At 40.0% G+C, this 57,671-nt stretch carries 56 protein-coding genes (1 of these 56 running past the window's edge); 29 read left to right on the top strand and 27 right to left on the bottom strand.

Features of this window, described 5'->3' with window-relative positions:
• Positions 1 to 1,034, bottom strand: partial view of a tetratricopeptide repeat protein gene (locus tag ACQQ5U_RS18800; RefSeq protein WP_437399926.1) — the 5' portion only. The gene continues 814 nt to the left of window position 1, outside the view; the window shows 1,034 of its 1,848 coding nt (coding positions 1-1,034); it begins with the start codon at positions 1,032 to 1,034; its stop codon lies beyond the left edge, outside the window.
• A 91-nt stretch (positions 1,035 to 1,125) separates the two neighbouring features.
• Entirely contained in the window at positions 1,126 to 1,785 is a 660-nt protein-coding gene (gene pgmB, locus ACQQ5U_RS18795) for a beta-phosphoglucomutase (RefSeq protein ID WP_437399924.1), read from the bottom strand.
• A gap of 207 nt (positions 1,786 to 1,992) precedes the next feature.
• Between pgmB and guaA the strand changes: the two genes are divergently transcribed.
• The 4 genes from guaA to ACQQ5U_RS18775 are packed head-to-tail and all read left to right on the top strand — an operon-like array spanning position 1,993 to position 6,611.
• On the top strand, positions 1,993 to 3,525 hold the full coding sequence (gene guaA / locus ACQQ5U_RS18790) for a glutamine-hydrolyzing GMP synthase (RefSeq protein ID WP_437399923.1): 1,533 nt from the start codon (positions 1,993 to 1,995) through the stop codon (positions 3,523 to 3,525).
• Positions 3,522 to 5,702, top strand: coding sequence for a LysM peptidoglycan-binding domain-containing protein (locus ACQQ5U_RS18785; protein ID WP_437399921.1), 2,181 nt, complete (start codon positions 3,522 to 3,524; stop codon positions 5,700 to 5,702). Before guaA ends, ACQQ5U_RS18785 begins: the two co-directional genes overlap by 4 nt.
• Positions 5,680 to 6,084, top strand: coding sequence for an OsmC family protein (locus ACQQ5U_RS18780; protein ID WP_437399919.1), 405 nt, complete (start codon positions 5,680 to 5,682; stop codon positions 6,082 to 6,084). Before ACQQ5U_RS18785 ends, ACQQ5U_RS18780 begins: the two co-directional genes overlap by 23 nt.
• Entirely contained in the window at positions 6,072 to 6,611 is a 540-nt protein-coding gene (locus ACQQ5U_RS18775) for a DUF922 domain-containing protein (protein WP_437399918.1), read from the top strand. Before ACQQ5U_RS18780 ends, ACQQ5U_RS18775 begins: the two co-directional genes overlap by 13 nt.
• Positions 6,612 to 6,679: 68 nt before the next feature.
• On the opposite strand, the gene ACQQ5U_RS18770 is transcribed toward ACQQ5U_RS18775, so the two are convergent.
• Entirely contained in the window at positions 6,680 to 7,546 is an 867-nt protein-coding gene (locus ACQQ5U_RS18770) for a hydroxypyruvate isomerase family protein (RefSeq protein WP_437399916.1), read from the bottom strand.
• A 43-nt stretch (positions 7,547 to 7,589) separates the two neighbouring features.
• Here ACQQ5U_RS18770 and ACQQ5U_RS18765 point away from each other — a divergent pair, with 43 nt between their 5' ends.
• The 3 genes from ACQQ5U_RS18765 to yidC all read left to right on the top strand — a co-directional run bounded on the left by ACQQ5U_RS18765 (position 7,590) and on the right by yidC (position 11,451).
• Positions 7,590 to 7,832 carry a DUF3820 family protein gene (locus ACQQ5U_RS18765; RefSeq protein WP_119608841.1) on the top strand — a complete coding sequence of 81 codons (243 nt, stop codon included), beginning with the start codon at positions 7,590 to 7,592 and terminating at the stop codon, positions 7,830 to 7,832.
• 49 nt (positions 7,833 to 7,881) lie between these two features.
• Positions 7,882 to 9,516 (top strand): CTP synthase, encoded by a 1,635-nt coding sequence (locus ACQQ5U_RS18760; RefSeq protein WP_437399915.1) that lies wholly within the window; start codon positions 7,882 to 7,884, stop codon positions 9,514 to 9,516.
• 66 nt (positions 9,517 to 9,582) lie between these two features.
• The gene (gene yidC, locus ACQQ5U_RS18755; protein ID WP_437399914.1) at positions 9,583 to 11,451 is read left to right on the top strand and encodes a membrane protein insertase YidC; all 1,869 of its coding nucleotides are present in this window, start codon (positions 9,583 to 9,585) and stop codon (positions 11,449 to 11,451) included.
• A 276-nt stretch (positions 11,452 to 11,727) separates the two neighbouring features.
• Here the strand turns inward: yidC and ACQQ5U_RS18750 are convergent, their stop codons facing one another.
• Complete coding sequence (locus ACQQ5U_RS18750; protein WP_437399912.1) at positions 11,728 to 13,605, bottom strand: fasciclin domain-containing protein; 1,878 nt, start codon at positions 13,603 to 13,605, stop codon at positions 11,728 to 11,730.
• Between the two features lie 193 nt (positions 13,606 to 13,798).
• On the opposite strand from ACQQ5U_RS18750, the gene mnmA reads away from it, so the two are divergent.
• Genes mnmA through ACQQ5U_RS18735 form a run of 3 tightly spaced genes read left to right on the top strand, consistent with a single transcriptional unit; the run spans position 13,799 to position 16,500 of the window.
• Positions 13,799 to 14,989 (top strand): tRNA 2-thiouridine(34) synthase MnmA, encoded by a 1,191-nt coding sequence (mnmA, locus tag ACQQ5U_RS18745; protein ID WP_437399911.1) that lies wholly within the window; start codon positions 13,799 to 13,801, stop codon positions 14,987 to 14,989.
• 48 nt (positions 14,990 to 15,037) lie between these two features.
• Positions 15,038 to 15,985, top strand: a complete 948-nt coding sequence (locus ACQQ5U_RS18740) for an NAD(P)H-dependent flavin oxidoreductase (protein ID WP_437399909.1) — start codon at positions 15,038 to 15,040, stop codon at positions 15,983 to 15,985.
• Between the two features lie 41 nt (positions 15,986 to 16,026).
• Positions 16,027 to 16,500: a hypothetical protein gene (locus ACQQ5U_RS18735; protein ID WP_437399907.1), complete on the top strand. Its 474-nt coding sequence runs from the start codon at positions 16,027 to 16,029 to the stop codon at positions 16,498 to 16,500.
• Here ACQQ5U_RS18735 and ACQQ5U_RS18730 read toward each other — a convergent pair.
• Genes ACQQ5U_RS18730 through ACQQ5U_RS18705 form a run of 6 tightly spaced genes read right to left on the bottom strand, consistent with a single transcriptional unit; the run spans position 16,493 to position 22,596 of the window.
• Positions 16,493 to 17,824, bottom strand: a complete 1,332-nt coding sequence (locus ACQQ5U_RS18730) for a DUF58 domain-containing protein (protein WP_437399905.1) — start codon at positions 17,822 to 17,824, stop codon at positions 16,493 to 16,495. The two genes, ACQQ5U_RS18735 and ACQQ5U_RS18730, sit on opposite strands and share 8 nt — an antisense overlap.
• A gap of 2 nt (positions 17,825 to 17,826) precedes the next feature.
• Positions 17,827 to 18,819: an AAA family ATPase gene (locus tag ACQQ5U_RS18725; protein ID WP_437399903.1), complete on the bottom strand. Its 993-nt coding sequence runs from the start codon at positions 18,817 to 18,819 to the stop codon at positions 17,827 to 17,829.
• Entirely contained in the window at positions 18,809 to 20,026 is a 1,218-nt protein-coding gene (locus tag ACQQ5U_RS18720; protein WP_437399901.1) for a DUF4350 domain-containing protein, read from the bottom strand. The genes ACQQ5U_RS18725 and ACQQ5U_RS18720 overlap by 11 nt, the downstream gene beginning before the upstream one ends.
• A complete protein-coding gene (locus ACQQ5U_RS18715) occupies positions 20,019 to 20,750 on the bottom strand; it encodes a DUF4129 domain-containing protein (RefSeq protein WP_437399899.1) in 732 nt (243 codons plus the stop codon). The genes ACQQ5U_RS18720 and ACQQ5U_RS18715 overlap by 8 nt, the downstream gene beginning before the upstream one ends.
• Positions 20,751 to 21,641, bottom strand: a complete 891-nt coding sequence (locus tag ACQQ5U_RS18710) for a hypothetical protein (RefSeq protein WP_437399897.1) — start codon at positions 21,639 to 21,641, stop codon at positions 20,751 to 20,753.
• On the bottom strand, positions 21,625 to 22,596 hold the full coding sequence (locus ACQQ5U_RS18705; RefSeq protein ID WP_437399895.1) for a stage II sporulation protein M: 972 nt from the start codon (positions 22,594 to 22,596) through the stop codon (positions 21,625 to 21,627). Before ACQQ5U_RS18705 ends, ACQQ5U_RS18710 begins: the two co-directional genes overlap by 17 nt.
• 35 nt (positions 22,597 to 22,631) lie before the next feature.
• Between ACQQ5U_RS18705 and ACQQ5U_RS18700 the strand changes: the two genes are divergently transcribed.
• The 4 genes from ACQQ5U_RS18700 to ACQQ5U_RS18685 all read left to right on the top strand — a co-directional run bounded on the left by ACQQ5U_RS18700 (position 22,632) and on the right by ACQQ5U_RS18685 (position 25,765).
• Positions 22,632 to 23,348, top strand: a complete 717-nt coding sequence (locus tag ACQQ5U_RS18700) for an RDD family protein (RefSeq protein ID WP_437399893.1) — start codon at positions 22,632 to 22,634, stop codon at positions 23,346 to 23,348.
• A 2-nt stretch (positions 23,349 to 23,350) separates the two neighbouring features.
• Positions 23,351 to 23,962: a trimeric intracellular cation channel family protein gene (locus tag ACQQ5U_RS18695; RefSeq protein ID WP_437399891.1), complete on the top strand. Its 612-nt coding sequence runs from the start codon at positions 23,351 to 23,353 to the stop codon at positions 23,960 to 23,962.
• Positions 23,963 to 24,119: 157 nt separating this feature from the next.
• Positions 24,120 to 25,265, top strand: coding sequence for a hypothetical protein (locus tag ACQQ5U_RS18690; protein ID WP_437399889.1), 1,146 nt, complete (start codon positions 24,120 to 24,122; stop codon positions 25,263 to 25,265).
• A gap of 11 nt (positions 25,266 to 25,276) precedes the next feature.
• Positions 25,277 to 25,765, top strand: a complete 489-nt coding sequence (locus ACQQ5U_RS18685; protein WP_437399888.1) for a hypothetical protein — start codon at positions 25,277 to 25,279, stop codon at positions 25,763 to 25,765.
• A gap of 15 nt (positions 25,766 to 25,780) precedes the next feature.
• Here ACQQ5U_RS18685 and ACQQ5U_RS18680 read toward each other — a convergent pair whose 3' ends face one another.
• Entirely contained in the window at positions 25,781 to 26,500 is a 720-nt protein-coding gene (locus ACQQ5U_RS18680) for a peptidylprolyl isomerase (protein WP_437399887.1), read from the bottom strand.
• On the opposite strand from ACQQ5U_RS18680, the gene ACQQ5U_RS18675 reads away from it, so the two are divergent.
• Together ACQQ5U_RS18675 and ACQQ5U_RS18670 are read left to right on the top strand one after the other, a co-directional pair.
• Positions 26,499 to 27,140: an NUDIX hydrolase gene (locus ACQQ5U_RS18675; RefSeq protein WP_437399885.1), complete on the top strand. Its 642-nt coding sequence runs from the start codon at positions 26,499 to 26,501 to the stop codon at positions 27,138 to 27,140. The two genes, ACQQ5U_RS18680 and ACQQ5U_RS18675, sit on opposite strands and share 2 nt — an antisense overlap.
• A gap of 41 nt (positions 27,141 to 27,181) precedes the next feature.
• On the top strand, positions 27,182 to 28,003 hold the full coding sequence (locus tag ACQQ5U_RS18670; RefSeq protein ID WP_437399883.1) for a lysophospholipid acyltransferase family protein: 822 nt from the start codon (positions 27,182 to 27,184) through the stop codon (positions 28,001 to 28,003).
• Here ACQQ5U_RS18670 and ACQQ5U_RS18665 read toward each other — a convergent pair.
• The 3 genes from ACQQ5U_RS18665 to ACQQ5U_RS18655 form a co-directional block, all read right to left on the bottom strand.
• Complete coding sequence (locus ACQQ5U_RS18665) at positions 28,000 to 28,644, bottom strand: hypothetical protein (protein WP_437399881.1); 645 nt, start codon at positions 28,642 to 28,644, stop codon at positions 28,000 to 28,002. The genes ACQQ5U_RS18670 and ACQQ5U_RS18665 overlap by 4 nt on opposite strands.
• 2 nt (positions 28,645 to 28,646) lie before the next feature.
• Complete coding sequence (locus ACQQ5U_RS18660) at positions 28,647 to 29,141, bottom strand: RNA polymerase sigma factor (RefSeq protein WP_166247415.1); 495 nt, start codon at positions 29,139 to 29,141, stop codon at positions 28,647 to 28,649.
• 73 nt (positions 29,142 to 29,214) lie between these two features.
• Positions 29,215 to 30,642: an amidohydrolase gene (locus ACQQ5U_RS18655; RefSeq protein WP_437399879.1), complete on the bottom strand. Its 1,428-nt coding sequence runs from the start codon at positions 30,640 to 30,642 to the stop codon at positions 29,215 to 29,217.
• 100 nt (positions 30,643 to 30,742) lie between these two features.
• Between ACQQ5U_RS18655 and ACQQ5U_RS18650 the strand changes: the two genes are divergently transcribed.
• Entirely contained in the window at positions 30,743 to 32,050 is a 1,308-nt protein-coding gene (locus ACQQ5U_RS18650; protein WP_437399953.1) for an NAD(P)/FAD-dependent oxidoreductase, read from the top strand.
• A 94-nt stretch (positions 32,051 to 32,144) separates the two neighbouring features.
• A complete protein-coding gene (locus ACQQ5U_RS18645) occupies positions 32,145 to 32,660 on the top strand; it encodes a hypothetical protein (RefSeq protein WP_437399877.1) in 516 nt (171 codons plus the stop codon).
• A 6-nt stretch (positions 32,661 to 32,666) separates the two neighbouring features.
• Here the strand turns inward: ACQQ5U_RS18645 and xerD are convergent, their stop codons facing one another.
• Positions 32,667 to 33,563 carry a site-specific tyrosine recombinase XerD gene (gene xerD, locus ACQQ5U_RS18640; protein ID WP_437399876.1) on the bottom strand — a complete coding sequence of 299 codons (897 nt, stop codon included), beginning with the start codon at positions 33,561 to 33,563 and terminating at the stop codon, positions 32,667 to 32,669.
• A 229-nt stretch (positions 33,564 to 33,792) separates the two neighbouring features.
• On the opposite strand from xerD, the gene ACQQ5U_RS18635 reads away from it, so the two are divergent.
• The 3 genes from ACQQ5U_RS18635 (at position 33,793) to aroQ (ending at position 35,331) form a co-directional block, all read left to right on the top strand.
• Positions 33,793 to 34,317 (top strand): hypothetical protein, encoded by a 525-nt coding sequence (locus tag ACQQ5U_RS18635; RefSeq protein ID WP_437399875.1) that lies wholly within the window; start codon positions 33,793 to 33,795, stop codon positions 34,315 to 34,317.
• Between the two features lie 70 nt (positions 34,318 to 34,387).
• Positions 34,388 to 34,843, top strand: coding sequence for a hypothetical protein (locus tag ACQQ5U_RS18630; protein WP_437399874.1), 456 nt, complete (start codon positions 34,388 to 34,390; stop codon positions 34,841 to 34,843).
• 71 nt (positions 34,844 to 34,914) lie between these two features.
• Positions 34,915 to 35,331 (top strand): type II 3-dehydroquinate dehydratase, encoded by a 417-nt coding sequence (aroQ, locus tag ACQQ5U_RS18625; protein ID WP_437399872.1) that lies wholly within the window; start codon positions 34,915 to 34,917, stop codon positions 35,329 to 35,331.
• On the opposite strand, the gene ACQQ5U_RS18620 is transcribed toward aroQ, so the two are convergent.
• From ACQQ5U_RS18620 to ACQQ5U_RS18595, 6 genes are all read right to left on the bottom strand, one after another.
• Positions 35,323 to 35,604, bottom strand: a complete 282-nt coding sequence (locus ACQQ5U_RS18620) for a DUF3817 domain-containing protein (RefSeq protein WP_437399871.1) — start codon at positions 35,602 to 35,604, stop codon at positions 35,323 to 35,325. The two genes, aroQ and ACQQ5U_RS18620, sit on opposite strands and share 9 nt — an antisense overlap.
• Position 35,605: 1 nt before the next feature.
• Entirely contained in the window at positions 35,606 to 36,997 is a 1,392-nt protein-coding gene (gene lpdA, locus ACQQ5U_RS18615) for a dihydrolipoyl dehydrogenase (RefSeq protein WP_437399870.1), read from the bottom strand.
• Between the two features lie 118 nt (positions 36,998 to 37,115).
• On the bottom strand, positions 37,116 to 37,652 hold the full coding sequence (locus ACQQ5U_RS18610; RefSeq protein WP_437399868.1) for a DUF1572 family protein: 537 nt from the start codon (positions 37,650 to 37,652) through the stop codon (positions 37,116 to 37,118).
• A 2-nt stretch (positions 37,653 to 37,654) separates the two neighbouring features.
• Complete coding sequence (gene msrB / locus ACQQ5U_RS18605; protein WP_437399866.1) at positions 37,655 to 38,059, bottom strand: peptide-methionine (R)-S-oxide reductase MsrB; 405 nt, start codon at positions 38,057 to 38,059, stop codon at positions 37,655 to 37,657.
• A gap of 17 nt (positions 38,060 to 38,076) precedes the next feature.
• Positions 38,077 to 38,568, bottom strand: coding sequence for a peptide-methionine (R)-S-oxide reductase MsrB (gene msrB / locus ACQQ5U_RS18600; protein WP_437399864.1), 492 nt, complete (start codon positions 38,566 to 38,568; stop codon positions 38,077 to 38,079).
• Between the two features lie 109 nt (positions 38,569 to 38,677).
• The gene (locus ACQQ5U_RS18595; protein WP_437399863.1) at positions 38,678 to 39,256 is read right to left on the bottom strand and encodes a collagen-like protein; all 579 of its coding nucleotides are present in this window, start codon (positions 39,254 to 39,256) and stop codon (positions 38,678 to 38,680) included.
• 162 nt (positions 39,257 to 39,418) lie between these two features.
• On the opposite strand from ACQQ5U_RS18595, the gene glgB reads away from it, so the two are divergent.
• The 4 genes from glgB (at position 39,419) to ACQQ5U_RS18575 (ending at position 46,113) form a co-directional block, all read left to right on the top strand.
• A complete protein-coding gene (gene glgB / locus ACQQ5U_RS18590) occupies positions 39,419 to 41,314 on the top strand; it encodes a 1,4-alpha-glucan branching protein GlgB (RefSeq protein ID WP_437399862.1) in 1,896 nt (631 codons plus the stop codon).
• A 96-nt stretch (positions 41,315 to 41,410) separates the two neighbouring features.
• Positions 41,411 to 43,810, top strand: a complete 2,400-nt coding sequence (locus ACQQ5U_RS18585) for a glycoside hydrolase family 31 protein (RefSeq protein ID WP_437399861.1) — start codon at positions 41,411 to 41,413, stop codon at positions 43,808 to 43,810.
• 40 nt (positions 43,811 to 43,850) lie between these two features.
• Positions 43,851 to 44,660, top strand: a complete 810-nt coding sequence (locus ACQQ5U_RS18580; protein WP_437399859.1) for a M48 family metallopeptidase — start codon at positions 43,851 to 43,853, stop codon at positions 44,658 to 44,660.
• Between the two features lie 109 nt (positions 44,661 to 44,769).
• Entirely contained in the window at positions 44,770 to 46,113 is a 1,344-nt protein-coding gene (locus ACQQ5U_RS18575) for an MFS transporter (protein ID WP_437399857.1), read from the top strand.
• 67 nt (positions 46,114 to 46,180) lie between these two features.
• Here ACQQ5U_RS18575 and ACQQ5U_RS18570 read toward each other — a convergent pair whose 3' ends face one another.
• From ACQQ5U_RS18570 to ACQQ5U_RS18555, 4 genes are read right to left on the bottom strand one after another with little or no spacing between them, the layout of a single operon-like run.
• Complete coding sequence (locus ACQQ5U_RS18570) at positions 46,181 to 46,906, bottom strand: head GIN domain-containing protein (RefSeq protein WP_437399855.1); 726 nt, start codon at positions 46,904 to 46,906, stop codon at positions 46,181 to 46,183.
• 33 nt (positions 46,907 to 46,939) lie between these two features.
• Entirely contained in the window at positions 46,940 to 48,037 is a 1,098-nt protein-coding gene (locus tag ACQQ5U_RS18565; protein ID WP_437399951.1) for a hypothetical protein, read from the bottom strand.
• The gene (locus ACQQ5U_RS18560) at positions 48,018 to 48,578 is read right to left on the bottom strand and encodes a hypothetical protein (RefSeq protein WP_437399853.1); all 561 of its coding nucleotides are present in this window, start codon (positions 48,576 to 48,578) and stop codon (positions 48,018 to 48,020) included. The genes ACQQ5U_RS18565 and ACQQ5U_RS18560 overlap by 20 nt, the downstream gene beginning before the upstream one ends.
• Before the next feature lie 2 nt (positions 48,579 to 48,580).
• On the bottom strand, positions 48,581 to 49,138 hold the full coding sequence (locus ACQQ5U_RS18555) for an RNA polymerase sigma factor (protein WP_437399852.1): 558 nt from the start codon (positions 49,136 to 49,138) through the stop codon (positions 48,581 to 48,583).
• A gap of 217 nt (positions 49,139 to 49,355) precedes the next feature.
• On the opposite strand from ACQQ5U_RS18555, the gene lon reads away from it, so the two are divergent.
• Both lon and cmk read left to right on the top strand, forming a co-directional pair.
• Positions 49,356 to 51,806 (top strand): endopeptidase La, encoded by a 2,451-nt coding sequence (gene lon, locus ACQQ5U_RS18550; RefSeq protein ID WP_437399851.1) that lies wholly within the window; start codon positions 49,356 to 49,358, stop codon positions 51,804 to 51,806.
• A gap of 49 nt (positions 51,807 to 51,855) precedes the next feature.
• Complete coding sequence (gene cmk, locus ACQQ5U_RS18545; protein WP_437399849.1) at positions 51,856 to 52,554, top strand: (d)CMP kinase; 699 nt, start codon at positions 51,856 to 51,858, stop codon at positions 52,552 to 52,554.
• Between the two features lie 162 nt (positions 52,555 to 52,716).
• Here the strand turns inward: cmk and ACQQ5U_RS18540 are convergent, their stop codons facing one another.
• Positions 52,717 to 53,718 carry a YhdH/YhfP family quinone oxidoreductase gene (locus tag ACQQ5U_RS18540; protein WP_437399847.1) on the bottom strand — a complete coding sequence of 334 codons (1,002 nt, stop codon included), beginning with the start codon at positions 53,716 to 53,718 and terminating at the stop codon, positions 52,717 to 52,719.
• 560 nt (positions 53,719 to 54,278) lie between these two features.
• Here ACQQ5U_RS18540 and ACQQ5U_RS18535 point away from each other — a divergent pair.
• Positions 54,279 to 55,034 (top strand): SDR family oxidoreductase, encoded by a 756-nt coding sequence (locus ACQQ5U_RS18535; protein ID WP_437399846.1) that lies wholly within the window; start codon positions 54,279 to 54,281, stop codon positions 55,032 to 55,034.
• A gap of 82 nt (positions 55,035 to 55,116) precedes the next feature.
• The gene (locus ACQQ5U_RS18530; RefSeq protein ID WP_437399844.1) at positions 55,117 to 55,698 is read left to right on the top strand and encodes a TetR/AcrR family transcriptional regulator; all 582 of its coding nucleotides are present in this window, start codon (positions 55,117 to 55,119) and stop codon (positions 55,696 to 55,698) included.
• A 273-nt stretch (positions 55,699 to 55,971) separates the two neighbouring features.
• On the opposite strand, the gene ACQQ5U_RS18525 is transcribed toward ACQQ5U_RS18530, so the two are convergent.
• Positions 55,972 to 57,075: a serine hydrolase domain-containing protein gene (locus ACQQ5U_RS18525; RefSeq protein WP_437399842.1), complete on the bottom strand. Its 1,104-nt coding sequence runs from the start codon at positions 57,073 to 57,075 to the stop codon at positions 55,972 to 55,974.
• Between the last annotated feature and the right edge of the window lie 596 nt (positions 57,076 to 57,671).

The following is a 57,671-nucleotide window of genomic DNA, read 5'->3' as shown; positions in this document are numbered from 1 at the left end:
TTTATGGATTCCAAAGGTTCATTTTTTTCCAATGATAAACTCCCCAACTCATTTAAAGAACTAACACTGTTGTTGGCAGTTGTTTTACCAAGGTCAATACTTTTCTTTAGAAACTGTTCCGCAAGGTCAAGATTACCTTTCTTACGATGGGCCAAACCCAGATTATGGTAGCAGATGGCTTCAAAGCCTTTCCTTCCGGAACTTATTGATATTTCCAGACTTTTTTTGAAATGCTCAATTCCTTTGTCAATATTGTCTAGGCCTAAATATGCATAACCGATTTCGGTATGTGTGATGCACTCCCAAAGGTGATTTTTTTGGTCTTCAAAAATTCGCAGCCCTTCCATCAGAGGCTCTAGGGCTGCCTCATCGTTACCTCGCAAGCTTTCAATTCTTCCCACACCTACCAACATGTCCGCACGTTGTCTTGGATGAGGCTTCTTTAGCGAGTCCAATCCACTGAGACCTGCCAGCATATATTTTATTCCAAATTCATAAACCCCTTTATCCATATAGATGGTTGCAATCTCTCTATTGGTTTCAGCAATACGAATACCACTTTTCATGTCTATCGCAGTTTGCATTACATCCCTATATAAGGCAATGGATTTATCAAAGTTTCCTGATAATTGCTCCACCTTCGCAAGACCATTGAGGGTTTTAAACATTCCAGCCTTGTTTTTGATAGTTTCCCAGATAGGTTTGGCAAGTTGAAAGTAATATCTGGCAGAATCGAAAGAGTAGGTGCGACGAAAGTAGTTGCCATAATTAAAGAGTGCGTCACCTTCCCCCTTTTTATAATTGAATGCTTTCGATAGTTTAAGTTGTTCCTTTACATAAGGCAGTACGTCCTCCGGTTTCTTTTTTTGAAATACTTCATAATAGAGTTGATCAAGCGTTTCAATTTTATCGATGCCCTCGCTTTGGTTTTGATAAACCCTTAAGAGACTATCAAGTGTAGAATCTTTTTGGGCAAATAAAAGACTTGTCGAAAGCAAAAGAAGGCTACCCACCACGTGGGATATGGTTTTCATGGAGGCTGATTTGCTAACTAAAATAAGCATTTTGGCTCAACTTTTTGAAAAAGAGAGGTTTAAGTGGTTTAATTATGCTTTTAGAAATTTTTTAGAACAAATCCTTGAAATGTGATTTTACTTCAAAAAGAGTAGCCTCTTTCATGGTATCGAACCTAAGGTCGGCATGTCCCACACGTTCTTTAGGACCAATGCCAACACTGTGGAAATTACCAGCTTTTGCAGCATCGATTCCCTTCTCCGCATCTTCAAAAACGATACAGTTTTCAGGAGGTAAACCTAATTTTTCGGAAGCGTACAAGAAAATATCCGGTGCAGGCTTGCTTTTGGAAACGCTGTTCCCATCACCAATTACATCAAAAAAGTGGATGGCGTTAAGTTGTTTCAACACCTTATTGGCATTTTTACTTGCACTGCCCAAAGCCACGCTAAATCCTTCTGACCTGAGGTGCGTTAAAAGTTCTTTGGCACCAGGCAAATAGTCCTCTTGGGTCATGCTGTTCAAACTTTCCACATAGATATCATTCTTTTTTGTGGCCAGTTCAACTATAGTTTCTTCATTCAAGGATACCTTATTATGGTCCATAATCACTTTTATAGAATCCATTCTGGAAATCCCTCTAAGCTTTTCATTCAGGTCACGATCAAATTGCCAACCCATATCGTCCGACAATTTTTTCCAAGCAGCGTAGTGCAGCTCAGCGGTATCTGTGATTACACCATCCAAATCAAAAATGAATCCCTTAATCATGGTCAATGTTTTTTAAAGCGCAAAGAAATAATGAAATCCGTTAAGAAAAAAACTATATAAGGTTATGTTCTTTTCTATTTAATAAATAATAAGAACCCCCAACAATTAACTTGTTGATAACCCGTGGGAATTACCTCGTAAAAAAAGTTGTTATAAATATCCTTTAAAAGATACTTTTGCAACTAAAGCAAATTGCTATTTTTGCCCATGCATAACAACGTACTCATCCTAGACTTTGGTTCCCAGTATACACAATTGATCGCAAGGCGAGTAAGGGAACTCAACATTTATTCAGAAATAAAACCATACAACAAACTGCCCGAGGATTTATCGGATTATAAAGCGGTTATACTTTCGGGTTCGCCATCTTCAGTGCGCTCGGAGCATGCCCCGCACCCCGATTTGTCGGAAATTAAGGGTAAGAAACCTTTGTTGGGTATATGCTATGGTGCTCAATATTTGTCCCACTTCCATGGTGGGAACGTAGCGCCATCTGCCACCCGAGAATATGGTAGGGCCAATTTATCCTATGTGAATTCAGAAGATAATTTTTTACAGGATATTGGCGAAGGAAGTCAAGTATGGATGAGCCATAGCGATACTATTAAGGAACTTCCCGAAGGGGCCATTCGTCTGGCAAGTACCCACGATGTGGAAAATGCTGCGTATAAAATTGATGGAGAGACCACCTACGGTATTCAGTTCCACCCAGAAGTATACCATACCACTGATGGGACAAAGCTTTTGGAGAACTTTTTGGTGAACATTGCCGGATTGGAACAAGATTGGACGCCCGACGCGTTTGTGGAAACAACGGTAGAAGAGTTAAAAGAAGAGATTGGTGATGAGAAAGTAATCCTTGGTTTATCTGGTGGAGTGGATTCCAGTGTTGCCGCCATGCTGTTGCATAAAGCCATTGGGGATCATTTACACTGTATTTTTGTAAACAACGGGCTTCTGCGTAAAAATGAGTTCGAAAATGTTTTGGACCAATATAAACATATGGGCCTAAACGTAAAGGGCGTTGATGCTTCGGCACGCTTTTTGGATGCCTTGAAGGGAGAATCTGATCCTGAAGGAAAAAGAAAGATCATTGGAAGGGTCTTTATTGAGGTCTTTGATGATGAGTCCCACAAAGTGGAAAATGCAAAATGGTTGGCGCAAGGAACTATTTATCCGGATAGGATAGAATCTGTTTCAGCCAGTGGAGGACCATCAGCGGTGATAAAGAGTCACCATAATGTTGGAGGTTTGCCCGACTATATGAAATTGAAAGTAGTGGAGCCCTTGAAAATGTTGTTCAAGGATGAGGTGAGAAGAGTAGGAGCAAGTATGGATATGTCCCCGGAGATATTGGGAAGACATCCATTTCCGGGCCCTGGTTTGGGAATCCGTATCCTGGGAGACATTACCCCGGAAAAAGTGGCCATTTTACAAGAAGTGGATGCCATTTTTGTTGATGGATTAAAAAAATGGGGGCTTTATGACAAGGTTTGGCAGGCCGGAGCCATGCTTTTGCCCGTAGATAGTGTAGGAGTTATGGGAGATGAGCGCACTTACGAAAAATGTGTGGCGCTCAGAGCCGTTGAGAGTACTGATGGAATGACGGCCGATTGGGTGAATTTACCATATGAATTCTTACAAAAGACCTCTAATGATATAATAAACAAGGTTAAAGGCGTTAATAGAGTGGTGTATGACATTAGCTCAAAACCACCGGCAACTATAGAATGGGAATGAAAAAACATATTTTACAATTGGTTTTTACCGTGGTCCTTTTGTTGGCAATGGTACCAGTTTCTGCACAGAACTACGCAACACATGCTGTAAAAGAGGGGGAAACACTGAAAAGCATCTCTCAAAAATATCGGGTGACGCCCTACAGTATTTTACAGGCCAATAAGGAAATCAAAAGTGCTTCCGATGTAAAGGAGAACACTATTCTTATAATTCCATTGAAAGGAACACCTGTTGAAAACAAAACGGAGTCCAAAGAGGAAAAGCAAGAAGAGGAAGAAGTAAAACCAATACGTTTTACACGTCATAGGGTAAAAAAGAAGGAAACTATTTTTGGTCTTACACAGAAGTACAATATTACCGAAGACCAACTTAAAAGGTACAATACCCGTTTATACTCTGAAACTCTTGAACGTAGAATGGTCCTTCAAATTCCTGTGTTCCCGGAGATCGACCCAAATGAGGAAAAAGAGTTGGACTTTGAGACCTACACGGTACAACCCAAAGAAACCCGTTGGAGCATTGCACACAAATATGGTATTAGTGTGGATAGTCTATTGATTTTGAATCCAGAATTGGACAAGAACACCAATTACTTGGCCATCGGTGAAGAATTAAAGTTGCCGCGCCCCAAGGGAGACAGTCTTAAAGAACAGAAAACAGAGATTTTTACTTCTTACACGGTGCCCCCAAAAATGACCCTCTATAGTTTGGGAAGGGAATACGGTATCCCTTCAGATTCTATTGTTAGGTTGAATCCAGAGATTATGCAGGAGGGTGGACTAAAAGAAGGCATGGTGGTCCGTTTGCCCAAAAGGAAGGATGACGAAGGGGAGGTCAATACAGATAACTTTATTTTTTATGAAGTTAAACCCAAGCAGAATATTTTTAGGTTGACACAAAACCTTAAAATATCCAGAGAGGATTTGTTCCGTTTGAACCCTGCTCTCGAAAATGGACTGAAAGCTGGAATGGTTTTAAAATTACCCAAAGAAAAGGCTGACCAATTGGAAGTGAAAAATGCCTTGGTCTTGGATAAGATTAATTTGGTGGACAGTATCAACATAGAAAACCGGCCCAAATTGGTATTCATGCTTCCTTTCCGTTTGGATAAGGTAAATGTCAATGACAGAGAAAAAGCTCAGGAGTTAATAAAAAACCGAAGGGACCTTGCACTGAGCCTCGGATTTTATACAGGTGCTATGGTAGCTTTGGACTCCATTAAAAAGTTAGGGGTTTCCGTAGATGTAAAAACTTATGATACCCAATTGGACCAAGCTAAGGTCAAGGAAATCCTGTTCAGGGAAAACCTAAATGGTGTCAATGCCATTATTGGGCCATTGGCTCCAGGGCCTTTGGATGAAGTAGCTGTTCAGGCTGCAGCAAAAGACATTCCAGTGATTGCCCCGATTTCTTCGGATAGCAAGTTGAGTCATAACAATGTATTTTATTCTGTGCCCAGAGATGTGGTGCTCCGGGATAAAATGTTGTCCTACATGGAAAAGATTCATAAGGATGAGAACATAGTGATTATTGCTGATTCCACGCATCAAGTTGCTCATGATTCAATTTTGAGTAAATTTCCTGCTGCCCAAATCGCCAAGGTGATAGATAATAAGTCGTTGCATTTAGATGAATTTTTGCTTCAGCTTTCAGGGGAAAAGGAAAATTGGGTGTTTTTGGAAACCGACCAGCCCAATATGGTGGCCAGTGTCACATCCATTTTGAACTCGGCCAACACTTCTTCATTGTTAAGTACAGAGGAGACCGAAGAAATCAATGTGCGTATGTTCACCACGAGTTACAATGGTGCTTTTGAAGATGAGGCGGTGTCCAAGACCCATCTGTCCAATCTTAAATTTACCTATCCGTCCTTTTACAGAGAATCAGGAAATGATGCTTTCACCAAGGCGTACAGTCAAAAATATAAAGGTATATTGCCCGATAGATATGCAGTTAGAGGATTTGATGTTACTATGGATGTATTGTTAAAGCTTGCATACAAGAACAATCTTTTTGAAACATCAAAATATATAGGTTTGACAGAGTATGCAGGAAATGGTTTTGATTATCTCAATGATTGGACCTCTGGCTATTTTAATCGTGCTTGCTATATTATGGAGTATGATAACCTTAGAATAAAAGAAGTAGAGCCAAATGACAGCAAAAGTAACCTATAACGGAAATCTGCGTACAACCTGTGTGCATCTACGTTCTGGAAGCGAATATATTACCGATGCCCCAGTTGATAATAATGGCAAAGGGGAGGCCTTTTCTCCTACCGATACCGTAGCAACGGGATTGGCTAATTGCATGATGACCATGATGGGTATCAAAGCCCGTGATATGGATGTGGATTTAACCGGTTCAACCGCTGAGGTAACCAAACATATGGCGGCCAATCCTAGAAGAATTTCAAAGATTGAGGTGAAATTGGAGTTGCCAGCATCGGTATCTGAAAAGCATAGAAAAATATTGGTTCATACAGCTAATACTTGCCCAGTGCATTATAGCTTGCACCCAGATATTGAAAGAGTAATCGATTTTAATTGGATAAAATAGTTCCCTTAGTATGTATTCTGCTACTTGGTTTTTTAGGCTTTGGACAAGAAATCGAGGAGGGTGTCCCTTGGAATGAAAATATTCGACTTACTTGGGCCGATTTTAAAGGGAAAGTTCCACCCGCCGAAGAATCGGCGGCAACCACAGCCAGTGGCATAAGCTATTCTTATTCGGCAAACTTGTTGCACCATGAAGTGAAATTGGACTTTGAGGTAAATGCATATTTCTACCCTAATGAATCTTGGTACAGACCTGAATTGTGCAACGAAAATACCTTGGCGCACGAACAGCTTCATTTTGATATTACTGAGCTATTTGCACGAAAAATGAGGGAAAAACTTCGACGTACCTCTTTTTCCGATGATGTAAAAGCGGAAGTACGTAAAATCTACAGGGATATACTAGCAGAGCTTCAACAGTATCAGGAGCAATACGATTGGCAAACCAACTTTTCCAGGAACAGGGAAATGCAATTGAAATGGAATAAAAAAATAATTGAGGCCTTGAAAACCGAGGCAAAAGGTTGAAAAGCTCTTTTGTGTCATACTGTTTTTAAATAACAGTTTGATGGTTATTGCACCTCAAATAGTTTAACTTATATATCACACCTCATAAAACCATCTTTCAGGGCTTCAATCTTATCGTCCCAAGTGGTAATAAATTCCTGGGCCACATAACCTTTGAATCCGGTTGCATGTATAGCTTTAATAATAGCTGGGTAATATAGCTCTTGGGTTTCATCAATTTCATGCCTGCCCGGTACTCCGGCAGTATGGTAATGGCCAAAATAGGGATGATAGTTCTGTATGCTTCGAATAATATCACCTTCCTGAATTTGCATATGGTAGATATCGAACAGCAACTTAAAATTGTCACTTCCCAAGTGCTTGCAAAGTTCAACCCCCCATAACGAGTTATCGCACATATAATCGGGATGGTTTACTTGGTTAAACAGTTCCATTTGTATCACCACACCATGCTTTTCCGCCAATGGAATAATTTGTGAAAGCCCGTCCACACAATTTTGAAGACCAACATAATCGTTCATGCCATCTCGATTACCACTAAAACAGATGAGGTTGGTGTAACCTGCCTCGGCTACCTTCGGAATCATTTCCGTGTAGTTTTTTATCAACTGTTCGTGGTATTTTGGATTGTTCCAGCCCTCGGTCAAACTTATTTCCGCACCATTGCACATGGAACAATGTATATCATACTTCTTCAAAATGGGCCATCTATCAGGTCCCACCAAATCAATGGCTTTAACACCCAGTTCGTTCAAGGTTTTTAAAAAGTCTTCTAGCGGGATATCGTTAAAACACCATTCGCATACACTATGGTTGATGTTATGCTTAAGTTTAAATTCCTTGGATTGCCCTTGGCTATTTGATACCATGGCAGAGGCTGAGGCCAGTCCTGCAGACCCTACGGCAGCAGTAGCTATAAAATTTCTACGTTTCATTTTGAGGATTTGTCAATGGAAAGATAGTATTTTCGACCTAGATATGGAAATACGACCCGATTCAAAACAGTTATTGGAACTGGCCCACTACAGAATGCCTTTTGGTAAATTCAAGGGGCGCTATCTCGTGGATTTGCCCCTACCTTATCTGGTTTGGTTCAAGCAAAAAGGATTTCCCAAAGGGAAACTGGGCGACTATCTAAATACTATGCTTACCATCAAGGATAACAGTTTGGAACCCATCATCAGAAAGATTCAAAAAGATTTTCCTCGCCAATCTTCCTGATTTTTGCCCCGCAATTAGTAACTTTACGCCCCGTAATAGAATGATCAATATGTCAGATACCAAGTACATTTTCGTTACGGGAGGCGTTACTTCTTCGTTGGGTAAAGGAATTATCGCCGCATCCTTGGCTAAACTACTGCAAGCCAGGGGGTACCGAACCACCATACAAAAGTTAGATCCCTATATAAATGTGGACCCGGGGACACTTAATCCATACGAGCATGGAGAATGTTATGTGACCGACGATGGTGCAGAAACCGATTTGGATTTGGGCCACTATGAGCGTTTTTTGAATGTTCGTACATCTCAGGCCAATAATGTGACCACGGGAAGAATCTACCAAAGCGTTATTGAAAAAGAAAGAAGAGGTGAATTTTTGGGCAAAACGGTACAAGTAGTGCCCCATATTACCAATGAGATAAAGGAGCGTATCCAAATTTTGGGAAATAGCGGTGATTACGACATCATTATCACCGAAATTGGTGGTACGGTAGGGGATATTGAATCCCTGCCTTATATTGAAGCAGTGAGACAATTGCTTTGGGAGTTGGGCGAACATAATGGTATTGTGATCCATCTAACCTTGGTACCATTTTTATCTGCCGCTGGTGAGTTAAAAACAAAACCAACACAACACTCTGTTAAAACTTTGATGGAGAGTGGTATTAAAGCAGATATCTTGGTTTGTAGAACAGAACATAATATTTCCGAGGACATCAAGGAAAAATTAGCGCTCTTTTGTAATGTTAGAAAGGAGGCTGTAATTCAGTCCATTGATGCATCAACTATATATGATGTCCCCTTGTTAATGCAAGAAGAAGGTTTGGATACGGTTACTTTGGAAAAATTGGCACTTCCCAATAATAAGGAACCAAATCTAGATCAGTGGAAGGAATTCTTGAAACGTCATAAAAATCCAAAGGATAAAGTAACCATTGGATTGATTGGAAAGTATGTTGAACTTCCCGATTCATATAAATCCATACAAGAATCCTTTATCCATGCCGGTGCTACCAATGAAGTCGATGTTGAGGTGAAATCAATTCATTCCGAACATTTGACAGCAAAAAACATTGATAAAAAATTGAAAGGCCTAGACGGCATTTTGGTTGCTCCCGGCTTTGGTGAGCGTGGAATAGAGGGTAAGGTAAGCGCAGTAAAGTATGCCCGAGAGAACAACATACCATTTCTTGGTATTTGTTTGGGTATGCAGATGGCTGTAATCGAATTTGCAAGAACCGTTCTTGGTTTGGAAAAAGCCAATTCCACCGAAATGAACAAAGAAACTCCAGACCCGGTTATAAGTTTAATGGAAGAACAAAAATCCATTACCGATATGGGCGGGACCATGCGTTTGGGTAGTTGGGATTGTCATTTAAAGGAAGGTAGCTTGGTGGAGAGAGTTTATGGTTCATCTGATATTGAAGAGCGCCATAGGCACCGTTACGAATTCAACAACAAGTACAAGGAGCAAATGGAGGAAGCCGGACTGGTAGCGTCTGGTCTAAACCCCAAAACAGGATTGGTTGAGGTTGTGGAGATTCCTTCGCACCCATGGTTCGTAGGGGTACAGTATCACCCTGAGTACAAAAGTACGGTAGCTAGCCCACATCCCTTATTTGTTGGGTTTGTAAAGGCGGTATTGACCCATAAACAGAAACAAAACAATGCCAGTTTGGCATAAAATGCGGTTTTGGGCATATATTTGCCACCTGAAATACCAATAAAATATTTCTACTAAATAATATTCATGGAAGAAAAGAAGCTGGATATTAAATCCATTGTTGGATTTGTACTGATTTTTGGGATACTCATATATATGTTTTACCAAAATCAACCCACGCCAGAAGAGTTAGAGGCTCAAAAAGCAGAACAAGAGCAAGTTGAGGCCGAGAAGAATAAGGTTGAAGAAGAAGCCAAAACGGCAGTTGTAAAGGAAACAAAGACTATAGATCTTAATGACTCCACTGCAGTGGCCCAATATAAGAATACGGTTGGTGCATTTGGTTTTACAAAAACCTCGGATGGAACCACCATCTTGGAAAATGAGGTTTTAAAATTGGAGGTTTCCAATCAAGGAGGACAGATTGTAGAGGCCAAAATGAAGAATTTTGTGACCCATGATTCCGTTCCCGTGTATTTGGTAAAAGATGGCAATGCCAATTTCGCATTGAATTTCACTACTTCGGACAATAGGTTATTGAGTACGGCAGATCTCTATTTTGAACCGTCTCTTACACAAAGTGGGGATAACCATGTACTTTCCATGAAGGCCAAAGTGGCCAACAACCAGTTTTTGGAGTACCGGTACGAAATGAAACCGAATGAATATTTGGTGGACTTTACTGTACGTTCTCAAGGTTTAAGTGGTATTTTCAATAGTAGTAAACCCGTCACTTTGGAGTGGGATTTAAAAGGTATCCGACATGATCAGAGTATCAGGTATGAAAATAGATATACCCGTCTAACATATAATCACGATGAGGGAAATATCAGCAAACTTTCCGAGAGCAGTGATTTTGATGAGGAAACCGAAGTGGATGTAAAGTGGTTGTCGTATCGTCAGCACTTTTTTAGTTCCATATTGGCAACCGATAATCATTTTAAGACGGCAGATTTAACCTCTACCAACTTGGTTGAGGAAGAAAGCAAAGAATTGCTTTTTACCAAAGCATACAGCACACGAGCTCCTTTAGAATTGCAAGGTGGAGAACTTTCACAAAACATGTATTGGTACTATGGACCTACCGATGTAAAAGTACTTGAGGATTATAAAGATTTAGGCCTTGTAGAATCCATTCCGTTCGGGTGGGGAATATTTGGTTGGATCAACCGCTATGTATTTACACCGTTCTATACCTTCTTAAGTTCTTTCTTGCCTTTTGGTATAGCTATTATTATCATGACGATTATGGTTCGATTGGCCCTTTCGCCAGTTACCTATAAATCCTATTTGTCGCAGGCCAAGATGAAGGTGTTGAAACCTGAAATTTCGGAAATCGGCGAAAAGTACAAGGATAATGCCATGAAAAAGCAGCAGGAGACCATGAAGGTCTACAACAAGGCAGGCGTGAGCCCCATGAGTGGTTGTGTGCCGGCCTTACTGCAGTTGCCAATTTTCTATGCCCTGTTTATGTTCTTCCCAACTTCTTTTGCGTTACGTCAGAAGTCATTTTTATGGGCGGACGATTTATCATCTTATGATACCATTTTTGAATTGCCGTTCACCATTCCATTTTATGGTGACCACGTATCCTTGTTCCCGATTTTGGCGTCCATAGCCATTTTCTTCTACATGCAGATGACAACGGGACAGAGTATGCAGATGCAGCAACAGCCCGGCATGCCGAACATGAAATTTATTATGTACCTATCTCCCGTGATGATGTTGTTCTTCTTTAACAACTATGCGAGTGGGTTGAGTTTGTACTACTTCATTTCCAACTTGATTACCATCTTTATTATGTTGGCCATCAAGAACTACATTTTGGATGAGGATAAAATCCATGCCCAAATTCAGGAAAACAAGAAGAAGCCCAAAAAGGAAAATAAGTTCCAGCGTAAAATGCGTGAGATGATGGAACAAGCCGAGGAGCAAAAGAAATCAGGAAAAAGATAAACCTGAGTTAGATACTTTTTGGTTCAAATAAAAAAACTCCCTCAAGATTTCTTGGGGGAGTTTCCATTTACAGGTTTAGTTTGGAAAGATTTGGGACTCCAAAGATGAGGGATTACCAACATTCAAAAAATAAAAAGTTGTAAAACGTCTGGTTTTTGTGGGTAAATAATCCTTTGTTGATGTGTCATCGATGAACGGTAAACACTACCCGATAAAAAGCCCCCTCAATGCAATTTGAGGGGGCTTTTAAAGCACTATCTATTAATCAAAAACTAGTTAGTTTGACGTATTTGGAATCAATACGGTGTCTACTACATGTATTACACCGTTTATCGCTTGTACGTCCACGGCATCAATACCAATTCCTGGATTTCCTGCGCCATCGGTAATATCTGCAATATTGTCACCAGTTCCTGGTAGGTTGATGGTAATCATATCACCTTCCAAAGTAGTTGTAGTAGCACCATCGCTCAAGTCTCCTGAACGCACATTGGCTCCTGCCACTACATGGTGCTGCAATATTGGAATAAGGTCAGCTTCCTCTGGAATACTGGCCAAGGCATCAAATGCAGTGTTTGTAGGAGCGAATACGGTAAATGGGTCACTACCTGCACCATCTTGAGCCGACAATACGCTTACAAAATCAGTACTTGGCGTCAATTCGGTCAATGCTTGTACCAATGTGGAGAAATTCGGGTCAGCGGCGGCAAAAGTCACTACAGTGGGTAAATCGATTACAGCTTCAACGGTATGAATCACTCCATTGCTCGCTACAATGTCAGCCATTGCCACATTGCTTGTTCCATTTAAGGTAACACCATCATCGGTATTAATGTATAAGCTCAAATTTTCATCGGCAGCAAATTCTGCGGCAGTGTTAACATAAGAGTTGGTCAATCCTGATGAGAATGCTGCAGCTCCAACAACCACGTGGTTGGATAAAATAGCATTCAAATCATTTGAATTTGGATTGGTGAATGCACTAAATGCATCATTCCCGGGTGCGAATACTGTAAAGGTTTCTTCTTCATTGGACAACAAGTCTGTAAAGGTTGTGTTACCACCATCGGTCAAAGCACTTACTAATGAGGTCAAGCCCGGGTTGGCAACAGCATGGTCTACAACATTTGGAATGTCGATTACAGCATCAACAACGTGTACGATTCCGTTCAATGCTTTTACATCTGGAGTCACTACAGTGGATACACCATTAAAGGTAACCCCATCAGAAGTATCAAAGAATAAACTTACATTTTGTTCTCCGGCTCCAGTTGCCAAAGTACTGGTGTAACCAGAACCAAGTCCTGTTAAGTCCGTTGAGGTAACCTCTCCACTAATTACGTGGTTAAGCAATACGTTGGTCAATACGTCAACAGGAACATCTTCCAAAGCTGCGCCATCCAAGAACGCCGCAAATGCATCGTCTGTTGGGGCCAACACGGTAAAAGGTCCATCTCCGCGTAGTACGGTTGGTAAATCTCCGTTAGCTGTAACAAGGGCAGCAACCAAGTTCTGTAAATTTTCATTTTCTATTGCCAAATCCGTAATTGGCACCAAAATAATATCGGCCAGTTCATCTAAAATGGCTTGCGGCAATAAAACTTTATCAATTATATGAACCACTCCGTTAGAAACTTCAATGTCGGCGGTAGTAACTTCAGCAGCAACATCTGTAGCATCTTGTATAAAAACGCCACCGTCAATGGATACTTGCATGGAAGAACCTTGTAAAGTAGTAAGGCTCATTCCATTGCTCAAATCAGTGGAAAGGGCGGCATCGGCCACTACATGGTACGTTAGGATAACGGCCAATAAATCTTGAAGCTGTTGTGAACTAAAGTCATCCAACGAATCAAAACCATCTAGTTGAGTCAGTAAATCGTTGAAGGCTTGGTTGGTCGGTGCAAAAACCGTAAAGGGTCCGTCTCCGCTAAGTGCGGCTACCAAATCGTTGTTAGAACTTTCATCAGCCTTTTGAAGTGCAGCTACTAAAGTGCTTAATTCTGCCGTGGCTTGAGCAGCTTCTACAATGTTAGCGCCTTCTTCAGGTGTTGACATTGTTCCATCATCATTATCGGAGCACGATGTAAAACCAATAAATAGTACTAAAAAAGCTAGTCGGGCTAAAGTTTTAAATGTTTTCATGTTGTTCATAGATGTATGTTTAACATTATAAAAATATAATTAAACAAAATGAAAACAATAATGTTTAACATTTTAACTAAAAACTTTAACAAAATCAAAATACTAGTTGTCTGTGGGTTATAGATGGAGGATTTTCCTTTAAGACATAATTATCATTTTATATAAACCTCAATTCGTATTTTTGTAGCCTTAAATCATTGTGATGAAAAAGGTTGTTGTTGGACTTTCGGGAGGAGTGGATTCGAGTGTAGCTGCCTATTTGCTCAAAGAGCAAGGGTATGAAGTGATTGGTCTGTTCATGAAGAACTGGCACGACGATTCTGTTACCATTTCTGAAGAATGCCCATGGTTGGAGGATAGCAACGATGCATTGATTGTTGCTGAAAAGCTGGGAATTCCTTTCCAAACGGTGGATTTAAGCACGGAATATAAGGAGCGTATCGTTGATTATATGTTCAACGAATATGAAAGAGGAAGAACGCCCAATCCCGATGTGCTTTGTAATCGCGAAATCAAGTTCGATGTGTTCATGAAAATCGCCCTGCAACTAGGCGCAGATTACGTGGCAACGGGTCATTATTGTAGAAAAGGAATCATTAAAAATGCTGATGGCACCGAAACCTATCAATTGTTATCTGGAAAAGACCCAAACAAAGATCAATCCTATTTTCTTTGTCAATTATCACAAGAACAGTTATCCAAGACCTTGTTTCCCATTGGAGAACTGCAAAAACCAGAAGTAAGGAAAATTGCAGCAGAAAATAGTTTGATCACTGCTGATAAAAAAGATTCTCAAGGATTGTGTTTTATCGGAAAAGTGCATTTACCTGAATTTTTACAACAAAAATTGAAGCCCAAGAAAGGTGTGATTGTGGAAGTGCCCAGTAATGCCACACAATTTGCAACTATAATTCCCGAGTTTCAAAACGAAAAGGAAAAATTGGTCTTTCAAGCGGAGAAACCTGTGTATTCCTTGGAAGATGGAAAAGTAGTGGGAGAGCACCAAGGTGCGCATTATTTTACCATTGGGCAACGTAAAGGATTAAATGTAGGTGGAACCAAAGAGCCCTTGTTCGTAATCGATACCGATGTGGACAAGAACATTATTTATACCGGTCAAGGCAAATCTCACCCTGGACTACTGCGCAATACTTTGTTTATAAAAGAGGACGAGCTGCATTGGGTGCGCCCCGATCTAGCTTTACAAGTTGATGAGACCATGGAGGTGATGGCGCGTATCCGATACCGTCAGCCATTGCAGCCAGCAACCCTCTACAAAGTAGAGAATGGTTTGTTTGTTGATTTTAAGGAGAAGCAATCTGCCATTACCGAAGGCCAGTTTGTGGCTTGGTACAGTAATGATGAATTGATTGGTTCTGGGGTGATTTCATAAACAACTTCTATATTTTGATTATTTTGGTGGAAACAGAATAAAATTTTCATGCAAAACAAAATCACACAACTTTTCGGAATTGAATACCCCATAATTCAAGCAGGAATGGTCTGGGCCAGCGGTTGGCGTTTGGCCTCTGCGGTATCCAATGCTGGTGGATTGGGATTGTTGGGGGCAGGAAGCATGTACCCAGATGTACTGGAGGAACACATCATCAAATGCAAAAAGGCAACCGATAAGCCTTTTGGGGTCAACATTCCCATGTTGTACCCTGATATCGAGAAGTTGATGAACATTATTGTTGAGCAAGAAGTGAAAATTGTATTCACTTCGGCGGGAAACCCTAAAACGTGGACCAAATTTCTTCAGGAACAAGGAATCACTGTCGTCCATGTGGTCAGTAGTGTGAAGTTTGCCTTAAAAGCACAAGAAGCAGGAGTGGATGCTATTGTTGCTGAAGGATTTGAAGCAGGAGGACATAATGGGCGTGATGAAACTACTACTATGGTGTTGATTCCTTCCGTAAAAGAAAAAATTAGTGTTCCCTTGATTGCTGCGGGCGGTATTGCAACGGGTAGGGCCATGTTGGCTGCCATGGTATTGGGGGCCGATGGTGTTCAGGTGGGGAGTAGATTTGTAGCCTCTCCCGAAGCATCGTCGCACGAACTATTTAAAAAATGGGTCGTCGATGCCAATGAAGGAGATACCCAACTCACCTTAAAAGAACTTGCTCCTGTTCGATTGCTCAAAAACAAGTTTTTCCAAGATATTCAGGAGGCCTATGCCAATGGTGCTTCCAAAGAAGATTTACAGGCCTTATTGGGTAGGGCCAGAGCAAAGAAAGGTATGTTTGAGGGGGATATGGAAGAAGGTGAACTGGAGATTGGTCAAGTTTCCGGATTGATCCACGATATAAAACCTGCTTCCGACATTGTTCATGGATTAATGGCTGAATTTAATCGAGCAAAAGCAGAAATACTGCACTATTTAGGGTGAAGCTGGGGTATTAATAAACTTTTGATATATTTAGCCGCGCAATGAGAACACTAATACCCACTTTACTTTTTTTTGTGCTTACTTCCCAGTGTTATGGGCAAGTGGAACATGATAAGGCACTTCATTTTTTGGGAGGCAGTCTTGCTGGTCTTGCAGGGGCCGGGGTTGCCAAGCAGGTTACCAAAGGCAATCGGGTTTGGACATTTGTTGGTGCTGTTACCGGAAGCGCTCTTGCTGGATTGGCCAAAGAAGCAATTGATGCTGGACAACGGGATAATGGTTGGGACAATGAAGATTTAGCCGCAACTATTTTAGGAGGTGTTACGGTAGGTATTGCCATAGACCTTTTCTCCAAAAAAGATTCTCAAAATAGGTTGCGTGGTCGGTATTCTAATTTGGATTTAAAGAAGAAAAAACATTTTCTACAACCTAAAACGGAATTTGTTGTATTGGAAGGCAAACTTCCATCCTTGAATACGTTGGGTATTTCCAATCAGGACCTAATAATTAAATAATTCCCCTAGCTTTTATTTCCAGATATTTATTGATGGTATTTACCGTCAATTCTTCTGGTTTGGTCAAAATAGTCTGTATGCCATATTTTTGAAGTTCTTTCTGCATCAGTCGTTTTTCCAAAGAAAATTTCTCGGCAATTGTTTTATGGTATATGGCCTGTAAATCCTCTGTATCTTCTGCGATCAGAGATTCCAATTCGGTATTTTCAAAGAAAATAACTACTAAAACATGTTTTTTCGCCATGGCCAAGATATAGGGCAATTGCCGTTGTAGCCCTGACATATGCTCAAAATTGGTGTAAAGCAATAATAAACTTCGCTGGTTGACCTTGCGTTTTACATGGGCATATAACAATCCAAAATCTGAATCCGAATAATCCGTGGAAATATTGTAAAGACTTTCCATAATGGTATTCAGGTGTGTGAGTTTTTGTACAGCGGGCACAAAGGTTTCAATCTTTTTGGAGAAGGTGAGCAATCCTGTTTTATCGCTGCGTTTTAAGGCAACATTGGAAAAAGCCAATGCCGAATTGATGGCGTAATCCAATAGACTCAAACCATTGAATGGCATTTTCATAACCCTGCCCGCATCAATAATGGAATAAATGGGCTGGGAACGTTCATCTTGGTATTGGTTCACCATCAACTGGTTCTTTTTTGCTGTGGCTTTCCAATTTATAGTGCGAACATCGTCTCCTTTTATGTATTCCTTGATTTGCTCAAACTCCTGGGTGTGGCCAATACGCCTTATTTTTTTTAGTCCAAATTCGGTCAAACGATTGCTCGTGGCCAAAAAATCGTATTGCTGCATTTGTATGATGGAAGGATATACCGGGACCATTTGATCTTTTTGGAACACAAATTTTCTTTTGATGATACGTAGCGGGGAGGATGCAAAAACAATCAAATTGCCAAAAACATATTCACCCCGTTCCACGGGCCGTACCGAATATTCAAAATAATGGGGTTCTCCTTTCTGCATTTTGGTCTTATGTTCAAAATCCCTTTTTTGGAATTGAACGGGCAATTCATCAATAATGGAAACTTCAGCTTTAAAAGGGTATTTGGAACTCAGATGAACCGATAAAATATTTTGGTCGCTGTTGGATAATTTCCGAGGTAGATTTCGATGTGCGATGATGGCACTCGATGTAGCGTACAAAAAATATAGATCTAAGAAGAAGAGTGCCACTAAAAGGAATACCGATAGCCATGCAATAGGATAAAGGATGGGGACCCAATAGGAAATTACAAAGCATGCAGATAGCAGGGCGATATACCGAAAGAAAATATTATGTATGTAGAGCGACCGAAGGAATGCCATACCTATCGTGGAATTTCAACGGACTCCATAATCATGGAAACTACATTTTCCGTGGTCATGCCTTCCATTTCTCGTTCTGGGGTCAAGATTACCCTGTGATTAAGTACAGGTACCAAAGCTTTCTTTACATCTTCTGGAATTACAAAATCCCTTCCAGAAATTGCGGCAAAGGCTTTGGCCGCTGTCAAAGTGGCAATGGATGCCCTTGGTGATGCCCCCAGATACAGATGTGGATGGTTTCTGGTTTGCGTGATGATATTGGCGATGTAGTCCAATATTTTTTGCTCGACCACCACTTCATGAATATTCTTCTTGAATTCAACCAATTTTTTAGGGGTAAGTACCGCTTTTATTTGGTCTTGTGGTTTTTCGCCCTTGCGTTCGTGATGGTTCTGAAGAATGACTACTTCTTCCTCAACAGATGGGTAATCCACTTTAATTTTGAAAAGAAAACGGTCCAATTGCGCTTCGGGAAGTGCATAGGTGCCTTCTTGTTCAATGGGGTTTTGGGTGGCCAAAACCATAAAAGGTTGGCCCATTTTATATGTGGTGCCATCCACGGTAGCTTGTCTTTCCTCCATGGTCTCAAAAAGGGCCGCTTGTGTTTTGGCTGGAGCCCGGTTGATTTCATCAATCAAAATGATATTGGAAAAGATGGGACCCTTTTTAAACTCGAATTCCGTGGTCTTAGTGTTGAATACAGAAGTTCCCAGAATATCACTCGGCATTAAATCCGGCGTAAATTGAATACGACTGAATTCCGTTTTTAGTGTTTTTGCAAAGAGTTTGGCGGTCACCGTTTTCGCAATACCTGGAACACCTTCGATCAAAGCATGTCCATCCGCCAGAATTGAAATAATCAGAAGTTCTATAAAGTCTTTTTGACCCACGATTATGGTGGACAATTCTTTTTTTATCTGTTCCACAGTGTTCCTTAGTTCTTCCAAAGGAACCCTATTGTCAAAATTCAGGTCGTTATTTTCGTTATTTTCCATCAACGTTTGCTTTAAATGCTTGTATTTTTTGATTCAGATTCTTTAGTTCGGTCTCGGTCACATGCTGTTTAGCCTTGAGTTTTGAAATCATGCCCATCAAGGTTTTTACATCCTTCAAATCAGTATTGCTTCGAAGGGAAAGACTCCTTAAAAATGTTTCGTCGTCCAAATTTTGGGTAGAAACATGCAGTTTAGATCTGATATATTCCAAAAAGTAATCAATTTTATGTTTGGTTATCAAGGGCAGTTCTCCTTTTTCAAAATACATATCGGCAATAGTCCTCGTAAATGCCAAGGTCTGATTTTTTAAAGGGGTTACAACAGGAATGGCTCGTTGCTTTCGCTTTCCTTCGAAAATTATGTAGATGAGGGCCCCGATCAGGACAAGATAATAGGCCCATTTAAACTCTTTGGTGTTCAAGAATAGATACATGGGGGAGGTATAAAAAGATTTCCCTGATTTATGAAAATTATCCATGTAAATCTGTCCATTCCTACCCAAATAGGACAATAGTCCCGCAGTATATTCTAAGTTATTATCCTTTAGGATAAAGTAATTGGTAAAGGCCTTTGGAAAACTGGTCAAAACAATTTCTCCCTTCCCAAAAGGTTGCTTTATGGAGTTTATATGCTTGGTGGTGGCATTTGTGCTGTCCGATGGGGAATACACTTGGCCAAGAACCGTGGTGCGCAAGGTGTCCAACCGATCAAAACTTGTGGTGTAATAGTCCTTGGTAAATTCAACCCTTTGGTGCTTGATTTTTGGATTGACCAATTCATAATAAAATAGCGGTTCCAAGGTACCATCATTATAAATATTTTGTTGTTCCAAATGCAGGGTGTCCAATAGTTTCTTTTCAAAGGATTTTGAGGCTACAAAAAGCATATTGCCTTTGTCCACCCAATCCAAAAGAGCATTCAATTCTGCTTCTTCAAACGCAACGGATTCATTTATAAATAAATAGGTGCCTTTTATAGAGTCGGTTCGTGTAAGGAATTCAAATGGTGGTTTTTGGATTTGTTGTATTTTATTTGGGAAGTATTTTTCCATTAAATCATTCAACACATAGGTACCATAGGGTATCTTATGGTGGGACACATACGAAGGGAACCAATTGATTTTTTTTGGTTTGTTGTATTCCATGACGAAAATGGCCGCTAGGGTCAAAACTCCGATCACTATGTATATCCATCCTTTTTTAGACATGGGTTATCGCGTTTTTTAAGGATGTAAATACAACTTCAGCTTTTTGATATCGTTCTTGGTCAATATCAAACTCACCGTACCAAACATAATCGTAGAGCAAAGTGGCTTTTCCAAAATCATTTTTGAGATTGCTCTTGGAAAGCTCTTCTATATAATCATCATTTGTTTTTTGTTGTTGCCAGTCAATCAATTCTTTTTCTGAAAGTAATTGTAAGATATAGAGATAGTAATAACGTATGGCCAGTCTATAATTTTTATCTACCAGTGCATTTTCAATCAATTGCTGGATGTCCTCATTTTTGATGATGTGCTCATCTTCGGACAGGGAAACCACATTTGGGTTCTTTTTGTTTTTGCCCATCCCTTGCATATTGGATTTGATAAAAAAACGAATCACCAAATACAGAAACAGTGCAAGGAGCAAATAGGGGAGTATCTCTAAAAACACTGCCAAATAACCTTCGGCATTGCCAACGCCAAAAATCCATTCAAAAAATCGGCGTAAAATATTATAGAACCAATTGGTGATATCGGTCCACCATGTACTTTCGACTTTTACCTCTTCATAATTAAAAGCATCATCACCCTTGTAGGTATCGAGATCTTCTTGGCTAAATTTGATGGGTTTGATATCGGATTCATCATACTTTACCACAGAATCATTTTGGGCAAAAACAATTGTCCATGATAATAGTAGGTATGATAAAATCAGTTTTTTGTGCATCTATTCCTCCGAAGATTTGCCAAGGTTTTCAATGCGCTCAAAAGTACCTGTAAAATTTTTCCTTTCGTTGAGGTTGAAAAATATCATGGAAGTAGCCACTAAAAGAATAATGTTCATAAGGAATTGAACCAGGGTGCTTAAAATATTTAATAAAAGGTAAATAGGGTCGTTAAAAATATTAAAACTCTCAGCATCCATTTCACCAGAAAACACACCCATTTTAATCCATATATAAATGACCGATGGCAAATTAAAAGCATATGAGGCAATAGCGACAATAATGTATACCACAAAAAGTGTTGCGAATGTAATCCACCAATTTTCTTTGATCAAGGTGAAACTATATTGATAGGATTCCATGGCATCCTTTTTAAGGAACACCAAAATGGCAAAGGAAATGGACAAGGGGACGGCGAGATAAATACCAGGTATTACACAAAAAAACACACCCACCATTACCGACAATCCAACTAAAATGCCCAATCCAATCAATGACCAAAAAGAACGGTAGACGCCTTGGCGGATTTCATCAAAATTTGTAGAACCTTGGTTGTTGATATAGGATTTTATGTAATGCAAAACGGTTCCCTGTGCCAGAACATAGGCTGCAATGGAACTGAACATTAAGGCAACAATAGCCAAAATCATAATTATGGGGGAATATAAAGTATTTGGTGTATTGCCAATCATTCCTAAATTAAAAATGTCGCCGATGGTATACATATAAAACCCCATGGAAATCAGCATGACCAAAATATAGGGTCCCACAATTTTTAAAATGGTTCCGAAAAAAGGTTTGAACTGATTTCTAATAAAGGCAAAAGAGTCGGAAAGTATTTCTCCCAATTCGCGCTGCTTTTTAAACTCGATGTAGTTATTGGTTGTCTGCATGGATGGTTTTTCTATGGATTTGGTTTGGATAAATAATGTAATAGAATATGATTAATGACAACGAAGCCAGTATAATGAAAATTGCCAGCCAATCCGGCATTTCGGTATGTCGGGTAACAAAACCTTCCAAAAAACCGGCAATGATAAAAAATGGCACAGTGCTTACCATTATCTTAAGTCCGTTTTTAACGCCCCTTTTAAAAGATTCCAATCGAGTATAAGTACCCGGGAAAAGAATTCCATTGGCCAAAACCAATCCGGCACAGCCTGCAATTATAATTACGGATATTTCTATGGTTCCATGAATCCAGATGGTTCGGGCAGATTCCCAAAGCAGCCCTTTCTCGTAAAAAAAGTACTGGAAACTCCCCAGCATAATACCGTTCTGCAGCATGATGTAGAGGGTTCCGACTCCTAAAAAAATACCAAATGCAAAAGCGTAGATGGCCACCTTAATATTATTAATGGTAATGCCCAAAAACATATTGAATGCTCCTTGTTCTTTGTAAACAGCCATCGGGTCGCCCTTTTCAATGTTCTCCAGCGTCATGTTCACATAGCCGTTGCCTAAGATAGAACGGACAAAGTCGCCCTCGTTGGCTGCCGAAAATGCACCTACGGCTGCAAAAAAGGCAAAAACCAAAAAAGAAATGAGCAATTCGCGGTGGTGTTGCTTGAACATGGTAGGGAACTCCGTTTTCCAAAAATAGACAATACGGTTTCTGGATTCCCGTTTGGTCTTATAGATTTTTTGATGCGCTTGGGAGGCAAGGGTGTTTAAATATATTTGGGTATTGCTCCCAGGGTAAAAAGTCTTGGCATAACTCAGGTGATCGGTGATTTCAATGTACAGATCGGAAAGCTCATCGGGATGAAGCTGCCCTTTATTGATCAGGGCATTTTCAAAAGCGGCCCATTTATCCTTATTTTGCCTAACAAAAGCGGCCTCGCGCATTAGATCCGGTGGTTTGTAAGTAAAGAAACTAAAATATGGAACAATTTCAAATAGAAACGGCCCAAAATATAACCATCAATCAAAACACATCCCACCTTGGTGAGCGCATGTTGGCCTATATTATTGATAGCTTTATTATTGTGTGCTATATTATTTTGGTTGTCGTTTTTTTGGTTTCACTGGATATTGATATTGAGGACCAATGGGCGTTTTATTTGATACTTACGTTACCCGCTTTTTTCTATTATTTGATTTTTGAAACCTTAATGGATGGCAAAACCATTGGGAAAGGAGCAATGAACCTCCGTGTGGTGAAACTGGATGGTTCCAAACCTAATTTTGGCAATTATTTTGTTCGATGGGCACTTCGGATTATTGATGTGAGTCTTACTTCGGGTGGTGGTGCTGTCTTGACTATTTTGATTCGGGGAAAAGGCCAGCGAATCGGGGATATTGCTGCAGGAACCACGGTCATCAGCGAAAAAAAACGGGTATCATTAAAGGACACTTTGTTAAGGGACTTGCCTGAAGACTATAAGCCAACATTTCCTCAGGTAACGGTTTTTAAGGACCAAGAAATGCAGACCATTAAAGAACTCTATGATAAATCCAAATTGAATGGAAACCACAATGTTATTGTTTCATTGGATAAGCGCATTCGTGAAGTATTGGGTGTACAGACTACCTTACAACCTATAGAATTTGTGGACGTGATAATCAAGGATTATAACTACTATACCCAAAAAATGTAATTATGCTTTATCAAACTATCGATATTTTGGGTACAGTAGCTTTCGCTATCTCCGGGGTTTTGGTGGCCATGGAAAAACGCCTGGATTTATTCGGTGTGCTTATCATTGCTTTTGTAACTGCAATCGGGGGTGGTACTCTAAGAGATTTGTTAATTGGTAATACACCTGTTGGTTGGATGCAAGACCTTACTTATGTGATTACCATTTTTATTTCGGTGGTGTTTGCCATCATTTTTGTGAATAAACTCAAATATCTCAGAAAATCATTGTTCTTGTTCGATACCATTGGAATTGGACTTTATACTATGGTAGGGGTGGAAAAAGGCTTGGAAGCTGGATTGTTGCCCATCATATGTATTTTTTTGGGTACCATGACGGCTTGTTTTGGTGGTGTAATACGGGATATACTTTGTAATGAGATACCAGTTATCTTTCGAAAAGAAATCTATGCCACTGCTTGTATATTGGGAGGTGCCAGTTATTTTCTCTTCATTCAGTTTCCAGTTAAGGATAGCTATGCATATATAGCGGCCATTTTGGTAGTAATTGTATTGAGGTTGATTGCGGTTAGGTTTGATGTCCGTTTGCCCAATATTTACAATAAAGAAGCCTAAGGCTTCTATTCCTATCGTTTTTTCAATGTTGGTTAATCATTGTTTAGTACAATTAACTCTTTGTTAATCATTTTTACTTTTTCATTAGTTCTTTCAAACTAAGCTTAGCTCTACATTGGCTCTCAAGCAACCTAAACAACCAATCAACTAAACAGGGATGAGAGCATCACAATCACTAACCTTTACTTTTTTAGGGTTGATTTTATTTTTTGGAATCAATCTGGCAAGCGCTCAAGGCTGCGTTGCCATTAGACATTTTTCCTCTTGTGTGGGGAATACTTTGGAAAACAACTTGCTAGGTCCAGGAGACATTCAAATAGGAAGTAATTACAGATACTTTAAATCCTTTCGCCATTTTAGGGGAACCGAGGAAGAACCCGATAGAGTCGCCAATGGTTCGGAAGTAATCAATCATTCCCATTCTTGGGATTTCTTTTTGACCTATGGTATATCTGATAGGTGGTATGCCAGCATTACCATCCCAACGGTGATCAATACACGCTCTTCTTTGTACGAGCATGGTCGTGATGAACGCAACACCACTTTTTCTCGCGGATTGGCGGATATTCGGGTAGGTGTTGGCTATTGGCTGTTTGATTTGGATAAACACCAAAATGGAAATTTGGCCTTGGGATTCGGTCTTAAATTACCAACCGGCAGCTATAATGCTTCCGATATATTCTATAATGTTGGGCCCGAAGGCGGACCTCAGGTTAGACCTGTAGACCAAAGTATTCAGCCCGGCGATGGTGGTTTTGGAATCACTTTGGATTTTCAATTTTACCAAAAAATTGCAGAACGGTTTTTTGCCTACGGAGGAGGTTTTTACTTGATCAATCCAAGGGAGACCAACGGTACACGCACATTTAGGGAAACTTTAAGTCCTATTTTACAAAATGAGGCCATTATGGCTGTTCCGGACCAGTTTTCGGTTCGAGCAGGATTTAGTCATAGTTTGAGCAATACAATTTCAGCCTCATTGGGAGCTAGGTACGAAGGTGTTCCGGTAAAAGACCTTATCGGCGGAAATGAAGGTTTTAGAAGACCGGGCAATGTACTTTCCATTGATCCGGGCATCGCTTTTATGAAGGACAATTTTTCTCTAAACCTTAATGTGCCCTTTGCCGTGAGAAGGGAACGCCCGCAAAGTGTTACCGACTTGGAAACGCAACAGATGACGGGAGAACCAAGAATGGGGGATGCCGCTTTTGCCGATTATTTGATCAATGTTGGCGTTTCTTACCGATTTGCAAGTAATAAGGTGAAAGTAAACCCAGAGCTCATGGAGGAATTTAAAAACTAAACTTTCTAAAAATGAATAAACAGATTAAAACTAAATTGATGGCAATGGCCATAGGCCTGGTATATTTATGGTTTGGAGCATTAAAATTTGTGCCAAACCTAAGTCCGGCAGAGGATTTGGCAAAGAATACGATTCATCATCTCACCTTTGGATTGATACCCGATAATGTTTCCATAATTTTACTCGCCATTTGGGAAGTGGGTTTGGGTTTTTTGTTGGTTTTTGGATTCTTGCGAAGACAAGCCGTAATACTGGGATTGGTTCATATGGTATGTACTTTTACACCATTATTCTTTTTTCCGAATGATGTATTTGGCGAAGAACCATTATCACTAACTCTTGTGGGGCAATACATCATCAAGAACCTGATAATTATTGTAGCTTTTCTTTCCATTTACGAGAAGAAAGAGGTTGTTCAAAAAGCGCATGCGCAGACAACTGTTCAAAAACAAAGTTCACACTGGATTTTGGCCGGTAAAAACTTATTCAAGAAGGCCTGATATTATTAAAAAGTGTTACAACACTTCAGCTTTTAGAATGTAAATATTTTGCCAAGGCCAATCACCATCCCCTACGGGAACTTTGTTTATGGCATCAACCACATCCATTCCTTCTATAACGCGGCCAAATGGTGTATAAGAACCGTCCAGGTGATAGGAGCCCGGGTCAGTGACTACAATAAAGAATTCGTAGGGAGAGGCCAATTTGTGCGGGTTATCCCTATCGCTACTTGGCATGGAAATGGTTCCTCTATGGTGCTTGTGTCCCTTTCTGGTATCTGGGGGAAGAAGATATCTTCCTATTCTTCCTCGTTTTTTAGAAGTTTTCCGGTCATCGGAGTTTCCACCTTGGATAATAAAGTCTTTTACAACTCTATGAAACTGGGTACTGTCAAAATACTTTTGTCTTGCCAAATAAATAAAATTGGCTTTGTGATACGGTACATCATCATACAATTGTATGGTAAAACTGCCCATGGTGGTAGTGATCTTAACCTTATCTTTTTTTAGCGTTTTTGCATAGTCAAAAAAGAAATCGATGGCATTTTCTTCGGTTAGTTTAAAGGGTTCTTCCTCTTCTTCCACGGCAGTAGTATCCGCTTCGATTTTTGGAACAGTATCTATGTTTGCAATATTTTCCTCAACTTTGTCTTTCTCCTTCTTAGGGGATTCTCCACAGGAAACGAATAAAAGAAATAATATACTTGTAGTTAAAGCCGATTGTCTCAACAGCATGGATTTTAATGAATTTTGTCAACTTGCTCTAAAATTAAAAAATCTCCCACTTCCTGGAGAAGTTTCCCATAATAAAATGTCACCTGAGCTCCGCACTCAATGGTTGAAGGAAAATAAGGTACAAGATATAAACGCCAAGAGAGCTGGGGTTATGGCATTGTTCTATCCAGATGTTAATCAAGAAACTCGTTTGCTTTTAATTTTGAGAAAGGTGTACCAAGGAGTGCATTCCAACCAGATTGGATTTCCAGGAGGAAAGGTGGAGGAGTATGACAAAGACTTAATGGATACTGCATTGAGGGAAACACATGAGGAAGTTGGTGTTCCCCCCACCAAAGTTGAGGTTATCAAAGAATTGAGCGAAGTATATATTCCACCGAGCAATTTTTTGGTAAGACCCTACATCGGGATTTATCCCAATCCACAACCCTTTATTAAGGAAGAAAACGAAGTGGAAAGCCTTGTAGAGGTGTATCTCAGGGATTTTTTGGATGATTCCAACCATATTCAAGAAATATTGAGTACATCCTATGCAAAAAATATAAATGTACCTGCCTTTAAATTAAATGGTTACACCGTTTGGGGTGCCACAGCTATGATGTTGAGCGAAATCAAGGAGCTCTTACGGCAAGTGCTTTGATGCCGATTTTGTAAATTTGCAGATAACAACCAACACTACATATGGGCCTTTTTAAGAAAAATCCTTTTGGACATATTTTATTTTTTAAACGATGGCTGATTCGCATTGCTGGTATGATGACGCACCAACGATACAAAGGGTTTAATACACTAGAGATTGAAGGGTCGCAGATTATCCGTGAGCTTCCTGAGAATAATGTACTTTTTGTGAGCAACCACCAGACTTACTTTGCGGATGTTGTGGCCATGTTCCATGTGTTCAATGCCAGTTTAAAGGGAAGAGATGATACTATAAAGAATTTGGCCTATCTCTGGAATCCTAAACTGAATATTTACTACGTGGCGGCCAAAGAGACCATGAAAAAAAGTCTATTGACCAAAATTTTGGCCTATGCAGGTTCCATAAGTATTGAAAGAACATGGAGGGCCGATGGTCAAAATGTGAACCGACAGGTGAAGTTCAGTGATATTTCCAATATTGGCAAGGCTTTGGACGATGGATGGGTAATTACTTTTCCTCAAGGGACTACTACGCCTTGGAAACCCTTGCGAAAAGGTACGGCCCACATTATTAAAAAATACAAACCTGTTGTGGTACCTGTAGTTATTGATGGGTTCCGTCGTTCTTTTGATAAAAAGGGGCTTCGCGTTAAAAAGAAGGGAATTCTGCAATCCATGCAGATAAAAGAACCCTTGGAGATTGATTACGATAATGAATCCATAGATGCCATATTGGAAAAACTGGAATATGCCATTGAACAGCATCCATCTTTCCTAAAAGTAATTCCACAAAAAGAACTTCTTGCTTACGAAGAGGAAAACCAAAAAAGGCGTTACAGTTACAAGGGTAAGTTGGATAATTAGACTTCTAACCTTTTAAGCTCGTTATAGTTTTTTCTTAACTTTTTCAGTAAGATGCCGTAAAGGAGTTTGTAGAATAGCCAAATTATAAGTAAGATTATAGCCGTAATTGCTATGGATGTAATGATAATCATTCCCCAAAAAGCTGTGGTATTACCATCTTGAGCAGCTGTTTCAACTATTTCTAGACCTTCTGGAGTATATAGCAAAACACCATAAGCATAAATAATAGCACTAATAGTAAATATGATAAGATTGAACCATACATACTGCGTTACGGTTCGTTTTACTTTTAGTATGGTCTTCATCAAATTTCTGGATGAATCCGTGAAGGAGATTTTTTTATAATTGATGTAAAATTTATAGATAAAGTAAAGAATAATGGCGTAGTTGATGATGTTGATACCCATTACCACTTTATAAATGTGCATGGCCTTAAGCTCTTGCATGGTCTCCGGACCATTAAAAATAATATTGATACCTGCCCAAAAAACAAATTCTATGATACTGATATAAAAAATCCATTTAACTAAGGACGATGACTTTTTCTTGATCATCGGATAAATTTGCTCATAGGACAGTTTGGGAAGGTCTGCTTCCCGCTTCTGCCAATCCTTTTTCAAGAGCTCCAGTTCATCCATCATAATTAAGGATTTAATATGGTTCTTAATTTATTTTTCACCCGACTCATCTTCACTCTCGCATTTACTTCGGAAATACCCAAAGTTTCGGCTATCTCGGAATAATCCTTGTCTTCCAGATATAGAAAAACCAAAGCTTTGTCAATATCGCCAAGTTGTTTGACGGCATCGTACATCAATTTTAATTGTCGTTCCTCGGTATCATCATAATCAGTAGCCTTGATTTTATATAGAACCGAGTCAAAATCTTGGGTTTTCACCCTTTTTTTCGACTTTCTGTACAATGTAATAGCCGTATTCAATGCAACACGATACATCCATGTGCTAAACTTGGCATCGCCCCGAAACTTTGGGTATGCTTTCCACAACTGAATAGTGATTTCTTGGAACAGATCGTTATGGGAATCCTTGTCGTTGGTATATAGGCTACATACCTTATGGACAATATTTTGATTGTCCTCAAGTTCCGTCACAAAACGATGTTCCAGTTCTTTGTTCACTAAGCGGTTGGTAAATTTGCTTTATTTATAAGTGTATATAAAGCAACTTTTGTTACAGTGTTCGATAAAAATTCTATTTACGGTAGTCCAAAGCCGGTGGTCTGTTGCCAAGCATTGGAATATATTTGAAATCTTTTCCTCGACGTTCCTCCAACTCCTTTTTGGCAGCCTCCACTGTTTTTGGATTCTCAAAAATATCCATAGCAGTAAGTGCCAGAGTCTTTGCAGCGACCATCATTCCTTTGGAACCGATGCTCATACCGCCGGCAGCTACAGCTTGCCAGCTATGGGCAGGTGTTCCGGGAACCCAAGTGGCAGTTCCTAAGCCTGCGGTGGGTACGGTATAGCTAACATCACCTACATCGGTGGAGCCATATGCACGTGCAGTTTCTCTATAAGGTTGAATTTTTTCAGCGGAAGAGATTTCTGGGGCACCTTTGCCCAAAGTCGCCGATATTTTTTCTGCAAAAGCTTTTTCTTCTTCGTTATAGGTGACACCACCAACTTTTTCCAAATTGTCGAACATTATTTTTTGAACAGTCAAGTTGGGCAAAAGTTCATGGGTTCCTCCGATCATTTCATATTCCATAGTCGTTCCGGTACCCAAGGCAGCTCCTTCGGCTGCTTTTACGATTCTATCAAAAATGTCGATGACCACATCTCTGGAGTTATGACGTGCAAAGTAATAAACTTCGGCAAAATCCGGAACTACGTTGGGGGCTTTACCGCCATTGGTAATCACGTAGTGGATTCTGGCTTCTTGCGGAATGTGCTCTCGCATCATGTTTACCATGGCATCCATGGCTTCCACGCCATCCAATGCGGAGCGTCCTTTATCAGGTGCTCCTGCCGCGTGGGCCGAAATCCCATAAAATCTAAATTTGGCAGACTTATTGGCCAAAGCGGCACCAGCGCTTGCGGCATTTGCGGAACCTGGGTGCCAGTGTAAGGCTACATCCACATCATCAAAAACACCTTCACGGACCATATAAACTTTTCCTGATCCACCTTCTTCTGCCGGACATCCGTAAAAACGTATTGTTCCTTTGATATTGTTGGTTTCCATCCAATTCTTTACTGAAATGGCCGCTGCGGTGGATGCCGTACCAAAAAGATGATGCCCGCATGCATGACCGGCAGCTTTTCCTGCTGATTTTTTCTCGGGAACAGCCTGTTGTGATAGTCCAGGTAGGGCATCATACTCTCCCAAAATACCAATTACAGGATAACCAGAACCATACTCGGCCTTAAAAGCAGTCGGAATTCCGGCAATACCTTTTTCTATGGTAAAGCCTTCATTTGAAAGGGTTTCTTGCAAAAGGGCGGAGCTTTGCTCTTCCAAATACCCCATTTCGGCAAGGTTCCAAATATTATGAGCAATCTTACTGTACTTTTCCGATTTTGAATCCAAATCCTTGATTACGTCATTTTTCTTTTTTTGGGAATAAACACCCAAGGTGCACAAAAGAAGTAAGGCACCTAACGGGAGAATTTTTTTCATTTGTTGAAGTTTTTTGAGTTAGACACTAAAGATACAAAAAAACCAACCCTGACATGATCCGCAGTGCACGGGAATACTTAAATTTGTTGATATGTCGAGAATGAATATTCCTCAGTCCAGTTATCCAAGAGTCGTTATAGTGGGCGGCGGTTTTGGAGGTATTGCCCTAGCAAAAAAATTAAGCAAGAAGGAAGCCCAGGTGGTTTTGTTGGATAAACATAATTACCACAACTTTCAACCTTTACTTTATCAAGTGTCCACAGGAGGATTGGAACCCGATTCCATCGCATACCCTATTAGGAAAGTGTTGCAGGGGTATCCTAATTTCTTTTTTAGGTTGGCCCAAGTGCAAGAGGTGAAAACCGATACTAAAAGAATCAAAACCAATATTGGTGAAATTTTTTATGACTATCTAGTTGTTGCTACCGGCTCGGAAACCAATTTTTTTGGCAATAAAAGTATTGAGAGCAAGGGGATGGCCATGAAAACCATTCCTCAATCCTTGAATTTACGTAGCTTGATTCTGGAAAATTTTGAACAAGCACTTTTAACCGATGACCTTCACGAACGTGATGGCTTAATGAACTTTGTAATTGTTGGAGGTGGCCCTACCGGAGTGGAATTGGCAGGAGCTCTGGCGGAGATAAAAAAAGGAATACTTCCCAAGGACTATCCAGATTTGGATACACGTAGGGCACAAATAAATTTGGTGCAAAGCGGTGACAGAATTTTACCGGCAATGAGCACACAAGCTTCGGAAAAGGCTGAAAAATTTTTGGAGAACCTTGGAGTAAATGTGTGGAAAAATATACGGGTCACGGATTATGATGGGCAAAAAGTATCCACAGATTCCAATACCGAGTTCAAAGCAGAAACCTTGGTTTGGGCTGCGGGAGTAAAGGCAGTGTGCATAAAAGGGTTAAATGCGAAAGAACTCCTTTGCAAGGGAGATCGGATAAAAGTGAACGAGTATCATCAAGTTATTGGTGTGGAAGATGTTTTCGCCATCGGGGATGTTGCGCAAATGGAGACCGATAAATTCCCACATGGACACCCTATGATGGCCCAACCAGCCATACAGCAAGGAAGAAACCTTGGAGACAATTTGGTGCGCTTGATGGAAAACAAACCTATGAATCCTTTTGTATATAAAGATAAAGGCAGTATGGCCACGGTAGGAAGGAACAAAGCCGTGGTGGATATGCCCAAATTCAGGTTTCAAGGGGTGTTTGCCTGGTTTGTATGGATGTTTGTGCATTTGTATTTCCTAATAGGTTTTAGGAATAGGGTAGTGGTCTTTATCAATTGGGTTTATAATTATATTAGGTTCGACCGTGAAGCGCGTCTAATCATTCGGCCTTTCAAAAAACAAAACAGGGTAGAGAAAGATACTTTAATGCAGGACTAATTTAATATCCTGGGGTTCGGTATCAAGGTTAAAGTTTAGCTAATAGCTATGGTGGATTGGTAGCACTTTGGTAAATTGTAGTAAAACACTTACCATGTTCAAGCCAACTTTTTTCCTCATACCATTTTGGGTATTGTTTTTTGGTCTGTCATTGCAGGCCCAAAACCCCTCCAGTAGCTCCAAAATAACGGAGTCACCTATTTATATCGAAGGATTTAATTACCCCAAATTTGATAAATTATCCCATTATGGATGGTTCAATATTGGTTATGAAATATTTGACGGCACGGAACTGCAAGTTATAGGGGAACACTATCGAAGATACAATGCGGATAGATTTAGTTTGGGCACACAACTTAGACAACAAATTACGGAGAAACTATACTTAATTGGTGGATATCAAAAAGAATGGGACCTCTACAACAAGGACCGGGGATATCCAAACCCAATCCCACGTCAAGAAATCTTTTTGGGCACGGATTACCAAGTTCAGGAGAATATGTTTATGGAAGTGAAAATGGTTCACCCTATTAAAGAATCCGATTTTTACAGTATAGGGCTTGAGGGTGTGCGAACGCGACTAGAAATGGGAACCCGTTTGAAATTTTGAGAATGTTCACCTTCTTGGATGAAACTCCTTTAGTACTTTGGTCAAATGGGTGCGGTTTACATGCATATATACCTCGGTAGTAGTAATGCTTTCATGACCCAACATTTGTTGAATTGCCCTAAGGTCGGCACCATTTTCTAACAAATGGGTCGCAAAAGAGTGCCGAAAGGTGTGCGGACTAATATTCTTTTTCAATCCTATTTCTTCTGCCAATCGTTTAACAATGGTGAAAATCATCGCACGGGTCAATTGTTTGCCCCGTCGGTTTAAGAAAACAAAATCCTCATGCTCTTTTTTTATGGGGAGGTGCACCCTTACCTCTTTCCAATAAATATTGATGTATTTTTGGTTTACATCACTGATCGGAACAAAGCGTTGTTTGTTTCCTTTGCCCGTTACTTTTATAAAATCCTCATCAAAATAAAGGTCGGATAGTTTTAGGTTGATTAGTTCCGATACCCGAAGGCCACAACCATAAAGAGTTTCCAAAATGGCCCTGTTCCTCTCACCTTCTGGTTTGGAAAGGTCAATGGCGGCAATCAATTTGTTTATTTCATCTTCGGAAAGCGTGTCGGGCAACTTTCTTCCAATTTTTGGGGTTTCTATCAAATCCATTGGATTGTCTTCCCGATAATCTTCAAAAACCAGGTAATTAAAGAATCCTTTTAGCCCGGATATAATGCGTGCCTGTGTTCTTGGATTGACAATTTTGGCGATTTCATAAATGAACTGTTGCACCGTGTTCCTTTTTATTTCTGTTGGTTTTTCATTTATGCAATTCTCATCAAGGTAACCAGCTAATTTTTGAAGGTCCAATGAATAATTGGAAATGGAGTTTTGCGAAAGTCCGCGCTCTATCTTCAAATAATTTTGATAGTCTGTAATTGCTTGTTGCCAGTTCATACTTTCAAATATAATGACATTACCTTATCAAGATTGATTTTAAGCCTGCTTTGGTCAATCCAAAAGGCACTTTGGTCAATTGGGAGTTTTAAAAATCCAAGGGTTTCAATACATTTCCGTCGTAAATAGAAGGGATGAAAAATGTATAAATGCTCATTTTGTAGGAAATTTACATCAAAGGACACTTTTTCCATAATGATAGCGTTCTGATGTTAATAAAATTTTAACAATGAAGAAAAAGACATTCTTATTGGTAGCTATAGCGTTGGTTGCCTTCAGTTTTTCGACCGTAGCCCAACGAGTCGACCGGACAAGTTTTAAAGCCGGAATTCATGCAGGAGTCCCCTTCGGTGATATTTCTGATTATTCAAACTTTGAAATAGGGCTCGATTTAGGGTATCATTGGGCAGTTTCTGAATTGGTGGATGTAGGGTTGTCAACTGGATTTATGAATGCCTTCATCAATAATGATACAGTAGATTTTGGACCTGTGGTTGTAGAGGGAGACTTTCCAAACATCCAATATGTTCCCGTAGCAGCTGTGTTTAGATTATACCCAACCTACGATTTTAAATTGGGCGCAGATGTAGGTTATGCGGTTGGAGTAAATGATGGGAATACAGGGGGATTTTATGTAAGACCCATGATTGGAGCCAATATAAGTGGTAACACCGAACTGAACATTTCTTACGTTAAAGTAAGTGATGATTATGATTTTTCAATGGCGGCATTGGGAATACTGTTTTTATTTTAAGAAAGCATTACTGTTTAACCCCAAATCTTACAGTAAATCATGAATATTAACCATTAATTACATTTTAAAAATGAAAAAATTACTTTTAGTTTTTGCATTTATTATGCTGGGAAATTTGGCTGTTAAGGCCCAAACTAGTTATAGGGCAGCTCTAGGTTTGGGGATTGATGCTATAGACAATGCAACTTTTGTGGGTGCAACCGGAAAATATTTTTTTACCGGAAACCATGTTGGCCAGGTCGATTTGGGCTTTGAGAACGATGCCACCATGATTACCGTGTTGTATTCATACCATAAATCGTTTAATGGCGCCCCTGGATTGAGATGGTATGCAGGTGCCGGTCCAAGTATCATTCTTTGGGAAGGAAGCAACACTTTTGCACTTCGACCCCATTTGGGCTTGGATTATAAAATAAACGGAGTTCCTTTTGTAATCAATTTTGATTGGAGACCGGCCATTGTACTTGGCGACGGGAGCAATGAAGTCGGTGCTTTCGGATTAGGAATACAATTTGCTTTTGATTAAAAGTATTGATATTGTGCATGTGAAAGGGTGGAATTTTTCCACCCTTTCCTTTTTATTGTATTTTTGATTGCATGAAACTAATGATCATTAACGGACCCAACCTTAATCTTTTGGGAAAACGTGAGCCCGAAGTTTATGGGAGCACCACTTTCGAGGATTATTTTAAACAACTTCAGGAAAAGTTTTCCGATGTGGAGCTAGCATATTATCAATCCAATATTGAGGGTGAACTTATTGGTAAAATACAAGAAGTAGGTTTTGATTATGATGGCATTATCCTCAATGCGGCCTCATATACTCATACTTCTGTTGGTATCGGGGATGCGGTAAAGGCTGTGGAAACTCCCGTTGTAGAGGTGCATATTTCCAACACACACCAACGTGAGGAATATCGCCATGTGTCTTATATATCGCCAGGGGCCAAAGGTGTTATCCTGGGATTTGGACTCCAGAGCTACGATCTGGCCATCCAGAGTTTCTTAGGCTAAAATCTTCAAGTATTTTTTATCGGCGTAGAAAGTTCCGAAGGGTAGGAGAGATGCTATAAAGAGAACAATGAATCTTTTTAGGTTCCATTTTCTTTCCCTGCAAAAAACTATGGCCACCACTACATATAGAATAAACAATATTCCATGTGCCATTCCAACAACTTGGTTCGGTTCAGGAATATCTGCCCAATGCTTTAACGGCATGGTCATTCCGAAAAGGAGTAGATAGGAAATACCTTCTAAAATAGCAGTGGCCCTAAAAAGTTTCAGCATACTATAGGTGGATTACTTCATCATAAGCATCAGCAACGGCTTCCATTACCGCTTCGCTCATGGTTGGATGTGGATGAACTGCTTTTAATATTTCGTGACCTGTGGTCTCCAATTTACGTGCAACCACCGCTTCGGCAATCATATCGGTTACGCCTACACCGATCATGTGGCAACCTAACCACTCGCCGTATTTGGCATCGAAAATAACTTTTACAAAACCATCCGGGGTTCCTGCAGCTTTTGCCTTACCACTGGCAGAGAAAGGAAACTTACCAATTTTAAGTTCGTATCCTTTTTCTTTGGCTTGCTTCTCCGTCAATCCTACAGAAGCTATTTCGGGAATACAATACGTACATCCTGGAATGTTGCCATAATCCAAAGCTTCCACATGCATTCCTGCCAATTTTTCCACACAAAGGATTCCTTCTGCAGAGGCAACGTGTGCCAAGGCCTGTCCAGGTGTAATATCACCAATGGCATGGTAGCCTGGAATGTTGGTCTGGTAGTAGTCGTTCACCAATACTTTATCTCTGTCCGTGGCAATTCCAACATCTTCCAAACCTATGTTTTCAATGTTGGTTTTGATTCCAACGGCAGATAGGACAATGTCAGCTTCTAGAACTTCTTCGCCTTTTTTGGTTTTTACGGTAGCCTTTACGCCATCACCAGAGGTATCAACTTTGGTAACTTCGGCCGAAGTCTTGATCTTTACGCCTGATTTTTTGAAGCTACGCTCCAATTGCTTGGAGATATCTTCGTCTTCAACAGGGACAATGTTCGGCATATATTCCACTACGGTAACCTCTGTACCCATGGAGTGATAGAAATAAGCGAACTCCATTCCAATGGCACCACTACCTACCACGATCATTTTCTTGGGCTGCTTTTTCAAGGACATGGCCTCACGGTATCCGATTACCTTTTCCCCATCTTGTGGAAGACTAGGTAATTCCCGGCTTCGTGCCCCTGTGGCAATTATAATATTATCGGCAGAATACTCTGTGGTATCTCCGTTTTCAGCCTTTACTTCAACTTTTTTGCCCGGTTTTACCTTTCCAACTCCATTGATGACCTCAATCTTGTTCTTCTTCATCAAGAATTGAACGCCCTTGCTCATTCCCTCGGCAACACCGCGGCTTCTCTTTACAACGGCATCAAAATCATAACTTACATTTTCGGCACTCAAACCGTAGTCTTCGGCGTGCTTTAAATATTCGAATACCTGAGCGGATTTAAGAAGGGCCTTGGTTGGAATGCACCCCCAGTTAAGACATACACCTCCCAAACTTTCTTTTTCTATAATGGCTGTTTTGAAACCTAATTGTGATGCCCTGATTGCAGTAACATATCCACCTGGACCACTTCCCAAAACAATTATATCGAACTTGCTCATTAGATTTTGATTTTAGTTGTTAGATTAGAAACCTGCCTTTATTGGCAGGTGCAAAAGTACATAAATCAATGCCCAAATCCCAAGTTGAAAAAACCGAAATGTTGATTAGTTTGTGAAATCAATGTTTACCTGTTCCGAACATCTTTTTATTGAAGGCCTTGGATGCTCCCTTTGGAATGGATAAGGATGTCCATTTACTACCTTTGATCATTCTGCCAATAAATGCAATTTGTCCAACGTGATTGGCATAATGTGCTAGCTGGCGGTTAATAGCCTCAACAATGGTGTGTTCTTCTCTTCGAATGGTGATTTTGTTCTGGAAATTAGTGGTGTCAATTTGTGATAGAGCATCAAAAAGACATTCCCAGCCCTTTTCCCAAGCTGTAATCATTTCTACTTTGGTTAAAAATGGCTTTTCAAACTCCAAATCCCGCTCACGCCAAGATTTTTCTCCATCCTCCGTTAGAAAATTGGTCCATCGGCTCAACATATTGCCGACCATATGCTTTACAATAATAGCTATGGAATTATCAGTTTCTGCGTATTTCCAATGGATGTCGTCATCCGATATTTGGGCAAAGGTTTTATCGCCCATGCTTTTATACCGTTGGAACTCAAAGATTACACTTTTGAGATAATTCTCTTGGAAATTCATTTTTACTCTTCAGGATCAAAGTCAATGCTCACCGAGTTGATGCAGTACCGTTGTCCGGTAGTTTCTTTGGGCCCATCATCGAAAACATGCCCCAAATGACTGCCACAATTGGCACAGACTGTTTCGGTACGTATCATACCAAAGGTCGTATCTCGAATATATTCTATGGCTCCTTCAACAGATTGGTCAAAAGATGGCCAACCACAACCACTTTCAAATTTATGTTCGCTTTCAAAAAGTTTGGCATTGCAGGCTTTACAATGGTAGTCGCCATTTTCAAAATGGAGATTGAACTTTCCGGTGTGAGGTCTTTCGGTTCCTTTTTTTCGCAGAACATGGTATTCTTCGGCAGAAAGTTGTTGCTGCCACTCAGCTTCGGTTTTGTTTACGCCATATTTCTTTTCCATAAAATTTCTAGGAGAATTTATTTGTTATCGGGAATAAAATCAAGAGCAGCTCCGTTGATACAATGTCTTTTTCCAGTTGTGTTACTGGGTCCGTCGTTAAAAACATGTCCCAAATGCCCTCCACAAACTGCGCAATGTTCCTCGGTGCGGGCAACGCCTATTTTATAGTCGGTATCAAAAGCCACGTTTCCCTCGATTTCACGGTCAAAACTTGGCCATCCGGTCCCAGATTTAAATTTATGGTCACTTTTGAAAACTGGTGTGCCACAACCTGCACAAACATAGGTGCCCTTTTCTTTGTTGTCCAATAATTCGCTTGAAAAAGGATTTTCGGTAGCGGCTTTTCTAAGTACGTAATACTCCATATCGGTAAGCTCGGCCCGCCACTCAGCATCTGTTTTACTTACTTTTAAAGCGGTTTCCTTTACACTTTCTTTTTTCTCTTCCTGTGATGTTCCCTTGCACCCGATAAATATGACCAGAACAAGCAATAGCAATCTTTTTCCCATGATTCGTTTTTATGTGGTTGGACGAAATTAAATTAAAATCCTTTCAAAAGACCCAATAAAAAAGTCCCATTGATTACCAATGAGACTTAATATACCATTTTTATGGGATTTAATTGATGTCCAGCTTTGTAATCTGTTCTTGGCCAATATTGAGAGCAGACATTACACTTTCAATGTTTGAGGTGTCAAAACCGGGGGACTCAGCGTACTCACTTGGCACAAATACAATTCTAAAAAGCTGATTATCGGTAAAGTCTGTACTCAAACTGGATAGGTCAAAGTTTCCATCAATAAAAAGTTCCAAATCCACGAAAGTATGGGAGAAAACATATTGAATAGTACCTTCATTCAGAAAATAATTTTGAGGTATTTGCGTCCATGCATCTGCCGTTGTACCATCGTTCAAGTCAATTACGCCGTCATGTCTATATACCAATACAGCATCGGATTCAAAAACTTCAAAGTCGGTCACATCCGAAAAATTAATTAGGGTGCTAAAAAGGTTGGCATCAAAGTCATAGTCAAAGTTAACGCCTTCAACTTCTACCACTTGTCCTTGTATGCCATCTGCCCCATCCAAACCGTCAAGTCCATCAAGTCCGTCAAACCCTGGAGGTCCTTGGGGGCCTTCGCATGCCGCGAAAACAAAAACAATAACTGCGCCTAAAATTGTACTAAATTTATTCATGATTTTTGGATTTTTGATTTGTGTTCATTTCATCTGTTGATGCAATAAAATCAAAAAGCGTTCCATTTTTAAAAAAATGTTGTTTCAATTGCCAAACCTGTTGTCATAATCGTATTCTTCCATAAAGATGCGTATTATTGTATAAGTACTAAACCCGCTAATATGTCCAAGGTAATTCCTCATAGTTTTTTTACAGAATTTGATATCAACCTTTTTAAAGGAGGAAAGCACTTTCGACTTTACAATAAACTGGGGTCTCATCTCACAGAGGTTGATGGAGTAAAGGGAACCTATTTTGCCGTTTGGGCACCGTCCGCAAAATCAGTGAGTGTCATTGGCGATTTTAATCATTGGACCGCAGGTGAACATGAATTAAATGTCCGTTGGGACAGTAGTGGAATTTGGGAGGGATTTATTCCCGGAGTGGACAAAGGAACCAAGTACAAGTATAAGATACATTCCAACAATAATGATATTTGGACGGAAAAAGCCGATCCATTCGCTCGCTACTGCGAGCAACCACCACAAACGGCTTCCTTGGTTTGGGACGATGCCTATAAATGGAAGGACAAAAACTGGATGGACACTCGAGAAGAAAAAAATGGGTTGGACAAACCTTACGCTGTCTACGAAGTGCATTTGGGCTCTTGGAAGAAAAAAAATGGTTGGGAATCCCTGAGTTATTTGGAAATGGCTAAAGAACTTGCGGATTATGTAGAGGAGATGGGCTTTACCCATATTGAGTTGATGCCTATTATGGAGTATCCTTACGATCCTTCTTGGGGCTATCAAATTACGGGGTATTTTGCGCCAACATCCCGATTTGGAAAACCAGAGGACTTTAAAGTTTTAGTAGATGCATTGCACCAGCGAGGCATTGGGGTAATATTGGATTGGGTACCCTCGCATTTTCCAGAAGATGCACACGGACTTGGCTTCTTTGATGGGTCAAATCTGTATGAGCATCCGGATAGGCGAAGAGGATATCACCCCGATTGGAAGAGTCTCATTTTTAATTATGGAAGAAACGAGGTAAGAGCCTTTTTGATCAGTAATGCCATTTTTTGGCTCGATCAATATCATGCGGATGGTTTGCGAGTAGATGCGGTGGCCTCCATGCTGTATTTGGATTATTCTAGAGAAGATGGAGAATGGGAACCCAATATGTATGGCAATAACGAAAACCTGGAGGCGATGTCCTTTTTACGGGAAATGAATCAAGAGGTATATGCCAGTTTTAAAGGCGTACAGACCATTGCGGAAGAATCCACGGCATTTACAGGCGTTACAAAACCGGTGCACCTTGGTGGACTGGGTTTTGGCATGAAATGGATGATGGGGTGGATGCATGATACCTTGGAGTTCTTTCAAAAAGACCCCATTCATAGGTCGTATGATTTGAATGCGATAAGTTTCAGCCTCACCTATGCCTTTACAGAGAATTTTATGTTGCCTTTTTCGCATGATGAGGTGGTGTATGGTAAACAATCTCTGTTATATCGCATGCCGGGCGATGAATGGCAACGATTTGCCAACCTGAGATTACTCTTTGGGTATATGTTTACACACCCTGGCGGCAACTTGTTGTTCATGGGAGGAGAGTTTGGACAATCGTCCGAATGGAACTTCCAAGAAAGTTTGGAGTGGCATTTGACGCAATATGATTTTCATTCCGGGATACAAGAAGTCATCAAGGATCTAAATGAGATGTACAAAAACAATCCGGCATTGTACGAAAAACAGTTCAGTCAGGAAGGTTTCCAATGGATTGAATATAATGACCAGGAAAATACCGTAATATCATACATAAGAAAGGGTAATGATCCCAAGGATGATTTGATTATTGTTTGCAACTTTACTCCAGTACCCAGAGAAAACTATAGGTTGGGCGTTCCAAAAACATCCACCTTAAAACTGGTTTTTAATAGTGACGATACAAAATATTCGGGAAGCGGTATGGGCAAGAAAACAATGAAGCCCTCCAAAACTGCATGGAATGGACAAAAGCAATCAGTATTGATGAACTTGCCACCTCTGGGTGTTGTCGTGTATAAATAAAAACTGAACTAAAACGTTGTAGTTGATTGCTTTTAAAAACATATTTTTATTTATTCAGGCTTTTGTAGTTCTTTTGTGAGCCTCAATCAATTATAGATGATAACCAATACGGAGATTGCTAAAACCGGGAATCAGTTCCCGAACCATATAGTCGATTTTAAACAAGAAAACGACAAGTTATACTTTACCACCCAAAACGGTGTTATTTTACAGGTTACTATTTTACGGGACAGCGTGGTCCGATTTAGGTATGCCACGGAATATGTTTTTGAACCCGATTTCTCTTATGCGATAAGCGAAGATGTTAATCTTGGCTACAACGAACTTACCGTAGAGGATGAGATACCGGAATATGTAATCACAACATCAAAAATCAAGATATACATCAATAAGACCAACCTTAAGGTGCAGATTGTTGATATGAACAATGTGATTCTTGCGGAGGACGAACTTGGTTTCCATTGGGAAGAGAATTTCGATTACGGCGGGAATGTGGTAAAAATGAGCAAAGTCTGTCATTCCGGTGAGAGTTATTATGGAATGGGGGACAAGGCATCACATACCAACCTCAAAGGTAAAAGGGTTAACAATTGGGTGACGGACTCCTATGCTTATGGTAAGGATCAAGAGCCATTGTACAAATCAATTCCTTTTTATGTTGGACTTAAAGAAAGTGTGGCATACGGGATATTTTTCGACAATTCATTCAGTACTTATTTTGATTTTGCCGGAGAAAGACGAAATGTGACCAGTTTTTGGGCCGACGGTGGAGAAATGAATTATTACTTTTTCTATGGACCAAAAATGTGCGATGTAGTGGAATCTTATACCGATTTAACCGGTGTTCCAGAACTGCCACCACTTTGGGCCCTTGGTTTCCATCAGTCTAAATGGAGCTACTACCCAGAGAAAAAAGTAAAGGATATCGCCTCAACTTTTAGAAAATTGAACATTCCTTGTGATGCCATTTACCTTGATATTGATTACATGGAAGGGTTTAGGTGCTTTACATGGGATAACAAATACTTCCCCAATCCTAAAAAAATGATCGAGGAGCTGGAAGAAGATGGTTTCAAGACCATTACCATGATTGATCCTGGTATTAAGATAGACCGCGATTATTGGGTGTATCAACAGGCTATGGACAATGGTTTTTTCTGTAGAAGGGCCGATGGACCTCATTTTAAAGGAAAAGTATGGCCAGGGGAATGTAAATTTCCTGATTTTACAAATCCAGAAGTTAGGGAATGGTGGGCCGATTTATATAAGGAAATGATCGCCGATATGGGCGTTAGTGGAGTGTGGAACGATATGAACGAACCTGCCATTATGGAAGTTCCGACCAAAACTGCCAATTTGGATGTACGTCACGATTACGATGGGCATCCTTGCAGCCACAGAAAAGCGCATAACGTGTATGGTATGCAAATGGTGCGTGCCACCTATGAAGGCGTTAAAAAGTTTATGTTTCCTCGTAGACCATTTGTTCTAACACGTGCTGCATATGCCGGAACACAACGCTATTGTGCCACATGGACGGGAGATAATGTTGCCACATGGGAACATTTGTGGATTGCCAATGTACAGATGCAACGGATGTGCCTGAGTGGTTATTCTTTTGTGGGTTCCGATATCGGAGGATTCGCGGAGCAACCCAATGGCGAATTGTTTGCCCGTTGGATGCAATTGGCCGTTTTCCATCCATTTTGTAGGGTGCACTCAAGTGGTGACCACGGAGATCAAGAACCATGGTCGTTCGGTGATGAGATTACGAACATAGTTAGAGAGTTTATCGAGCTGAGGTACCAACTAATGCCCTACCTCTATACCATGTTCTATAATTACATCAAAGAAGGATTTCCAATGCTTCAATCCTTGGTTTTTTATGATCAAGAAGACCCACAGACACATTTCCGCACCGATGAGTTCATATTTGGAAAACAAATGTTGGTATGCCCTGTTCAAGAGCCCAATGCACAAGGCAGGAGAATGTACTTCCCAAAGGGAAATTGGTATAACTATTGGACAGATGAATTAACAGGGGGAGGTGTTGAACGATGGGTATCTGCAGAAATTCACCGTGTACCTTTGTTTATAAAAGAAGGGGCCATGATACCAAAATATCCGGTACAACAGTATATCGGAGAAAAGGAAATAGAAAAATTGGCCATTGATGTGTACTTCAAGGAGGGAACCGAAAAATCGATGGTGTATGAAGATCAGCAAGAAGGGTACGACTATAAAAAGGGAAGATACAGTTTGAGGCGCTTTAAATTGACAGGAAAGGAAAACGAACTGATCATTCAACAGTTTAAAGATGGTAATTTCATCACCCCTTACGACAATTTTATAATGACTTTCCATGGGCTTCCTTTTACTATAGCAACTGTAGAATTAGATAATGAAGAGGTTGATTTGAAGGATATAAAGCTAAATGGAAACAACTCTATCGAAGTGAGTAAGGATTTCACGGAACTCCATATTTTCGGAAAATAAAATTTTGTAATTTTCATAAGACAAAAACACGATTTACCATATGAAAAAGATCTTTCTAACTTTTTTGATGCTTTTGGTGTTGATTGGTTGCAAGACCAATCCGTTCACTGGAAAGAGCACATTGAACTTTTATAGCAACAGCCAAATGTTTCCGATGGCATTTTCCCAATATGACCAGTTTTTGGGAGAAAACAAAGTGGTCAAAGGAACATCGGATGCCCAAATGATTACAAAGGTTGGGCAACGTATTGCCTCAGCTGCCGAACGTTGGTTGGATGCCAATGGATATCCTGGGTATTTAAAGGACTATCAGTGGGAATATAATCTTGTACAAGATGAAACGGTTAACGCATGGTGTATGCCTGGCGGTAAAATTGTTTTTTACACTGGAATTTTGCCCATTGCACAAAATGAAACCGGTATTGCCGTGGTAATGGGTCATGAGGTGGCACATGCCTTGGCCGATCATGGGGCCCAACGAATGAGTGCAGGAACCTTACAACAGATTGGTGCTGTAGCAGGTAATGTGGCCATTCAAGACGATAAGACCAGAGGATTGTTCAATCAAGCATATGGCGTGGGTTCGCAAATCGGGGTTATGCTGCCCTTTAGCAGAAACCATGAAACAGAAGCTGATAGAATCGGTCTTCAGATTATGGCCATAGCGGGGTATAATCCAGATGAGGCCGCCAAACTCTGGCAACGTATGAAAGCAGAATCTGGAGGACAGGCACCACCTGAATTTTTGAGCACGCACCCTTCCAACGACACAAGAATCAGTAATTTGACTGCTTGGGCCCCAGCCGCAAAACAAGAGGCACGTAAATTTGGGGTAACATCCTTCAAGTAGAGTTTAAAAAAAAAGTAAATGTCACTTCGAACCAGATGAAAAATCCACCGATACCAAAAGGGTTTTTCTAATAAGGATTCGAAGTGACATTTTTTTGTAAATAAAAGTTATGACACAGACATTGGCACTGAAGGGAAGCAAGAAACTATTGAATGCTTGGGCGTTTTACGATTGGGCCAATTCGGTATACAGCTTGGTAATCTCTTCTGCTATCTTCCCCATTTTTTATGGGGCACTCTTTCGCGCCTCGGGTGTCGAAAAGGTTACCATGTTTGGTGGAGAAATTGCACGGGCCCCCCTTATCAGCTACGTAACATCGTTGGCTTTTGTTTTTATTGCGATCATTACTCCATTGGTCTCGGGTGTAGCAGATTATTTGGGCAATAAACGAATGTTCATGAAGTTTTTTTGCTATTTGGGAGCTATTTCCTGTATTGGCCTTTACTGGTTCTCATTGGAGAATATCTATTTTGGATTGCTTTGCTATTTTTTTGGATTGGTAGGGTTTTGGGTAAGTTTTGCAATAAATAATTCCTATTTACCGGACATCGCTTATCCCGAACAACAAGATAATATAAGTGCCAAGGGCTTTTCTTTGGGTTATATTGGAAGTGTATTGTTGTTGGGCATCAACCTAGGTATGATCCTATATTTATCGCCTGTGGTCAAATCTTGGGGTATGGAAGAAATCAATGACCAACCCATTGAAATCATGATGATGAAGTACAGTTTCATTATGGTGGGAATTTGGTGGGCACTGTTCAGTCAGTATACCTTTAAACACTTACCCAAAGGGTATAAGCGGCAAGGAGAGCGTCATCACATCATTTTAAATGGATTTAGGGAATTGAAACTAGTCTGGCACCAACTTGGTGAGAATAGAAAGTTAAAACGCTATTTGGGCGCATTTTTTACCTACAGTATGGCTGTACAGACCATTATGCTGATTGCGACCTATTTTGGGGAGGAGGAAATAGATTGGGGTACTCCAGAGTTTAGACAATTTGGTTTGATAGCCAGTATTTTAATTATTCAATTGATTGCAATAGGTGGGGCGTATTTAACAGCATATCTGTCAAAGAAGTTAGGTAATATTAAAACTTTGATATGGGTCAATGTTATATGGGCTATCCTTTGTGTTTATGCTTATTTTCTACAAACCCCGATGGATTTTTTCATAGCCGCTGGATTGGTCGGTGTGGTCATGGGAGGAATTCAAGCACTTTCCCGCTCCACATATTCCAAGTTTTTGCCCGAAACCACGGATACCACATCTTTTTTTAGTTTTTACGATGTCGCCGAAAAGATAGGCATCATCATAGGTACCTTTATGTATGGAATGATCTCCCAACTTACGGGAAGTATGCGTAACAGTACGATTTTTTTAGGCCTCTTTTTCCTGATTGGTATCTTTTTGTTATTGCGGGTTAACAAGGTGAAAGAATCGATGTAGGATAAAAAAAGCCCTGGTTCTTAAAACCAAGGCTTTTTTCCTTCTTTGATTGATGATAAACTCGGTATTATCCTTTGGATATGTCTCCCGAACCGGAAGCTTTGGATTTTATTTTTTTAGGATTTCCACGGTAATGGATGTCACCTGAACCAGATACTCGGGCATCAATGGATTCGTGAGCGGTTACTTTGATATCGGCGGAACCGGAAACGTTTGCCTTTACAAAGTCAGCTTCAAGATCATAAGCTTTAACATCGCCGGAACCTGAAACAGAAACCGTAAAGTCGGTAGCTCTACCGGACAGGTTAATATCTCCCGAACCGGATAAAGAAGCATCCAATTCATCGGCTTCGACCGTTAGCGTTACATCGCCCGAACCGGACATGGCAGTGCTGAAATGGTCAGCTCTGATAGTGGTTTTCCCAACAAGGTCACCAGAGCCCGAAAGACTTGCTCCATTGATGGATTCTATGGGTACGGTAACATATATACCGCTGTTCCAATTGGAAGGTCTAAGATTCATCCCTTTTTCGACCTTGATTACCAGTTTACCGTTTTTCACTTCGGTTTTGATATATTCCAATAAATTGGATTCTCCTTTAAGAGTTATTTCTCCCTCCGTACCGGATACCAGTTCTACATCGAACCAACCGGCCATGGCAACTTGGTCATAGTCACCGACAGAACGTTCAATGGTTACAACATCGCCATTGCCCTTGATTCTTTTCCCCCATTGGGCATTGGTACAGGCCACCATTCCTATTACTAGCGTAAGTGTGATAAGTTTTTTCATGATCTTGTGTTTAAAATTGTTTTTGATTTGATGTTAATTTTGATAAAATGAGATTCCGCCATAGTCACTGGTAATGCTTACCCTATTTCCAGAGTTTGCTTTTCCGTAATAACCACTATAATATTTTTCGGAAGATTTTTCCTTGCTTATATTGATTTCAAAATCATCCTTTCCGCTCACACCTGCATATTCAGTTGAAATTTCAAAATCGAAATGGTACCCAGGGTCATAACCTATTTTGATGCCAGTGTAATCGGAACGTATTTCTAAATCGCCCGCATCTGGTGCCATTTGGTCTATTTTTATAGAGCCATAATCACTATTGATAGACACATTCCCATGGACGGTGCCTAATTTTACACCGATATAATCCCCATTTCCGTTTACACTTTGAACATTGTTCACCTCAATGGATCCATAATCACTGGAATATTCAAGATTTTCCATTTCTTCGACCACTGCATTGGTGTAATCGGCTTTTATGTTTAGGTTGCCCGCTTTCTCAATAGTAAAGCCGGAATAATCCGCTACAATCTCGGCGCTATTGATATAGTCAAATGTAGATCGGGAAGTGTAATCGAACCGAAGTTCGTTGTTGCGGCCTCTTAGCTCTCCTATTTCCAATGTTCCATAGTCGCAGCTTATTTTGGCATGGCCATCAATACGGTCCAAGATTATGCTTCCGTAGTCATTGCTTAAATTTACGCTGTTTTTTACGGGCAACTTGATGGTATAATTTACTTGTACGCTTACTTTTTTGCGATTTCCCCAACTCCATCCCCAGCTATTTTTTCTGTCTCCGAACCTTGAAATGGCGGAAACCATGCTTGGACTGTTTTCAAAATCCACGTCAATCTCATTCAATCGCTCTTGCACGCGGTCTTCGTCGTTACCGTTGGTCTTTATGTGCACCTCGATTACAACTCGGTTTTCGTTCCAAGAAGTTATGTTGAGGTTACCATAGCTGTTTTTTACCTTAAAAAGAGCATCCGAGTTAACGTTATATTCTCTTTTAATGGTTTTTTCCTTGGTGTACCTGCCGTTCAACTTGTCATTGTCCACATGGGCAATAGCGACAAGTGGAATAAAAGCCAAGGCGAAAAAGATGTATTTAAATTGTAAAGCTTTCATCATTTTGTGATTTTAAATTCTTAATGTTTTCTATTTGGCTCAAAACTTCTTTTAAAAGGTCGATTCGGGTTTGGAAATTGTTGATCATTGCGCTCATAATAATTTTACTGTCACCACCATTTACCAAATCTTGCTCAAGGGTTTGGTAATCTTTGTCCAACCGTTGTAATTGTGCCATGGTGTCGTCCACCAATTGTGCTGTTTCCGGAGTTTTTTCATCCTGGAGCTCTTCAACTTGCTGTTCAATAAGATTGGCGAAGTAGAACTCGGTTTGGGTTACTTCGGGAGCCATTCTTACCACCTGTTGTTTAATACTGGGCCGTGGTCCAAAAGCTTGATATCCCAAAAACACCACTAGGGCAACGGATGCAGCTATGGACAAGTGTTTCCACCAAGAAGTATTCTTTTTGTGAAGGGCAATGGTGCCCTGGTTTTGGTTTAATTTTTCCAAAAACCGATCTTGGTGCCCACTTTGTGGCTCTTCTATATCAAACTCTCCGTGGAGTCTCTCAAACAAACTATTTAAATTATCCCTGCTCATAATTAAACATTTACGGTCAACTTTTTTCTTAGGCTTTGTTTGGCCCTCGAAATCATGGTTCTACAATTAGCATAGCTAATGTTCATTATTTCACTGATCTCTTCGTAATCGTACCCTTCAATTAAATGTAAGGTCAAAGAAACTCTGTAATTGTCTTTCAAACTTTTCATGGTTTCCATCACTTTTTGAGCCTTCAGTTCTGTGTAACCATTCTGATCCGAAGCAACTTCATCATTATCTTCGACCTTGTACATTACGTCATCCAAATCCACAGCATGTTTTTTTTGCTGCTTATTGTAATGATAGATGCTTTTATTGATCACAATCCGCTTTAACCATGCCCCAAAAGTGACGTCTCCCTTAAAGGTGTGCAGTTTGGTAAATGCGCTCAGGAACGATTCCTGCATTACATCTTCGGCCTCAGCAGTATGTTTTACAATCCTAAAAGCGGTGTTGTACATCGCTTTGTAATAGCGGTTGTAAATCTCTAGCTGTGCACTTTGCTTACCCTGCATGCACAATTTTAGCAGTGTGTCAATATGTTCATTTTGTTGGCTCAAAAAATGAATGGTTTGTCTTATAGATTAACCAATTTACCAATTGTTACACTTTTTTCTTAAAATTTGAATTTTAATGGCACAAGAATTGCCTTTTAATGGGTGATAATAAGCTTGCGAGTCGCTATAAACATTGATTTTGAAGGGGTTGTGCAGGTTTTAATGTTGAATAAAAATATTGGTTGTTAATTTATTATGACAAAATGACCGAAAAGATGATATGGGAGAGATGAAAATTACCAAATTTGACAATATAGATTTACAAGGGTTGGATGAAGACGCGGAATTGATACCGTTGCTGACCCCTGAAGATGAAGAACAGATGAACAAAGAGAGCCTGCCGGAAACCTTACCGGTATTACCTCTTAGAAATACGGTTTTGTTTCCCGGTGTAGTGATTCCGATTACCGCTGGGAGGGACAAATCCATCAATTTGATCAAGGATGCCAACAATGGCGCCAAGACCATTGGGGTGGTATCTCAAAAAGATGAAAGCGTAGAAAATCCTGGCCCAGAGGATATCAACATGGTTGGGACGGTCGCACGTATTTTGAGGGTACTTCAAATGCCCGATGGAAACACTACGGTGATTATTCAAGGGAAAAAAAGGTTCAAGATAGATGCTGTGCTTACCGAAAAACCCTATTTAACTGCCAAGGTTAGCGAGGCTGCAGAGGAAAGACCCGATGAAAAAGGCAGTGAATTTGAGGCCATTATCGACTCTATCAAAGAATTGGCATTCAAAATCATCAAGGATAACCCAAATATTCCTAGTGAAGCCACTTTCGCTATCAAGAATATCCAGAGTAATTCGTTCTTGATCAATTTTGTGTCTTCGAACTTAAATCTGGCAGTTAAGGAAAAACAGCAACTTTTGGAGATTGCCAATCTTCAGGAAAGAGCCTTGGCCACGTTGAAGTACATGAATATGGAACTTCAAAAATTGGAATTGCGCAACGATATCCAAAGCAAGGTCCGTAACGATATGGACCAACAGCAACGCGAATATTTCCTTCACCAACAAATGAAGACCATTCAAGAAGAGCTTGGTGGACTATCTTATGAGGAAGAGGTTGATGAAATGAGCGAAAAGGCCAAAAAGAAAAAGTGGGGCAAAAAAGTACAGGAACATTTTGAAAAGGAATTGGGTAAAATGCAGCGCATGAACCCTCAAGTTGCCGAGTACTCCATCCAACGGAATTATTTGGATTTGTTATTGGATTTGCCGTGGAACGAATACTCTAAGGATAAGTTTGACCTGAAACGCGCCCAAAAGATTTTGGACAGAGATCATTACGGTTTGGAAGATGTAAAACGTCGAATTATTGAATATTTGGCGGTATTGAAGCTGAGGAATGATATGAAATCTCCAATCCTTTGTTTGTATGGCCCTCCCGGAGTGGGTAAAACCTCTTTGGGGAAATCTGTGGCCGAAGCACTAGGTAGGGAATATGTGCGTATGTCCTTGGGTGGAATGCGTGATGAAGCAGAAATCCGTGGGCATAGAAAAACGTATATCGGTGCCATGCCCGGCAGGATTATCCAAAGCCTGAAGAAGGCAGGAACCTCCAACCCTGTGTTTATTTTGGATGAAATCGATAAACTGGCGAGCAGTCATCAAGGAGATCCTTCTTCTGCGATGTTGGAGGTATTGGATCCAGAACAGAACAGTGATTTCCATGATAATTTCTTGGAAATGGGATACGATTTGTCCAAGGTAATGTTCATTGCTACGGCCAATAATTTATCCACCATTCAGCCTGCGCTTCGTGACAGAATGGAAATTATCCATGTAACGGGCTATACCATCGAAGAAAAGGTTGAGATTGCCAAGCGTCATTTATTGCCAAAGCAATTGGAGGAACACGGACTCACTATAAAGGATTTGAAAATTGGTAAACGCCAATTGGAAAAAATTGTCGAAGGCTATACCCGTGAATCGGGAGTTAGGAGTCTTGAAAAACAGATAGCCAAGGTGGTGCGGTATGCTGCAAAGTCCATTGCCATGGAAGAGGAGTATAATGTTACCGTGAACAACGAGGATATTGAGAAAATTCTTGGCCCGGCCCGATTGGAACGCGACAAGTACGAAAACAACGATGTGGCCGGTGTGGTTACTGGTTTGGCCTGGACCAGCGTAGGAGGGGATATTCTGTTTATCGAGTCCATTCTTTCCAGAGGAAAGGGAACTCTGAATATAACAGGTAACCTCGGAAAAGTGATGAAGGAGTCCGCTACCATTGCCATGGAATACATCAAATCCAATGCCGATGAATTTGGAATTGATTCCGATGTGTTCGACAAATACAATGTACATATTCACGTGCCTGAAGGTGCTACACCAAAAGACGGTCCAAGTGCTGGTATCACCATGTTGACCTCATTGGTGTCCTTGTTCACACAGCGAAAGGTTAAAAAGAGCTTGGCCATGACCGGTGAGATTACGCTTCGAGGCAAGGTGTTGCCCGTAGGTGGAATCAAAGAAAAGATCTTGGCGGCTAAAAGAGCGCGTATCAAGGAAATTATTCTTTGTGCGGATAACAGAAAAGATATTGAAGAAATTAAAGACGAATATCTAAAAGGGCTTACGTTCCATTATGTAACCGATATGAGTGAGGTAATCGATATTGCCATTACCAAGCAGAAGGTGAAGAATGCGAAAAAGCTTTAACTGATGCTTGTCATAATACAATAATACCTTTTCTGGTTATTTTTGGTGTATGGGAAAAATTACGATTGCAATTGATGGATATTCCTCCACAGGAAAAAGTACCATCGCCAAAAGGTTGGCTTCTACCTTGGATTATATTTATGTGGATACTGGTGCTATGTACCGTGCCGTAACGCTTTTTGCATTACAACAAGGTATCATCAATGATAAAGGCAAAGTTGATGAAGCTACTTTGATAGATAAACTATCCGACATACACCTCAAATTTGTACCCAATAAAGAAACAGGCCGCTCCGATATGTTTTTGAACGATAAAAACGTGGAACGTGAAATCAGGTCAATGCGGGTTTCCGGTTTTGTGAGCAAGGTGGCTGTCATTAAGGAAGTGCGAGATAAATTGGTGAAGATCCAACAAGCCATGGGCAAGGACAAAGGCATTGTGATGGATGGGCGTGATATTGGCACCGTTGTTTTCCCTGATGCGGAGCTAAAACTGTTTATGACCGCTTCTCCCGAGACCCGAGCAGCTCGCCGGTATAAGGAGTTGTTGGAAAAAGGGGAGGAGGTCACCTATGCCGAAGTACTTAAAAATGTCGAGGAACGTGATCGTATCGACTCCACCCGAACTATTTCACCCTTGACCAGGGCCAAGGATGCCATTGAGTTTGATAATAGCGATATGGGCTTGGAAGAACAGTTTGAGCGTATCCACGATTATTCCCAACGAGTGATTGCGAAGGTTGGCTGAGAATCGTGTTGAATTCTGGGTTGCACTTATCGGTTATGTATATGAAACGTTTGGCATTTCTAAGAATTTACCTGTCAAGTTCCAACTACTTTTAATACGAGTTGAATTGTTCGATAACCAACTGACTACCATATGATTTGTGTGCGATGTTGTGTTGCGTTTTTATTCTGTCAATTTCAAAATAGTCCTTCCTTTTAGTTTACCTTCGAGCATCAAGGCGATTTTTTGTTGTACCTCATCAAGTTTAATTTCGAAGCAAGTATCTTCTAACTGTTTTGGTTTCCATTTATCCGATAGCATTTCCCATACTTTTCTCCTATATTTCATTGGATAGTTTTGAGAATCAATTCCAATTAGTGTTACCCCCCTCAGGATAAAAGGGAAAACGGTTAAGTCAAGTTTGGGTGATGCTACATTTCCACAACAAGTTACAACACCTATCGGAGCTGTTGATTTAATAATGTTTTCAAGTATTTCTCCGCCAACAGTGTCTATTGCTCCCGCAAACAAAGGCTTCAACAACGGTTTTTTATCTAATTTTTCAATTTCGTTGCGTAATATAATTTCTTTTGCGCCAAGGCTAACCAAATAATCCCGTTCGGTTTCTTTTCCAGTTATTGCAGCTACATTGTATCCCAACTTGCTCAATATAGAAACACTTAAGGAACCAACTCCACCTGTCGCTCCTGAAACTGCTATTTTCCCATCCTCCGGCTTTATCAATTCAGTTAATCTTAAAACGGACATGCCCGCGGTTAATCCAGCAGTTCCGTAAACCATGGCTTCTTTCATTGACAAATTCTCAGGTAATTTAACTGCCCATTTAGAAGGTACTTTAATGTATTCAGCAAATCCTCCGTCTGTATTCATTCCTAAATCATAGCTGGTTACTATTACTTTCTCACCTACTTTTAGCGCAGCATCGTTCGATTTTTCAATTATTCCAACAGCATCAATCCCCGGGGTATGGGGATAGTTTCTTGTAACCCCTTTATTTCCAGAAGCCGACAATGCATCTTTATAATTTAATGAACTGTAGTGTACTTTCACCAATATATCCTCTTTGTCTAAAGGACTAAATTCTATTTCTTTCACAGAGCCAATGTAACCGCCATTTTTCTCTTCAACCCGAAAGGCCTTAAATGTAGAATTTTTATATGTCATTATTTAGTTGTTTAATTTTACATGAAATTTTTAATAAACGTGTTTCAAATCATCGTTCGTCGCTTTTCCAATATGCAACACAACATTAAGGATATGATTCGTTTTAATATTTCGGTTATGCTCAGTACGCAGTGAATAAGTGAAGTTAGCATTTTTCTGGTTAAAATTCTAGTGTGTATTTGCTGGGTTGACACAGCATCTTTTCGAAGGTCTGCTATCTTTACAACCAAAAAGACGCCCAAAGAGCGCCTTTTTAAAAGTTCACGACTATCCACGATTATTCCCAACGGGTGATTGCGAAGGTTGGCTAAGCAAAGAGTTGAATTTTGGAATTGCACTTACCCCGAAGTTGTAGGATTGGTTTCGTGGTCACAACACTTTGTTCCGCTTGGAATTTCATAGAAAAGCTGTATTAGCAATTGATTTTATACAGTATTTACCACACATTTTTATCATAAAAAGTTAAACCAATAATTTATTTGGAATGTTTGTTCTGTTATTAGTATGTTTGTAAACGGAACGAACGTTCCGAAATTATTAATGATTAAATAAAATTAAGAATGAGTAAATTAAGTGGTAAACTAGCCATAGTTACTGGTGGTAATAGTGGTATTGGTTATGCTTCCGCAAAGGAGCTTAAAAGCCAAGGCGCAACAGTAATAATCACAGGAAGAAATTCAGAAAGGGTAAAATTGGCGGAAGAAGAACTTGGTGTAAAAGGTATGGTTGCAGACGTTAAGAGTATTTCTGCAATTGAAAACTTGGTTGAGCAAGTAAATAGTGAATTTGGAAAAGTTGACATCTTATTTGTCAATGCAGGTGTTTTTCAACCCGCTCCAGTAGGGAAAATTAGCGAGGAATTGTTTGACAATCAGATTGCTATTAATTTTAAAGGGGCTGTTTTTACGACGGAAAAATTTCTTCCCATTTTAAATGATGGTGCGTCAATTATTAACCTTTCGTCCATTAATGCGTATACGGGAATGCCAAATACTGCGATTTATGCAGCAACAAAGGCTGCATTAAATTCATATACACGCACAGCGGCCACAGAACTAGCTCCTAGAGGAATCAGAATTAATTCCGTAAATCCCGGTCCGATTGCAACACCAATATTTGAGAAAACCGGTTTGGATGCAGAACAATTGAAAGGCCTTGGTGAAGCTATGCAAAACCGTATACCTTTAAAGCGGTATGGGAGGCCAGAAGAAATTGCTAAACTTGTTTCTTTTTTAGCATCCGATGATGCTTCTTTTATTACAGGAGGTGAGTACAATATAGATGGCGGAACAAACATTAATCCTATTTTGGCTTAATTTTTTTCGAAATATTTGGAATGATAATTCCAATAAGATATTTTTGTGGAAGCGTATTTTTTACGTTTCCACTTTTTTTGTTATGCCTAGAGTAAAACTATTTGATGAAGATGAAGTGCTGACCAAAGCAATGAATTTATTCTGGAAGCAAGGCTATTCAGCAACTTCTATACAGGATTTGGTAGTTCATTTAGGAATAAATAGAGCGAGTTTATATGATACTTTTGGTGACAAGGAAAAACTTTTTAAAAAGTCCTTTGAGCTTTACCGTAAGAAAAGCATTGATAAAATTCGTCAATTGTTTCAAAATCAACCAAATGTTAAAGAAGGCTTTTCTGAACTTTTTAACAATGCATTAAGTGAAGCTTTACTCGATAAAGATAGAAAGGGTTGTTTTGCAGTAAATAACACTACGGAACTTATTCCTAATAATGATAGTTGTCTAGAGGTTTTATCAAGTAATAGGCGTGATTTTGAAAAGCTATTTTATGAATACCTTAAAAAGGGGCAATCGAAAGGTCAATTAAAGGAATGTAAAGATTTACGGTCCTTAGCTTCTTTTTTATATATAATCTATAATGGTCTTCTTGTCGTTTCTAAAATTCACACTAACAAGAAGGAACTAGCAGATTCTGTCAATTTAGCCTTGTCTTTATTGAGTTGACCAAATGTGTTCCAACTTTTAAGGATACGATTCGTTTTTAAATGAATTATAATGATCTATAAATGAAGTTAGTTTTTTCTGGTTAAAATTCTATTTCATACGAACCAATGGGGGTTGTAACTTCACCAAAAGGTATTTTCAATGGATTTAGAAATCCCTAAAAATCAAAAGACGCCCTTTGGGCGTCTTTTCAAAAGTTCACGACCACCTACGATTTTTCCTAATGGGTGATTGTAAAGGAAAAAGTTTAAGTGTTATGGTGTTTCACTTCCCTTAAAGTAACTCCATAAGTTCAAAACAGAGTTGGTCAATGTGTATCATGGGGTCGCCAAGTGCGGACACATTGGATAGTACAATTACCCCATTTTTCTTATCCTTGTTCATAACCATGCAGGAAGTATATCCGCCCGTTCCACCATTGTGCCAAATCCAATTTTCGCCTGACGGCCCTTTGCGCATGTGCCATCCCAATCCTATACCGGATGTATCGTTCATTGTATGGGTCTTGGCTCTTGTCAATGCTAAAGTTTTATTTTCATCCTGAAATTGTGCTATAACAAATTCGGAGAGATCTTCCGCTGTGGATATCATGTCACCCGCACCGGATAACGATGCCAAATTCCAATTTTGTACCGGTTGCCCTTCAGGACTTTGGCCTTGGACTAAAAACACAGATACATTTTCGCTCCCTATGGTACTGTTAGGCATATTATATTTTGAAAATATTCTTTCCTGGAACAACTGGTTTAAGGGTTTTTCTCCAATCTTTGATAAGGTATAGCCCAATAATCCAGCTCCTAAATTTGAATACTTGTATGCACCATCCTCATCAAAAGATAAATCCATTTCATTGGCCAAATAGTATTTTAACTTTTCTGCATCGTAAGCGGAAAATGGGTCTTGGTTACCGATATCAAAGTCAAGGTTGGAGGGCATACGTGGAAGGCCCGAAGTGTGGTTCGCCAAGGTTTTAAAAGTAATCACTTGGCCATTGTTGAACTTAAAATCATAGTAGGGGTTGATGGGATCGTCCAGTTGTACTTTGTTTTCCAAAACAAAATCGGCAAGTAGGGTCGCGTTAAAAACTTTCGTGATAGATCCGATTTCAAATGCATTTTGTCGATTTTTAATCGTAAAAATAGTGTTGTTCCTTTTTTCTACACCATAAAATTTGACCGCTCCATTTTCTATAAAAGCCAGTGCAAGTTGTGTATTGTTCGGGAATACCTTGGTATGGTCAAAAATCAGTTCCGATTGTGCCTGTGTAATGTATCCATTGGTAACGTTTTGATGATCAACGGTTGCCTTTGTTTGTGAATTACCACAGCTGTAAAACAAAAAAAGGACGGGAAAAATGAGTAAAATTGATTTTTTCATTGTTATTCTATATTGACTTTTTCGTTATTATTCAATGTTGTTGCCGATTGAGGGGGAAAGTTCGTGGTTTTTGATAAAAACTCGAAAACTTAAAAATGGCCCAGGAGCAAAATTTTCACCAACAAGGTCGTTTGCAATTTTGACTCCTTACATTCTCTAGTGGAAACCATGGTTGTTGTTCGAGCATCAAAAGCCCTATTTTGATGGTTTTTAGCATTCGGGTGTTCTTGATTTATGTACGGAAAAAGAGAAGTGATTATCTACCCCGAAGTCCTCAAAAATGGGAGGAACGTGACTGCAACGATTCCACTCGTACCATTTCGCCGCTTACTAGGGCTAAGGATACCATATAGCGTTTGACAATAGCGATATGGGATTCGAGGAACAATTTGAATGTGTAGACGATTATTCTCAATGCATGATTGAGAAGAAAGATTGATATGCGGAGCGTTTTTTTGGGTGCACTTATCAGAGCGCTAAACGTAGTGCTGTGATTTCTACGGAAATATAACGAAATCCGTTCAACCATGTCAAAAGAACTTTCCTCCTTATAATCTTATGGCGTGGTTTGTCAAGGAGTCCGCGTGAGCGGACGT

Source organism: Flagellimonas lutimaris (assembly GCF_051494225.1).
GTDB classification, from domain to species: Bacteria; Bacteroidota; Bacteroidia; order Flavobacteriales; family Flavobacteriaceae; genus Flagellimonas; species Flagellimonas lutimaris_A.
This window is presented reverse-complemented; position numbering and strand designations above follow the sequence as displayed.

Bases quoted from the DNA above. Each gene is read 5' to 3' on its own strand.
- ACQQ5U_RS18750 (WP_437399912.1), bottom strand. From the start codon at position 13,605: ATGAACAACATGAAAACATTTAAAACTTTAGCCCGACTAGCTTTTTTA.
- pgmB (WP_437399924.1), bottom strand. From the start codon at position 1,785: ATGATTAAGGGATTCATTTTTGATTTGGATGGTGTAATCACAGATACC.
- xerD (WP_437399876.1), bottom strand. From the start codon at position 33,563: ATGAACTGGCAACAAGCAATTACAGACTATCAAAATTATTTGAAGATA.
- ACQQ5U_RS18760 (WP_437399915.1), top strand. From the start codon at position 7,882: ATGTCAGATACCAAGTACATTTTCGTTACGGGAGGCGTTACTTCTTCG.
- ACQQ5U_RS18705 (WP_437399895.1), bottom strand. From the start codon at position 22,596: ATGCGCGAGGCCGCTTTTGTTAGGCAAAATAAGGATAAATGGGCCGCT.
- ACQQ5U_RS18540 (WP_437399847.1), bottom strand. From the start codon at position 53,718: ATGACATATAAAAATTCTACATTTAAGGCCTTTCGGGTTGAAGAGAAA.
- ACQQ5U_RS18770 (WP_437399916.1), bottom strand. From the start codon at position 7,546: ATGAAACGTAGAAATTTTATAGCTACTGCTGCCGTAGGGTCTGCAGGA.
- ACQQ5U_RS18740 (WP_437399909.1), top strand. From the start codon at position 15,038: ATGCAAAACAAAATCACACAACTTTTCGGAATTGAATACCCCATAATT.
- ACQQ5U_RS18650 (WP_437399953.1), top strand. From the start codon at position 30,743: ATGAATATTCCTCAGTCCAGTTATCCAAGAGTCGTTATAGTGGGCGGC.
- ACQQ5U_RS18700 (WP_437399893.1), top strand. From the start codon at position 22,632: ATGGAACAATTTCAAATAGAAACGGCCCAAAATATAACCATCAATCAA.
- glgB (WP_437399862.1), top strand. From the start codon at position 39,419: ATGTCCAAGGTAATTCCTCATAGTTTTTTTACAGAATTTGATATCAAC.
- guaA (WP_437399923.1), top strand. From the start codon at position 1,993: ATGCATAACAACGTACTCATCCTAGACTTTGGTTCCCAGTATACACAA.
- ACQQ5U_RS18690 (WP_437399889.1), top strand. From the start codon at position 24,120: ATGAGAGCATCACAATCACTAACCTTTACTTTTTTAGGGTTGATTTTA.
- ACQQ5U_RS18635 (WP_437399875.1), top strand. From the start codon at position 33,793: ATGAAGAAAAAGACATTCTTATTGGTAGCTATAGCGTTGGTTGCCTTC.
- ACQQ5U_RS18765 (WP_119608841.1), top strand. From the start codon at position 7,590: ATGGAAATACGACCCGATTCAAAACAGTTATTGGAACTGGCCCACTAC.
- ACQQ5U_RS18720 (WP_437399901.1), bottom strand. From the start codon at position 20,026: ATGTCTAAAAAAGGATGGATATACATAGTGATCGGAGTTTTGACCCTA.
- ACQQ5U_RS18530 (WP_437399844.1), top strand. From the start codon at position 55,117: ATGCCTAGAGTAAAACTATTTGATGAAGATGAAGTGCTGACCAAAGCA.
- ACQQ5U_RS18585 (WP_437399861.1), top strand. From the start codon at position 41,411: ATGATAACCAATACGGAGATTGCTAAAACCGGGAATCAGTTCCCGAAC.
- ACQQ5U_RS18645 (WP_437399877.1), top strand. From the start codon at position 32,145: ATGTTCAAGCCAACTTTTTTCCTCATACCATTTTGGGTATTGTTTTTT.
- mnmA (WP_437399911.1), top strand. From the start codon at position 13,799: ATGAAAAAGGTTGTTGTTGGACTTTCGGGAGGAGTGGATTCGAGTGTA.
- ACQQ5U_RS18565 (WP_437399951.1), bottom strand. From the start codon at position 48,037: ATGAAAGCTTTACAATTTAAATACATCTTTTTCGCCTTGGCTTTTATT.
- ACQQ5U_RS18525 (WP_437399842.1), bottom strand. From the start codon at position 57,075: ATGAAAAAATCAATTTTACTCATTTTTCCCGTCCTTTTTTTGTTTTAC.
- ACQQ5U_RS18675 (WP_437399885.1), top strand. From the start codon at position 26,499: ATGGATTTTAATGAATTTTGTCAACTTGCTCTAAAATTAAAAAATCTC.
- ACQQ5U_RS18730 (WP_437399905.1), bottom strand. From the start codon at position 17,824: ATGGCATTCCTTCGGTCGCTCTACATACATAATATTTTCTTTCGGTAT.
- ACQQ5U_RS18535 (WP_437399846.1), top strand. From the start codon at position 54,279: ATGAGTAAATTAAGTGGTAAACTAGCCATAGTTACTGGTGGTAATAGT.
- ACQQ5U_RS18595 (WP_437399863.1), bottom strand. From the start codon at position 39,256: ATGAATAAATTTAGTACAATTTTAGGCGCAGTTATTGTTTTTGTTTTC.
- ACQQ5U_RS18670 (WP_437399883.1), top strand. From the start codon at position 27,182: ATGGGCCTTTTTAAGAAAAATCCTTTTGGACATATTTTATTTTTTAAA.
- ACQQ5U_RS18665 (WP_437399881.1), bottom strand. From the start codon at position 28,644: ATGATGGATGAACTGGAGCTCTTGAAAAAGGATTGGCAGAAGCGGGAA.
- ACQQ5U_RS18680 (WP_437399887.1), bottom strand. From the start codon at position 26,500: ATGCTGTTGAGACAATCGGCTTTAACTACAAGTATATTATTTCTTTTA.
- ACQQ5U_RS18580 (WP_437399859.1), top strand. From the start codon at position 43,851: ATGAAAAAGATCTTTCTAACTTTTTTGATGCTTTTGGTGTTGATTGGT.
- yidC (WP_437399914.1), top strand. From the start codon at position 9,583: ATGGAAGAAAAGAAGCTGGATATTAAATCCATTGTTGGATTTGTACTG.
- ACQQ5U_RS18725 (WP_437399903.1), bottom strand. From the start codon at position 18,819: ATGGAAAATAACGAAAATAACGACCTGAATTTTGACAATAGGGTTCCT.
- ACQQ5U_RS18575 (WP_437399857.1), top strand. From the start codon at position 44,770: ATGACACAGACATTGGCACTGAAGGGAAGCAAGAAACTATTGAATGCT.
- ACQQ5U_RS18560 (WP_437399853.1), bottom strand. From the start codon at position 48,578: ATGAGCAGGGATAATTTAAATAGTTTGTTTGAGAGACTCCACGGAGAG.
- ACQQ5U_RS18785 (WP_437399921.1), top strand. From the start codon at position 3,522: ATGAAAAAACATATTTTACAATTGGTTTTTACCGTGGTCCTTTTGTTG.
- msrB (WP_437399866.1), bottom strand. From the start codon at position 38,059: ATGGAAAAGAAATATGGCGTAAACAAAACCGAAGCTGAGTGGCAGCAA.
- lpdA (WP_437399870.1), bottom strand. From the start codon at position 36,997: ATGAGCAAGTTCGATATAATTGTTTTGGGAAGTGGTCCAGGTGGATAT.
- ACQQ5U_RS18715 (WP_437399899.1), bottom strand. From the start codon at position 20,750: ATGCACAAAAAACTGATTTTATCATACCTACTATTATCATGGACAATT.
- ACQQ5U_RS18780 (WP_437399919.1), top strand. From the start codon at position 5,680: ATGACAGCAAAAGTAACCTATAACGGAAATCTGCGTACAACCTGTGTG.
- ACQQ5U_RS18695 (WP_437399891.1), top strand. From the start codon at position 23,351: ATGCTTTATCAAACTATCGATATTTTGGGTACAGTAGCTTTCGCTATC.
- ACQQ5U_RS18610 (WP_437399868.1), bottom strand. From the start codon at position 37,652: ATGAATTTCCAAGAGAATTATCTCAAAAGTGTAATCTTTGAGTTCCAA.
- msrB (WP_437399864.1), bottom strand. From the start codon at position 38,568: ATGGGAAAAAGATTGCTATTGCTTGTTCTGGTCATATTTATCGGGTGC.
- ACQQ5U_RS18735 (WP_437399907.1), top strand. From the start codon at position 16,027: ATGAGAACACTAATACCCACTTTACTTTTTTTTGTGCTTACTTCCCAG.
- ACQQ5U_RS18630 (WP_437399874.1), top strand. From the start codon at position 34,388: ATGAAAAAATTACTTTTAGTTTTTGCATTTATTATGCTGGGAAATTTG.
- lon (WP_437399851.1), top strand. From the start codon at position 49,356: ATGGGAGAGATGAAAATTACCAAATTTGACAATATAGATTTACAAGGG.
- ACQQ5U_RS18620 (WP_437399871.1), bottom strand. From the start codon at position 35,604: ATGCTGAAACTTTTTAGGGCCACTGCTATTTTAGAAGGTATTTCCTAT.
- aroQ (WP_437399872.1), top strand. From the start codon at position 34,915: ATGAAACTAATGATCATTAACGGACCCAACCTTAATCTTTTGGGAAAA.
- ACQQ5U_RS18655 (WP_437399879.1), bottom strand. From the start codon at position 30,642: ATGAAAAAAATTCTCCCGTTAGGTGCCTTACTTCTTTTGTGCACCTTG.
- cmk (WP_437399849.1), top strand. From the start codon at position 51,856: ATGGGAAAAATTACGATTGCAATTGATGGATATTCCTCCACAGGAAAA.
- ACQQ5U_RS18570 (WP_437399855.1), bottom strand. From the start codon at position 46,906: ATGAAAAAACTTATCACACTTACGCTAGTAATAGGAATGGTGGCCTGT.
- ACQQ5U_RS18685 (WP_437399888.1), top strand. From the start codon at position 25,277: ATGAATAAACAGATTAAAACTAAATTGATGGCAATGGCCATAGGCCTG.
- ACQQ5U_RS18710 (WP_437399897.1), bottom strand. From the start codon at position 21,641: ATGCAGACAACCAATAACTACATCGAGTTTAAAAAGCAGCGCGAATTG.